The sequence below is a fragment of the Saccharopolyspora sp. NPDC050642 genome (genome assembly GCF_040654735.1).
GTDB classification, from domain to species: Bacteria; Actinomycetota; Actinomycetes; order Mycobacteriales; family Pseudonocardiaceae; genus Saccharopolyspora; species Saccharopolyspora elongata.
In genome coordinates, this window is the sequence record NZ_JBFAIN010000039.1 from 1 (window position 1) to 57,671 (window position 57,671).

At 68.9% G+C, this 57,671-nt stretch carries 31 protein-coding genes and 1 tRNA gene (1 of these 32 running past the window's edge); 20 read left to right on the forward strand and 12 right to left on the reverse strand.

Going from position 1 to position 57,671, the window contains the following annotated elements; genetic code table 11:
- Positions 1 to 212 precede the first annotated feature (212 nt).
- Positions 213 to 419, reverse strand: coding sequence for a MerR family DNA-binding transcriptional regulator (locus AB0H93_RS36320; RefSeq protein ID WP_358579518.1), 207 nt, complete (start codon positions 417 to 419; stop codon positions 213 to 215).
- Between the two features lie 112 nt (positions 420 to 531).
- Between AB0H93_RS36320 and AB0H93_RS36325 the strand changes: the two genes are divergently transcribed.
- Complete coding sequence (locus AB0H93_RS36325) at positions 532 to 726, forward strand: hypothetical protein (protein WP_358579520.1); 195 nt, start codon at positions 532 to 534, stop codon at positions 724 to 726.
- Positions 727 to 841: 115 nt separating this feature from the next.
- Here the strand turns inward: AB0H93_RS36325 and AB0H93_RS36330 are convergent, their stop codons facing one another.
- Both AB0H93_RS36330 and AB0H93_RS36335 read right to left on the reverse strand, forming a co-directional pair.
- Positions 842 to 1,495, reverse strand: a complete 654-nt coding sequence (locus AB0H93_RS36330; RefSeq protein WP_358579522.1) for an HAD family hydrolase — start codon at positions 1,493 to 1,495, stop codon at positions 842 to 844.
- Positions 1,492 to 2,337 (reverse strand): GntR family transcriptional regulator, encoded by an 846-nt coding sequence (locus tag AB0H93_RS36335; protein ID WP_358579524.1) that lies wholly within the window; start codon positions 2,335 to 2,337, stop codon positions 1,492 to 1,494. The genes AB0H93_RS36330 and AB0H93_RS36335 overlap by 4 nt, the downstream gene beginning before the upstream one ends.
- A gap of 158 nt (positions 2,338 to 2,495) precedes the next feature.
- Between AB0H93_RS36335 and AB0H93_RS36340 the strand changes: the two genes are divergently transcribed.
- From AB0H93_RS36340 to AB0H93_RS36395, 12 genes are all read left to right on the forward strand, one after another.
- On the forward strand, positions 2,496 to 2,819 hold the full coding sequence (locus AB0H93_RS36340; protein WP_358579526.1) for a hypothetical protein: 324 nt from the start codon (positions 2,496 to 2,498) through the stop codon (positions 2,817 to 2,819).
- A 391-nt stretch (positions 2,820 to 3,210) separates the two neighbouring features.
- On the forward strand, positions 3,211 to 3,465 hold the full coding sequence (locus tag AB0H93_RS36345) for a hypothetical protein (RefSeq protein WP_358579528.1): 255 nt from the start codon (positions 3,211 to 3,213) through the stop codon (positions 3,463 to 3,465).
- A complete protein-coding gene (locus tag AB0H93_RS36350; protein ID WP_358579531.1) occupies positions 3,465 to 3,644 on the forward strand; it encodes a hypothetical protein in 180 nt (59 codons plus the stop codon). The genes AB0H93_RS36345 and AB0H93_RS36350 overlap by 1 nt, the downstream gene beginning before the upstream one ends.
- A gap of 140 nt (positions 3,645 to 3,784) precedes the next feature.
- Complete coding sequence (locus AB0H93_RS36355; protein ID WP_358579533.1) at positions 3,785 to 5,230, forward strand: FtsK/SpoIIIE domain-containing protein; 1,446 nt, start codon at positions 3,785 to 3,787, stop codon at positions 5,228 to 5,230.
- Positions 5,231 to 5,248: 18 nt separating this feature from the next.
- A complete protein-coding gene (locus AB0H93_RS36360; protein WP_358579536.1) occupies positions 5,249 to 5,419 on the forward strand; it encodes a hypothetical protein in 171 nt (56 codons plus the stop codon).
- 108 nt (positions 5,420 to 5,527) lie between these two features.
- A complete protein-coding gene (locus tag AB0H93_RS36365; RefSeq protein WP_358579538.1) occupies positions 5,528 to 6,100 on the forward strand; it encodes a GGDEF domain-containing protein in 573 nt (190 codons plus the stop codon).
- A gap of 21 nt (positions 6,101 to 6,121) precedes the next feature.
- Positions 6,122 to 6,373, forward strand: coding sequence for a hypothetical protein (locus AB0H93_RS36370; RefSeq protein ID WP_358579541.1), 252 nt, complete (start codon positions 6,122 to 6,124; stop codon positions 6,371 to 6,373).
- On the forward strand, positions 6,373 to 6,561 hold the full coding sequence (locus AB0H93_RS36375) for a hypothetical protein (protein ID WP_358579543.1): 189 nt from the start codon (positions 6,373 to 6,375) through the stop codon (positions 6,559 to 6,561). The genes AB0H93_RS36370 and AB0H93_RS36375 overlap by 1 nt, the downstream gene beginning before the upstream one ends.
- A 12-nt stretch (positions 6,562 to 6,573) precedes the next feature.
- Positions 6,574 to 7,530 (forward strand): hypothetical protein, encoded by a 957-nt coding sequence (locus AB0H93_RS36380; RefSeq protein ID WP_358579545.1) that lies wholly within the window; start codon positions 6,574 to 6,576, stop codon positions 7,528 to 7,530.
- Between the two features lie 144 nt (positions 7,531 to 7,674).
- Positions 7,675 to 9,123: a replication initiator gene (locus AB0H93_RS36385; RefSeq protein ID WP_358579547.1), complete on the forward strand. Its 1,449-nt coding sequence runs from the start codon at positions 7,675 to 7,677 to the stop codon at positions 9,121 to 9,123.
- A gap of 2 nt (positions 9,124 to 9,125) precedes the next feature.
- Positions 9,126 to 9,305: a helix-turn-helix domain-containing protein gene (locus AB0H93_RS36390; protein WP_358579549.1), complete on the forward strand. Its 180-nt coding sequence runs from the start codon at positions 9,126 to 9,128 to the stop codon at positions 9,303 to 9,305.
- A complete protein-coding gene (locus AB0H93_RS36395) occupies positions 9,305 to 10,468 on the forward strand; it encodes a tyrosine-type recombinase/integrase (RefSeq protein ID WP_358579551.1) in 1,164 nt (387 codons plus the stop codon). Before AB0H93_RS36390 ends, AB0H93_RS36395 begins: the two co-directional genes overlap by 1 nt.
- Before the next feature lie 67 nt (positions 10,469 to 10,535).
- On the opposite strand, the gene AB0H93_RS36400 is transcribed toward AB0H93_RS36395, so the two are convergent.
- Positions 10,536 to 10,611: transfer RNA gene (locus AB0H93_RS36400), tRNA-Lys, on the reverse strand.
- Positions 10,612 to 10,948: 337 nt separating this feature from the next.
- Between AB0H93_RS36400 and AB0H93_RS36405 the strand changes: the two genes are divergently transcribed.
- Both AB0H93_RS36405 and AB0H93_RS36410 read left to right on the forward strand, forming a co-directional pair.
- Positions 10,949 to 11,671 carry a DUF4232 domain-containing protein gene (locus AB0H93_RS36405; protein ID WP_358579553.1) on the forward strand — a complete coding sequence of 241 codons (723 nt, stop codon included), beginning with the start codon at positions 10,949 to 10,951 and terminating at the stop codon, positions 11,669 to 11,671.
- A gap of 93 nt (positions 11,672 to 11,764) precedes the next feature.
- On the forward strand, positions 11,765 to 12,202 hold the full coding sequence (locus tag AB0H93_RS36410; protein ID WP_358579555.1) for a nitroreductase family deazaflavin-dependent oxidoreductase: 438 nt from the start codon (positions 11,765 to 11,767) through the stop codon (positions 12,200 to 12,202).
- A gap of 258 nt (positions 12,203 to 12,460) precedes the next feature.
- Here the strand turns inward: AB0H93_RS36410 and AB0H93_RS36415 are convergent, their stop codons facing one another.
- The gene (locus tag AB0H93_RS36415; protein ID WP_358579557.1) at positions 12,461 to 13,480 is read right to left on the reverse strand and encodes a hypothetical protein; all 1,020 of its coding nucleotides are present in this window, start codon (positions 13,478 to 13,480) and stop codon (positions 12,461 to 12,463) included.
- A 216-nt stretch (positions 13,481 to 13,696) separates the two neighbouring features.
- On the opposite strand from AB0H93_RS36415, the gene AB0H93_RS36420 reads away from it, so the two are divergent.
- The gene (locus tag AB0H93_RS36420) at positions 13,697 to 14,812 is read left to right on the forward strand and encodes a HAMP domain-containing sensor histidine kinase (RefSeq protein WP_358579559.1); all 1,116 of its coding nucleotides are present in this window, start codon (positions 13,697 to 13,699) and stop codon (positions 14,810 to 14,812) included.
- A gap of 134 nt (positions 14,813 to 14,946) precedes the next feature.
- Here the strand turns inward: AB0H93_RS36420 and AB0H93_RS36425 are convergent, their stop codons facing one another.
- The 3 genes from AB0H93_RS36425 to AB0H93_RS36435 all read right to left on the reverse strand — a co-directional run bounded on the left by AB0H93_RS36425 (position 14,947) and on the right by AB0H93_RS36435 (position 17,565).
- Positions 14,947 to 15,561, reverse strand: a complete 615-nt coding sequence (locus tag AB0H93_RS36425; protein WP_358579562.1) for a response regulator transcription factor — start codon at positions 15,559 to 15,561, stop codon at positions 14,947 to 14,949.
- Between the two features lie 335 nt (positions 15,562 to 15,896).
- A complete protein-coding gene (locus AB0H93_RS36430) occupies positions 15,897 to 16,355 on the reverse strand; it encodes a hypothetical protein (protein WP_358579564.1) in 459 nt (152 codons plus the stop codon).
- Positions 16,356 to 16,383: 28 nt separating this feature from the next.
- Entirely contained in the window at positions 16,384 to 17,565 is a 1,182-nt protein-coding gene (locus tag AB0H93_RS36435; RefSeq protein ID WP_358579566.1) for a hypothetical protein, read from the reverse strand.
- 258 nt (positions 17,566 to 17,823) lie between these two features.
- Between AB0H93_RS36435 and AB0H93_RS36440 the strand changes: the two genes are divergently transcribed.
- Both AB0H93_RS36440 and AB0H93_RS36445 read left to right on the forward strand, forming a co-directional pair.
- On the forward strand, positions 17,824 to 18,258 hold the full coding sequence (locus AB0H93_RS36440) for a hypothetical protein (RefSeq protein ID WP_358579568.1): 435 nt from the start codon (positions 17,824 to 17,826) through the stop codon (positions 18,256 to 18,258).
- Positions 18,245 to 19,351 carry a hypothetical protein gene (locus AB0H93_RS36445; protein ID WP_358579570.1) on the forward strand — a complete coding sequence of 369 codons (1,107 nt, stop codon included), beginning with the start codon at positions 18,245 to 18,247 and terminating at the stop codon, positions 19,349 to 19,351. The genes AB0H93_RS36440 and AB0H93_RS36445 overlap by 14 nt, the downstream gene beginning before the upstream one ends.
- A gap of 199 nt (positions 19,352 to 19,550) precedes the next feature.
- Here the strand turns inward: AB0H93_RS36445 and AB0H93_RS36450 are convergent, their stop codons facing one another.
- Entirely contained in the window at positions 19,551 to 20,138 is a 588-nt protein-coding gene (locus tag AB0H93_RS36450) for a cysteine hydrolase family protein (protein ID WP_358579573.1), read from the reverse strand.
- Between the two features lie 141 nt (positions 20,139 to 20,279).
- On the opposite strand from AB0H93_RS36450, the gene AB0H93_RS36455 reads away from it, so the two are divergent.
- Both AB0H93_RS36455 and AB0H93_RS36460 read left to right on the forward strand, forming a co-directional pair.
- Positions 20,280 to 21,287: a helix-turn-helix domain-containing protein gene (locus AB0H93_RS36455; protein ID WP_358579576.1), complete on the forward strand. Its 1,008-nt coding sequence runs from the start codon at positions 20,280 to 20,282 to the stop codon at positions 21,285 to 21,287.
- Positions 21,288 to 21,328: 41 nt separating this feature from the next.
- The gene (locus AB0H93_RS36460; protein WP_132492598.1) at positions 21,329 to 21,721 is read left to right on the forward strand and encodes a MerR family transcriptional regulator; all 393 of its coding nucleotides are present in this window, start codon (positions 21,329 to 21,331) and stop codon (positions 21,719 to 21,721) included.
- A gap of 1 nt (position 21,722) precedes the next feature.
- Here the strand turns inward: AB0H93_RS36460 and AB0H93_RS36465 are convergent, their stop codons facing one another.
- The 3 genes from AB0H93_RS36465 to AB0H93_RS36475 all read right to left on the reverse strand — a co-directional run.
- A complete protein-coding gene (locus AB0H93_RS36465) occupies positions 21,723 to 22,682 on the reverse strand; it encodes a hypothetical protein (RefSeq protein WP_358579578.1) in 960 nt (319 codons plus the stop codon).
- Between the two features lie 91 nt (positions 22,683 to 22,773).
- Positions 22,774 to 23,319: a type VII secretion system-associated protein gene (locus AB0H93_RS36470; protein WP_358579580.1), complete on the reverse strand. Its 546-nt coding sequence runs from the start codon at positions 23,317 to 23,319 to the stop codon at positions 22,774 to 22,776.
- A 198-nt stretch (positions 23,320 to 23,517) separates the two neighbouring features.
- On the reverse strand, positions 23,518 to 57,671 hold the 3' portion of the coding sequence (locus AB0H93_RS36475; protein ID WP_358579582.1) for a hypothetical protein. The gene runs 2,329 nt beyond the window's last position; only the last 34,154 of its 36,483 coding nucleotides appear in the window; the start codon falls outside the window, past its right edge — the gene reads right to left on this strand; it ends in the stop codon at positions 23,518 to 23,520.

Here is a 57,671-nt window from a genome sequence, read left to right on the forward strand (position 1 = left end):
GGGCGGGATCTTCGGCGCGATCGCGTCCGGCTTCGCCTGGCTGCTGCCGCACGCCCGGCCGGCCATCGACGGCTTGACCGGGCTTGCATACAGGAAGGTCGGCGGCCTCGTCATGGCTCGCATACAGCAGGCAGGCGGCCCCGCAGGGGCCGCCCTTGATGAAGTAGAGAAAGTTTAAACACACGTGGGCTGAGGCCACAGGTCGTGCCGAGCTAGTCACGCTGCTGACGACGCGCCTTGGCAAGTTCGCGCATCTCGGCAACGACATCCTCATACCGCCACCGGTATTGACCACCAGGTGTCACTAGGGCGGGCGTAATCAAGCCCTCCTTGGCGTAGTGCGAGATCGTCCGCCGCGCCAGGCCCAGCTTCTTGGCCAGCTCGGTACTCGAAATCAGCGGCGACGCATCCTCGGTCACCAGCTCATCGTCAATGCCCCGAACGGTTGCCGCTGCCTTGCTTGCCTCGATATGCAGGTAATACCCTGATTGCCTTGTTTGCCTTGTCGGGAGCGATGACGGAGGACCGGGCATGACACCCAATGCGCAACTTGCGGTGCTGGCACGCGCGGCACAATGGGAACTCGACGCAGCTGCTTTCGAGATCGGCGGCGGCCGCTACACGGAGCACCAGCGCCATCAGCTCGCCAACCAGCTGGCAGCCCTGGTCGAGGCACTTCGTTCAGACGCCAGTAAGCCGCTGATCATCGACGCGGTCGCGGAGTAAACGAAACGGCGCCGCCTGGCCTGAGCCAAACAACGCCGTTCTAGGTGGTCGTTCGTGCCTACCACCGATCAGCCACCAAGGACGACTGCGGCTCGACTTCAGCGGCAGCCCGCACTCAGATCAGTTCGGCCATCTGATCGACGATGGCGCCCGGCTGAAGCTCTTCGAACTGCTCGCGCTTGCCGGGCTTGTTCGCGTATGCGATGCACTTGGCCCCAGCGCGTTGCGCGGCTTCGATGTCGGTGACCGAGTCTCCGATCATGACGCAGCGTTCAGGCGAGACACCCAGGAAGCTCGCCGCCCGCAGCAGGAGATGAGGCTGCGGTTTGAGTTCACTGACGTCCGCATTCGTGCGAGCGGAGACGTCAGCAACCACGTTGGTCAGGCCGTGCGCTTGGAGGTAGGCATGGACGGCTGTCTCGGAGTTGTTCGAGACGATGACCACCGGGATCGCCTGCCGCGAAAGGGACTCCAGAACGGCGACCGCTCCTGGTGTCGGCGGGGCAACCTCGACTGCGCGCGACTCCAGTTCCCGCAGCCGGTGCTCAACGACCGTCGCGAAACCGCCAGTCGTAGCGGCAGCGTACTTCAGGACGTCGAACGGGTCGCGGCTCCGATCAACCGCATCCGGTAGCTCGCCCTCGAACAGCTCCCGCAGCCCGGCGGCCACCTGGTGATCCGCCAGGCCGCCGAAGACGGCGCAGACGGGTCCGTCAAAGTCGAGCAGGACTGCGTCACTGCTGGAGATGATCTCCGGCGGCCCGGTCATCGGCGCACTTCCCGGGCGACGGTTGACCAGATGCTGTCGAACCACATCTGGGACTGCTCGATGAACAGCGCGCTCAACGATTCGTCGTTCGGCTCGGCGGCGTGATGGAACAGGGTTGCGTCTTTGCCCATGAGGTCCCAGATCGGCGTGTCCTCGCCATCGAGCTGCACGACGTGTTCCCGCACCGGGTAGTAGCCGAAGAACGCTTCGGATTTGTTGATCAAGTAGAGCTTGAACAGCGGAACCGCGGGATACACCCGGAGTTCCGCCTTGGCATCCGCCACAAGCCCGAGGCGGCCCATTTCGTTGACCGTGTCGACGATCGCCAAGGTGTGACGCTGCATGATCCCGCTAGCCCGCTTTCGAAACGCTGGGCTGTCCTCCATGTCCTCGACGCGGGCCGGCAGAGTCCAGGGCACCTCAGTGTCGGGCACGAGCAGACGAACCCGGATCGACTCGGGGCGCACGCGACCGCTGCGGATCTTGTCGAGCGGCTCCGTGAGCGCGCCATGCAGGGTCTCTCCGGAGAAGCCAGCAAAGTCGATCGTGACGTCCGCCTGCTCGAAGGCCCGTTCAAGGTGAGGCCGGAGACCAACCGGGCGCTCTGTGCGCTCCCGAACGAAGACGCCACTGCCCTGGCGGGAGACGACAAGGCCCTCATCGCGGAGGATGCGCAGCGCTTGCTGAATGGTCATACGCGCGACGCCGTAGCGCTTCGCTAGCTCCGCCTGCGAGGCCAGTTTGTCGCCCGGCATGAGCTTCTTCGTGAGGATCGTCGCCCGGAGCGCGTTCGCAACTTGTTGATACGGCGGACGCGGGTCGTCGGGGTCCAGTTCAGTCATTTGCCCAGGTTATCGCAGCAAGCAGCAATCTGACTAGCCATGTTGGCCAACCTGTTGACATGGCTAGCCAAGCTGGTTTAATCTGTACATGGCTAGCCAAGCTGGCCATGTGAAACCAAGGCTCTACGGAGGACGAGATGCTGCGGAACGTTCCGGTTGTGCTTGAGGGTTACAAGCTGCGCGTGGTCGAGGACCCGGTGATCAAGACCTACACGAAGGACGGCAAGACCGAGTACGCCCTGAACGAGGACAACCAGCCGATGTACGTCGTCGCGGTCTACATGAAGCCGAAGCCGCGTGAGGACGGGCGTCCGGCGGGCAAGGGCACGGAAATGAAGGTGACCCTGGAGACGAAGCCGCCGGAAGAGGTCACGGACGGCGAGCTGATCGAGCTGCACAACCCGCGCTTCTCTCAGTTCCCGATGGACAACGGCGGCACCGGCTTCACGATGAAGGCCGCCGGGGTCAAGCTGGCGGGCTGATCCGCTTCCTACGAAAGTTTTCTTTTCTTTAGCCGCTTCAGGCTAGTTGCTCTTTGAGAATTCCACAGTGGGCCGAGCTATGCCTTCTTTCGGCGCGAAATTTGCGTCGGGGAGGCCATATTGACCCCCGGCTAGTGCCGCATATTGATGCGCCGGGGGTCTTTATGGTCTTCAGGACGAAGGTTGCGGAGAGGAAGTGTTTTATGTCGCTGAAGTACTGCCCGGCCTGTGATTGCGACAAGTGGCTTTACTCGCACTCGCGGGACGCGCACTGCCGGAAGTTCGCGAAGAAGTTTGTGATCAGGCTCGGGAGCTGATGATGTACGGATCTTGCGGTTGCGGTTTTCACGGTTCGGGATGCATCCACGGGATGCAGGGAAGGGGTTGATCAGTGAACGGGAGTTTGCCGGTCGGGATGCAGCGCAACACGCCTGCGGTGGCCCGGTTGAAGAAGCTCGGGGAAACGCTGGATCAGTTGTACAAGGACTTGACTCACGTTGAGTTCTTGGAAGACGACATCATGCAGAAGAAGGACTTCCAGGAGGCCATGGAATTGGCTGAGGCGGCTTGTTCTGCGGTGTTCGGGGTTCGGGACGCGGTCGCCAAAAAGGGCGGCCCGAATGTGGCGAAGGGATACCAGAAGTAATGGCCAAGGGTGATCAGGTGCACGCGACGGTCCGGCGCATCGACGCTTCGATGCTGACGCTGGTGAAGATCATGCAGAAGTTCGGTGTCCCCAAGGGGATGGGGACCTCGCTGAACAGGATGCGGGGTTCGGTGGGCGATTTGGTCGCGAAGTTGGAGATGACGCAGCGCCGGAGCTGATCCGGTTCTGCTCGGCGGGCGCTGGACCTGGAGGCGGGTCCGGCGCCCCTTTTTTGTCTGCTCGTCAGAAAGGGTGCACGGCAATGCGGGACACACGGGTGGGTGCTGACACGGTCACGCCGCTTCGATGGGCAGTTCGGATGGTGGTCGGCCATCCTCGGTCGTCGGGTTCGGCGGCGGTGACCTCGGCGGCGGTGTTCTGGTTCGGGCTTCAGACCATGGTGTGGGCCGCCGGGATTGCCGTGCTGCTGGGCGTGTCCTGGCGGCTGCTCGATCAACCGACGTTCGACCGGTTCGCGGGCCGGTTGTTGCGGGCGTGGTGGAGACGGTGGTGGACATACCAGCGGCAATGGCTGCGGATCATGGCCTCCTGCAACCTGACCACGATCGATCACAAGGGCAACACGCTGGTGCCCCGCGTGACGCGGGTGAAGAGCACGTGGTCGTGGGACACGGTGCATGTCCGGATGGCCAAGGGCCAGGAGCCGGAGGACTTCGAGAAAGCCATGAACCGGCTCGCGAACTCCTTCCGGGCGCGAGCGACGAACGTGCGGCAGATCAAGCCGGGCAAGATCGCGCTGGACTTCCAGCGGGCCGAGCCGTTCGACGAGATGTACATCCCGCTGCCCGAGCTGGCCGACTCGACCACCGAGGTCGACCTCACCCGTCTAGTGCTCGGGCGGGACGAATACGGCCGGGACTTCACGCTCAACCTGCTGGAGAAGGATCTGCACGTCCTCTTCGGCGGCGCGACGGGCGCGGGGAAGGGCTCGTGGCTGTGGGCGCTGCTGCGGGCGCTGGCTCCGCTGATCCGGGCCGGGTACGTACGGCTGTGGGTGATCGACCCCAAGGGCGGCATGGAGTTCGGCATCGGCCGCGAGATGTTCTACGAGTTCGCCGACAACGACGAAGACGGCCTCAAGGTCATGCAGAGGTACGCGGGTGTCCTCGATGACCGGAAGCTGGAGCTGGGGCGCCAGGGCATCCGGAAATTCACGCCGTCGCGAGAGACTCCGCTGGAGCTGCTGATCTGCGATGAGCTGGCCGCGATGACCTCCTTCGGCGGCAAGGCGATCAGCGTCCCGTTCGAACCGCTGATCTCCAAGGGCCTGACGCAGTACCGCTCGGTCGGCGGCCGGATCATCGCCGCGACCCAGGAACCGACCAAGGAACACATCCCGATGCGCGGCCTGTTCCCCACGAAGATCGCGCTGCGGCTGGATTCCTCGTCGTATGTGGACATGTGCCTCGGTGAGGGCATGCGGGACATGGGCGCGTTCGCCGACAAGATCCCGGAATACCTCGCCGGTACCGCCTACGCGAAGAAAGACGGCCGCCGCGAACCCGTCCGGGTCCGGGCCCCCTACACCAGCGACGACGACATCCAGGAACTCGTGGACTTCTGCACGCGCCTGGGCACGGTCACCGAGCTGCACCGCGACACCACTGAACCGGAACTCGCCGAGGAGAACGAGATGCCGGCCGACATCTACACCTTCGACTTCGAAGAGCACGAAGTCGACGACGACGAGATCGACGAGACCGAGTACTTCGAAGGCGACGAAGAAGACGACGAGATCGCCTGACGAAGGGAAGTGGTGAGTATGCGCAAGAACACCGGCAAGGGCGTGGAGAAGACCAGGCCGAAGTGCGACCAGTCCTACAACTGCCCGGCGGACCTCAATGACCACAAGTGGAACTGCGAGTCGCTGGGCGCGTGGTTGAGAACGGCGGCGGACAAGGACGGCGACGTCATGCCCGGCGATGAAGGGTGATCAGCGCCTTGACGCGTTGATCAGTGGCAAATCTCCCGTTTAGTAGCGGCCCGCCCGGCACCGGCAAGTGCATCCGGGCGGGCCTACCCCTGTAGAGAGGCAGGATCCATGTTGGCAAAGTTCGCCCTGGGTGTCACCAGCGCCACCACCGTGGCCGCCGGAACGTGTGCATACCGGCTGTTCCGGCAGACCCGCACCGACCCCCTGACCGGCTTGGGCAACCGGGCGGCGCTCGTAGCGGCGTTCAACCGCGCTCGCCGGTTCCGGCGGGGCCAGCTGGCTGTGGCGGTCGGCGACATGAACGGCTTCAAGGCGTTCAACGACACCCACGGCCACCGCTTCGGCGATCGGGTGCTGATTGAGGTCGGGGCGGTGCTGGGGCACATGGCGTTCCGCGGTGAGGTCCCGGTCCGGCTGCACGGCGATGAGTTCGCGGTCCTCATCCCGTGGGTGGTCAGCGCCGATGATGCCGAACGCCGCACCCGGGAATTCCAGGCGGCGGTGTCCACCATCGACGAGATCGACGGTCAGCCGGTGGAGGTGTCGATGGCGCTGGGCGTGATGAGCGCCCCGGCCGACACCGCCCAGCTGCCCGCGCTGCTGAGCTCGGCGGATGACCGCATGTACGGCGACAAGCACGCCACCAAGACCCACACCGACCGTGTCGGCGTGGTGGCCTGACCGTCCAGAAAGGACGAAGAGATGAGCTTCGGCAAGGACTACTTCTACGGCTGCATCGGCCGCGAGCTGCTCGAAGTGAATCCCCGGCGTCCCGGGGTAGAGATCACGATCACCGAGATCGGGCCGGGCGGCAGGAAGCGTTCGGCGATGCTCAGTTGCGATCAGTTCCGGCAGCTGCTGGCCGAGGGATACGAGATCTTGCAGGCGGTTGATGCGCTGCGGGACGAAGCGATGCGGGTGCGCGAATCCGCGCTCAAGAAAGGGAATCAGTGATGCAGAACATACATGTGGAGCTCACGGGCAAAGGCGTCGTGGGCCTCCTGGCGACTGTGGCGTTGGTGCTCGGGGTGCTGGCACTGGTGTGGCTGCTGGTCACCCCGGCGTGGGCGATCGGGATCGGCGCGGGCCTCGTGCTGCTGGTGCGGGGCGTGTTCTGGCTGTTCAAGCCCCACGGCGAGTAGGAGGGGTGAACGATGGGCCTGCTGCGCCGCAAGCACAAGCAGGACGCCCCGGGTACGACGGGGAAGACACGACGGGTCCGCAAGCTCGGGCACCGGATCTCCGAAGCGCGGGAACTGCGGGGCCTGGTGCGAGACCCCGACCTACGTGCCGTGGAGATGGAGCGGCAGACCCGGCGCACGCTGATCGGGCTGTGGTTCTTCCTCGCCTTGGGGCTGGTGTTCACCACCGCCGGTGTCCAGAAGTTCCTGGCCGGTGATGCGCCCCGGGCTGATCCGCTGTGGTGGGCAGCCTGGACGGTCGAGCCGATGTTCGCGGGCCTGTTGATCACGGTCCTGAACTTCGAGGCCATCGTGTTGTCCTACGGCCGCGAGCCGGAGCACGAATGGTGGTATCGGCTGAAGAAGGTGCTGCTGGCGTCGACCCTGGCGATGAACGTCATCCCGCAGATCACACCGCTGCTGCGGTTGCAGTGGGAGAAGTTCAACCTGGGCTCGGCGGCGGTGCACGCGATCATCCCGGTCATCGTCTACGGCATCGCGGAGATCATCCCGGTCATCCAGGCCAAACGACGCGAGATCATGCTCCTGATCTACGAGAGCGCCGACCAGGCCCCGGCCGCCGACGACGGCCCGGAACCCGAACCGGAAAGGCCGGCCGAACCAACCCCGGCACCGACCCCGGCAGCGGTCCCCGAGCCAGCCCCGGCACCAACCCCGGCAGTGGTCCCCGAGCCAGCTCCCGAACCGGCACCGGCTCCGAGTCCGGTTCCGGTGATGCCTGCGATCCGGAAAGCTCCCCCGCTCCCGGCACCGATCATCCAGACGATCAAGGATGCCCGGGCACAAGCCCTGGCCGACGGGCGGGAGTTCACCGCCGCTGACATCCAGCGCGTCGCGAAACTGCCTGCCGGGATTGCCGAACAGGTCGCGGCCGAGTTCGCCACCCGTAACGGGCACGCGTTCGCCTGAAAACCTTTGCGGGACAACTGAATACAACAAAGCACAACCCATGCTCGGCGGGCAGCACCGTCGACCTGGTGGTGATGCCCGCCGGGCTCCATCCCCCTCGGAGGTCACCACATGGTGTTGCCCGCTCTTCCGAATGTCGACCGCATGAAGCGGCGCATCCAATCCCCCGACTACCGCGACTGGCGCAAGAAAGTTGAAGACGTCTACGGCTGCCTGCACCCGGTCCGCCTGTCGGGCCTGTGGCAGATCACCGACAAGACCACCGGCCAGGTCCTCACCCGCCCCGATGGCCGCCCGGCCGAGACCAGCGGCCACATCCTCTCGCCCTGCGGCAACCGCCGCGAATCGGTCTGCCCGGCCTGCTCCGACCGCTACGCCGCCGACGCCTTCCAGCTCATGAGGGCCGGTCTCTCCGGTGGCTCGAAGGGCGTGCCGGTGACGGTGTCGGACAAGCCGCGTCTGTTCGTCACCCTCACGGCCCCGTCGTTCGGGCCGGTGCACAACCGCCGCCCGACCGCGTCCGGGAAGCTCATGCCGTGCCGCTGCGGCCGCTACCACCACGAACACGACCCGCTGATCGGCCAACCCGTCGACCCCGGCACCTACGACTACACCGGGCACGTCCTGTGGCAGGCCCACTCCGGGAAGCTGTGGAACCGGTTCACGGTCAAGCTTCGGCGGCACCTCGCCCGCGCGGCCGGGATCACCGTCCGCGACTTCGCCGACCACGCCCGGCTCTCGTATGCCAAGGTTGCCGAGTTCCAGAAGCGCGGCATCATCCACTTTCACGCCGTGATCCGCCTCGACGGCCCTGACGGTGCCGTGGACACCACCCCGGCGTGGGGCACGGTTGAGCTCCTTGCCGACGCCGTGCGCGCGGCTCATGCCGATACCGAGGTCGATTCCCCGGAGCTCGATGACGGCCAGGTGCTCACCTTCGTTTGGGGCGAGCAGGTCGACGTCCGTCCGATCCGCCCGGCCGACGCGCGGCGGTTCGAAGAGCGTGACGGGACGATCAGCGACGACCGGATCTCGTCCTACGTCGCGAAGTACGCCACCAAGGGCACCGGGAAGTCCGAAGCCGCGGACCGGCCGATCCGCTCCCGCACGCAGATCGAGTACCTGCGCACGACCGAGCACCACAAACAGATCATGCGCACCGCCTGGGACCTCGGCGCACCCGTGGCCTGCCCGGACTGCCACCCCGACGGCGAGCACCAGGCCGGCGGATGCGCCTGCGCCACGATCGACCACTGCGGCCGGTGCGAGAACGGCGGCTTGATCCCCGGACCGTTCGGCGAGCTCAACCTCCGGCGCTGGACACACATGCTCGCCTTCCGAGGCCACTTCCTCAGCAAGTCGCGGGCCTACTCGACCACGTTCAAGCAGCTCCGCGAAGACCGGCAGATCTGGCGCTTTGAGCAGAACCTCGCCGAGCTCGGCGTCGACGCCGACACCGTGGCCGTGGTCAACCACTGGGACATGACCAGCGTGGGCCACCGCACCCCCGAGGAACGCGAGCTCGCCGCCGCCATCGCCGAACGCACCCGCCAAACACGAAAGCAGAAGTACGCCACCGAAAGGAAGGACTGACCATGAGCAAGCTGTGGGGCATCGAAGACGTCGCTACCTACCTCGGTGTCCCGAGGCGCACGCTCTATGAGTGGCGTTCGAAGGGCTACGGTCCGACTGGTCGCAGGGTCGGGAAGTACGTCCGTTACAAGCCGGAGGATGTCGAGTCCTGGTTCGAGTCTCAGGAAGAGGTATTGGTCTGATGCCTCGTCCTCCTCTGCCGATTGGCACTTACGGCAAGATCCGCACGTACGAGACGGGTTCGGGCTGGCGAGCGGTGACGAAGTTCCGGGACTTCGACGGCGTCACGAGGCCGGTTGAACGAACTGGGCGCACCAAGGCTGCGGCCGAGCGGAACTTGAAGAAAGCGCTCGTAAAGCGGGGCAAAGTCCTCGGCGGAGCGTCGATTAAGCCGGAGACGAAGTTTCGGGACGTGGCTGGTCTCTGGTTGAAGGCCCTAGAGAGCAAGGTGGACGCGGGTACTCGTTCGCCGACCACCTTCGACCAGTATCGAAGCAATCTGCATCTCCATGTCCTTCCAGCACTCGGTGAGCTCCGAGTTGGTCAGGAGGTGACGGTGCCGACGGCCGAAGCGTTCCTGCAGGCGTTGCGGACCAACAAGGACGTTTCGGTGGCCAAGACCGCCCGGTCTGTGGCGTCCGGCGTGATGGCCCATGCGGTACGGCATGGCGCGCTGGAGCAGAACCCTTTCCGGGAGACTTCCCGGCTGGAGAAGAAGCGGAGGAAGCGGGTTCGGTCGTTGACCTTGGACGAGCGGGTCAAGTGGCTGGAACAGCTGGAGGCCGACGACAAGGCGAGCCGCTGGGATCTGCCGGACCTGTCACGGTTCATGCTGGCGACCGGTGTTCGCATCGGCGAAGCACTGGCGGTGTTCTGGCCGGAGGTCGACCTCGGAGAGGGCCTGGTCGCCGTCGACTACAACGTCGTCAGGATCAAGGGCAAGGGCCTGATCAGAAAGTCGACCAAGACCGAGTACGGCGAGCGGACCTTGCCGCTGCCCTCGTGGGCTGTCGAGATGCTGCGTCGACGCTTCGCCGAGACCGATGATCCTGACGGCCCGGTGTTCCCGGACAGTCTCGGCGGGCTCCGTGACCCGTCGAACACGCGGCGGGTCCTTCGCGAGACGCGCGGCAGTGAGGGCTTCGCCTGGGTCACCTCTCACGTGTTCCGCAAGACCGCCGCGACGATCCTCGACGAGGCGGGGCTGACCGCCCGGCTGATCGCGAACCAGCTCGGGCACTCGCGGCCGTCGATGACGCAGGATGTGTACATGGACCGAGAGGCAGTCAGCCGCGACACCGCTGACGCACTAGAGGCGGCGCTCGGTGTACAGGACGGCCAGTAGTTTTGTGTGGGAAAAGTGTGGCTCGGCGTACATCAACACGAAACCCCAGGTCTGTGACCTGGGGTTTTGGTGGGTCGCCAGGGGATCGAACCCTGAACCCGCGGATTAAAAGTCCGCTGCTCTGCCAGTTGAGCTAACGACCCGCGTGCCCAAGGTTACAAGGTCCAGGCGATCTTGTGCGGTACCGGTCGCAGCTTCTTCGCCGATGAAGGTCACATCCGCACCCGCCTTGCCCTGCGGTGAGGGGTTCCCCCACCTCTCCGGCCCGTGGCCGGAGCAGCGACCAGCGGCCAACTTAGGTTCGGCGCAGGGCGCTGCGCCCGTTGCCGGGCCGGTTCCGGGGACAGTGCAATCCCGTGATTACATCACTGCAGGTCAGAGGGTTTTTAAAAACTTCTTTCGGCTGATTGACAACCTCGGCGGGCAGTACACGTCTTTCGGGGCACAGGGGAACGAAACAGCTTTACGAAGGGGACACCAATGCAGCTCAACCGCACTCGGACGCTCGGCGCGATCTCCGGACTCGTCGGGGGCGCCCTCCTGCTCGCCGGATGCGGCCAGCCGGCTGCCGCGCCGCAGACCACGCAGGGCACCACCGACGGCTCCGCGGCGGCCGCCGGGATCGCCCCCGGCGAGTTCCACCCCGACCAGTCCGCCGGTGACGGCAAGTCGACGAGCGACTCCAAGCCCTCCGCCGGCACGACGGCCGGTGGCCAGGCGCCCGGCAGCGGTCAGCGCACCACCGGTGCCAAGTGCACCTCCAGCGACTTCAAGGTCGACCTGAACGTCCAGCCCGACCGCCCCGGCGTCCTGCTGATGGCCGTCACCAACAAGTCGCAGAAGGTCTGCGACCTGAACGGCTGGCCGACGGTCACGCCGCTCGACATGTCCAACAGCACCGGCGACGTGCCGACCCAGCAGGTCGAGATCCCGGGCGGCCCGACGGACTTCAGCCTCGACCCGGGCGAGACCGGCTTCGCCGGCGTGCTCATCGAACTCGGCGACAAGGGCGACTCGAACACCTTCGTCGCCACCGGCTTCCAGGTCGGCGTGCCGGGCGCCAGCGACGCGGTGAACGCCACCATCTTCGGCACCGACGGCACCAACACCGGGAACGGCGGGCTCTACGCGGAGTTCCCGATCAAGTCGATGAAGGTCGGCACGCTGCAGCCCGCCGCCCAGGGCGTCACCGTCTTCGACTGATCCTGGCGGGTTGGCCGGTCGGCGGCAGGGGAATAGGGGCCTCTCCGGGGGCGTTCCACAGGCGCCGTTGACGCTGACGTTAGGAGCGCTTCAATGCCGCTGACCGGCGAATATGAACCCAGCCCGACGGAGTGGGTGCGCAACCAGGTCGAGGAGTACGAAGGCTCGGGCGGCACCAGGGGAACCACGCTGCGCGGGCTGCCGGTGATCGTCCTGACCACCAAGGGCAACAAGTCCGGGAAGCTCCGCAAGACCCCGCTGATGCGCGTGGAGCACGACGGCTCCTACGCCGCCGTCGCCTCCCTCGGCGGGGCGCCGAAGCACCCGGTCTGGTACTACAACGTGCTCTCGAACCCCACCGTCGAACTGCAGGACGGGCCGACGCGCCGGGACTACGTGGCGCGGGAGGTCACCGGGGACGAGAAGGCGCTGTGGTGGTCGCGCGCGGTCGCCGCCTATCCGGACTACGCGGACTACCAGGAGAAGACCTCGCGCGAGATTCCGGTGTTCGTGCTGGAACCGGCTGCTTAGCAGGATCGGGGCGCGACGGCTCGTGCCCTCGCGCCCCAACTGCACTACCGCGACCGCGAACCGCGCCTCCAGTTAGCGCAGCACCGCGAGACCCGGCCTGCGGCGCCTAGCCGCCACGATGCCCTCATCTGTGTTTTCGCACGTCCACCACTGCGACGCCGGGCGCGTGTTCGTCCACAGCGGACATTAAGTCGTCCGAATTTTCGGCGGTGGCAACCACTTCCAGAGCGACGGCGAACTGGTGGTGGTGTAGCCGCGTCAGGCCGGGGTGCAGGTGGCTCGGACCTGGGTGGACGCGATGTGGGCGCCTTCGCCGTCCGCGCCGCCCGCGTAGTCCTCGCCCCGGTCGTGCAGCTTCACCGAGATCTTGCCCTGGGTGATCTTGTACGACCCGAGGTCCACCCACTTGCCGAGGTTGGTGACCTGGTTGATGTCCTTCACGCCGATCACGTTCGCCGCGCCCTGCTCGAACGAGTTGAAGATCGAGTAGTGCGCCCTGGTCGCGCCGACGTTGCGGCGGTCGCCGTCGTTCGGGATGTAGACCGACAGCGCGCAGGTGCCGGTCGTCACCTTGCCCGACACGTCGAAGGTCCACTTCGCGGAGTTGCTGGGGCCGGATGTGTCCAGGTCGCCGGACATCGGCATCGCGTCGAAGGTGCCGCGGCAGCGGCCGTCGGCGGCACCGCCGTTGCGGATGTACCAGCCCTCGCTGCCGTTCGAGTGGTAGCCGACCGCCTGGTACTGCTCCGTCGCGGTGTTCGAGCAGCCCGCCCCGGCGATGAGCGTGCCGCTCCCGCCGCTCGGCCCGCTCACCGTCGACTGATCCGGCGGGGGCAGCGGGTCCTTCGCCGTCTCGGCGGGTTCCTCGCCCTGTGCAGGGGGGACGTCGTTCCCGGCGGTCGGCTCGGGCTGCGCGGGCGGTGCCGGCACCGGTTCCGACATGGCTTCATGCCCCGGCAACGCCTCCACCGCGTCGATCGGAACGCCGTCCCCGGCCATCCCCGGGGTGTCGTCATCGCCCGAGAACAGCACCGCGAGCACGAACGGGACGGAGACGAGGATCACCGCAGCGGCGGCCAGGGAGATCAGCGAAACCTTCGACGGCAGGCCGACGTCCTTGGCCGGCTGGGGCGGAACGTCCGCGGCGGGCGCCGGTTCCGGCCGCGCCGCGCCGGAAAGCGAGGCCAGCGGGACCTTTTCGTAGGACGGCTCGTCGGGTTTCGCCGATTCGATCGGAGTGCCCTCCGCCGGCACGTAGAGCCGCAGTTCCGGCGGCAACGAATCCAGAGAGCGGTCCTCGGGCGACCCAGCGCCCCCGTTCCGATCAGTATCCGACGCCACACTTACTCCAGAAATCGGGGAAGGCGACGTTCCCGAAAGGGACACCGCGTTTCAGCCCGTAGCTTATACTTTGCCCCGATCTGGGGGGAACCTGCCGCTGATGCACCTTTACCAGATATAAACACCTGGTCGACAGCAACAGAAACGAAGGTCATGCACGACCTCATCTTCGTCGCGCTCGTATCGCTGTGGTGCTCGGTGGCCGTGGGCCTGCTCGGCGCCTGGATCCTGTGGTTCCTGCGGCGGGGGTCGCTCGTCGTGATGATGATGATGCTCGCGGTCATCACCACCATCTCCATCGGCTTCACCTTCGTGGTGCTCGCATTCCTCGACCTGTTCACCGTGCGCGGCATGACCGCCGTGCTGCTGGCGTGCATCCCGACGGCCGCGGTGTCGGTGATGCTGTGCCTGCTGCTCGGCAGGCGGATCCTGCACGGCAGCCGGAACCTCGCGCGCGCCACCCGCACCATGGGCGAGGACGGCCGGTTCGCGGCGCCCGCCCAGTCCGGCTCGGCGGAGCTGGCCGTGCTGACCCAGGAACTCGCCGCGACCAGCGCCGCGCTCACCGCCTCGCGGGAGCAGGAGCAGCTGCTGGAGGCGTCGCGACGGCAGCTCATCGCGTGGGTGTCGCACGACCTGCGCACGCCGCTGGCGGGCCTGCGGGCGATGACCGAGGCGCTGCAGGACGGCATGGCCCGCGACCAGGACCGCTACCTGGGCCTGATCCTGCAGGAGACGCAGCGGCTGGACCACCTGGTCGGCGACCTGTTCGACCTGTCCCGCATCCAGTCCAACTCGCTGACCCTGTCGCTGACGCCGGTGTCGCTCGCGGACCTGATCAGCGACGCGGTGACCGCGATCGAGCCGCAGGCCCGCAGCCGCGGCGTGCGGCTGGTGCCGGGCGGCATCGAGCCGGTCGCGGTGCGGGTGGACATCCGCCAGATCAACCGGGCGCTGGGGAACCTGCTGAGCAACGCCGTCCGGCACACCCACCCCGGCGGCGCGGTCACGGTGTGCGCGCACGCGGCGGAGGGCCGGGCGGTTCTGTCCATTTCGGACGCCTGCGGCGGAATTCCGGAGGCGGACCTGCACAAGGTCTTCGAACCGGGCTGGCGGGGAACCCCGTCCCGCCCGGCGGGCAAGGACGTCGGCGGCGGGCTGGGGCTGGCGATCGTGCGCGGCATCATCGAGGCGCACCACGGCGGCGTCGCCGTCCAGAACGTCGAGGGCGGCTGCCAGTTCACCGCGTGCCTGCCGCTGGCCGGTTGAGGCTCGGCCCTGGAGAGTTCGGCCTCCGACGGCGCAGTTTCAATTGAAACTGCGGGCCTTGCGGGGGACCGAACCTTGGGTGGCGTCGTGTGGGGTGGGGCCGGGGCGTCGTCGGGCGAGGCATCGGCTGGGGATCAGGCGGCTGCTAGAAGGGGTTCCCGTCGGACGACGCCCAGTTCGATCGCCTTGCGGGTCAGCTCCGCCTTGTTGCGGACCTCCAGCTTCGCCCGGATCCGCTTGACGTACGTGTCGACCGTCGCTCCGGACAGGCCCATCCGCCGGGCCGCCTGGGAGTGCGTGTAGCCGTCGGCGATCCAGCGCAGCACCTCCTGCTCGCGCCGGGTGAGCACCTGCTGCGCGGGCTCGGCCGGGGCGCCGCCGCCGATCAGGGCCGCCCGGGAACCCGACGCGACGTACACCGCGCCGCGCGCCACCACGCCGAGCGCGTCGTAGAACTCCTGGTCGTCGCAGCCGTCGCCGATGAAGCCCAGCGCGCCGGCCCGCAGCAGCTCCGGGACCTGCGCGGCGGCCTGCTCCGGCAGCACCACGAGCACCCGGTAGGAGCGGCTCAGCCGCGAAACGCAGTGCACCAGGGCGTCCGCCGGCAGCGTTCCGCCGTAGGCGAGCACCGCGACATCGGAAGCGCTGGACAGGCGCTCGGGGGCCTGGTCGAGCAGCCGGGAGATCTTCTCCTGCAACTCGGGGCGGTCGGCGAACACGGTCACGTCGGACAGCACACGAACCAGCAACGTTCTTCACTCCCGGTGTCGCCGGTTCGCGCCGCGGCACAGACGTCTTCGGCTGTTCGTCGCGATTCGGCGGAATTGGTGGGGCTAGGGAATTTCCGACTAGCCCGCGGCCTCTCTGACACCAGGAACGCTACCGGCGGAATGGCCGGGATCGAAGAGATTCCAACGGTCTGTAAACGTCAGTCGGACCTTGTAAGAATCTGTAAGGGTCGCGCGCCCGCGGTAATCGATCGCGCACTTTCGGTAATGCGCGACTGCACCGCACACTCTGGGCGCGGGAGTGAGTGTGCGGTGCAGCGCGGTTCCCGGCCCGCGGGAGGAGCCGGGAGATCGGGTCACCAGCGGCGGTGCGCTCCGGTGCCGCGCGGCCGGATGGCCGGCAGCACGGCGGTCTGCGCCGCGGCGACGTCCGCGACGTGCGGGCGGGGCGCCGTGCGCATGGGCACGGTTTCCCGGGCCGGCCGGGGCAGGACCGGGAGCAGCTGGGTGTCGCCGTTCAGCCGCGCACCTGCGCGGCCGTCGAGCAGGTCGATGCAGGTCAGGTCGCCGTTGTGCGACTCGATCACGTCCCGCAGGGTGCGCCGGTCGGCCCGGGAGACCGGGAGCTGCCGACGCTCGGCGAACGCCGCGAGCGCCTGGGCGGCCGCGAGTTCGTCCCCGTTGTCCAGGTGGTTGGCAACCGCAGCGCTGAGGTTGTCCGACATTTCCGGTGCGAGGTGCAGGAACACCTCGTCGAGCTCGTCGAAGCCGTCCATCTCGGAGGGCATGATCACGCCCTGCTCCCAAACGAACACGGTTTCCTCCTGAATTCGCCGACTTTCGTCAGGCGCTGCAGTCGATCTTCATCTGCGCCGCTGCGTGGTGCGCGTAGGTGGGGCCCTTGTCGGTCCAGTCCTTGCCGCGGGAATGCAGCTTGATGGTCAGCCGTCCACCGGTGACCGCGAACCGTCCACCGTCGACCCAGCTGCCCTGCCGGTTGGTCTGGAAGACCCGGAAGTCGCCGGACGGGCCCTTGGTCTCGTCGCCCTGGTAGACGGTGTAGTAGCTCGGGTCACCGCCGACGTGCTGCAGGTCGCCGCGAGGCACGAACACCGACACCTGGCAGCTGCCCTGCTTGACGTCACCAGTAGTGAACCGCCAGACCGCGGAGTTGTCACCGTCCCGGTTCGGGTCACCCGACATCGGCAGGGAGGAGTACGAACCGTCGCAACCGTCCGCCGCGTGGGCGCCGCCGCTGTTGAGCCAGCCCTGGTTGCCGTTGGCGTAGTAGCCGGGACGGCTGAAGCTGCCGCTCCCGCAGCCGGGCCCGGCGAAGCCGGAGAAGACGACCGGGTGGGCAGCGGTGCGCGCGGGGTCGGCCGGGACGGCGGGCTGCACCTCGCCGCGCGGGATCTCCCCAGCGGGCGGAGGAAGCACCGGCGCGCCGTCGTTCGGGCTGCCGGGCGGCGGGGGGCCTTGGACCAGGTTGCCGTCCGGGATGCCCGGCGGCGGGACCGGCTGCTCCTGCGCCATGCCCGGGATGAAACCGGACTGCGCCTGGGCGTCGTCCTCGTAGGCCGCCGGATTCGGCAGGGAGCGCGAGGGGGTGTCGTCGTTCTGGAGGAGACCCGCGATCAGCACGGGGACGGACAGCAGCACCAGACCGGCCACGGCCGCGGCGGCCACCACCGGCTTGGACACGCGGTTTCCGGGGCGCGACGGGACGTCGGCGGTCTTGGCGGTCTTGGCGGCGGCGACGGGCTTGGCCTTGGTGGCCGTCGCCGTGGCGGCCGCGGTCGCAGCCTCGGCCTCGACCGCCGTGGCCTTGCCGGTGCCGGCGTCGGCGACCGGCTCGGTCAGGGCGGACTCCTTGATGGCGGGCATCATCTCGGTGTCCGCATTGGACGTCCGCAGCTCGCGATCGGCAAGGTAGGCGACGCCGCTCTCGCTGGCGCCGTAGTACTTGTCCTGCTCCCAGGGGTGGTCGCCCTCGGTGGACTGATCTTTGCTGCCGCTCGGGCTCATCTCTCGCTTCCCATCGGTCGAGTCTCTGCCAACCGCTCCCGCCGGGTCGGGGTTGTGCGGTTCGCGCTGCGGAGCCGTCTCACCCGGAGCGCCGACCGCGCCCGGGCCCCGGGCATTGAGCCTGGTCAAGATCGCGCTGCTCGACAAGTAACCGAATAAGGGACAGGGGCGTCAGGGAAGCGCACTTGCACGTTCAGATAGCGAAAGGGTTCCGGGCGGGCTGTGGCGCGGAACGGCCGGATCGGTTGATCTCGGCGCATGGCCCTTTCCCCTTTGGACGGTCCGACCGGCGGCTACCGCAACGCCCCCACCTCGGCCCCGGAAGCCGGGTACGGCTTGGCCGCGCCGCAGGAGTGGACACCGGCCGGCGGCGTGCTTTCGGTCGACCAAACCGAGTTGCGGCGCGCCGTCGCGTTGTTCCAGGAAGCGGCGGCAGCCGCCAGAAGCTCAGCGGGGAAGGCGCCGCGAGTCGCGGGGCAGGGCCTGCCGCCGTGGGGCGATGATCCGCTCGGGGCGGCGTTCGGCGGCGGCTACCGGGATCCGGCCGAGCAGGCGTGCGCGGCGCTGGACGAGCTGTCCGGGCTGCTCGGCGACGTCGCCGACCGGCTCGTCGCGGCCGGGCGGACCTTCGCCGAAACCGAAGCGCAGAACGTCGAGCACGCCCGGAGGTGGCAGGCCGATGGCCGCGGTTGACGTACCGGACGATGTCCAACGCCTGCTGGAGGTGCTGGTCGGCAACGACTGGCCGGAGGGCGACCCGGACGAGCTGCGGGCGATGGCCGCCGGCTGGCGCGAAGCGGCCGAGCACCTGGGCGTCGTCGTCGAGCTCGTGAACGGGGGCGCGGCGCAGGTCGCTCGCGCGCTGACCGGGGAGACGGCGGATTCGTTCCGGGCGTTCATCGCGCCGCTGCTCGGCGAGGAGGGTTACCTGCCGCAGCTGGCCCTGGCCGCCTCCGGTTTCGCCGACGCGCTGGACGGGATGGCGCTGGAGATCGAGACGCTGCGGATCATCATCATCCTGCTGCTGACCATCCTGGCCATCGACATCGCGGCGCTGATCGCGGCCGCGGTGGCCACCTTCGGCGCCTCGACGGCCGTCATCCCGGCGAAGGTGGCCGCCACCCGGACGACGCTCGCGGCGGTGCTGCGGAAGGCGATCAACCAGGTGCTCGCCCACCTGGCGGGCTCGGTGCTGGACCAGGTCGGGGTCACGTTCTTCGCGCAGTTCATCCAGATCTGCCAGGGGAAGCGGAAGGGATTCGACGGCGGGATGCTGGCGATCTCGGCGCAGAACGGCGCGATCGGCGGAGCCGTCGGCATCGGGGCGGGACCGCTCGGCAACGCGATCAAGGTCGGCGGCGCGAAGGCGCTCGGATCGCACCTGTTCGACGGGTCGGCCGCGAAGACCTGGAAGGGGGCGACCGTCCAGTTCGGAGCCAACCTGCCGCTGAACGCTGGATGGGGCGCGGCTGTGGGCGCGGCGGAAGCGGCGGCGCAGGACGCGGCATCGGGCGCGAGCGGCGACGAGGTGTACGGGGCGGAGAACGGAGCGTTCACCGGAGCTCTCGACGCGGGCAGGGGATCGTTCAACCCGCACGGGAAGTTCTCGACGTCGACGAGCGTCCACCTCGACAACATCCCGTGGCGGGGCAAGAACACTCCCCAGCCCGCCCCGTCCCACCCGAATCCGATCCCGACTTCGTCGGAGCCGCCGAAGCTCCCGGAAACCCCGAAGGAGGACTGGACCGCCTGGGCCGACGAAACCATCGAAGCGCTGAACCGTTAGCCGAGCGCCAAAAGACCAGGCCGAGCGCGCTACTTCAGGTCCGATCCCTTCGCCACGACGACCCCGTAGAGATCTCCGATCGTCGCCAAAGCGCTGGAATGGACCTGCTCCGCCGACACGTCCCCGTTCGCGGACGGCAGGGGCCGGGTGGCGCAGGCGTCGGCGACGACGGTGGGATCTGGCTCTTCCTTCCGGCGTGTCAGGAAACGGACTTCTCGGCGACGACGATCCCGTAGATGTCTTCGATCGTCGCCAGCGCGCTGTGGTGGATCTGCTCGGCGGACAGCTCGACCCCGGCTCCCGCCAGCGGCCGGGTGGCGCACGCGTCCGCGACGACCGTGGGCGAGTAGCCGCGCAGGAATGCGCCTTCGGTCGTGAAGGTGACGCACATGTGCGTCATGAACCCGGCGATGATCACGTTCTCGCGACCCGCGGCCGCGACCTTCTGCTCCAGATCGGTGCCGTGGAAGGAGTTCGGCGCGTGCTTCACCACGACGGACTCACCGTCGACCGGTGCCACGCTGGGGTGGATCTGGCCGATCTCGGCGCGGATGTCGTAGGGCGTGCCCTCGCCACCGTCGTGGACGACGTGGATCACCGGCGTCCCGGCCTCACGCGCCCGCGCCAGCAGCGCCGCAGCGGAATCCAGTGCCTCCCGCCAACCGTGCAGCTCCATCACGCCACGGGTGTAGGTGTTCTGGTAGTCGACCAGGATCAGCGTGGCGTCGGCGAGGGTCGCCGGTGTTTCGCCGAAGCCGTTGAGCTGGCGCAGCGTCGTGGCAGCCATGGGCAAAAGCCCTCCTCAGGTGGGGTTTCGAGATCGCTCGGCACCGTGGCGGCGCCGACGTGATCGACGCTACGATCGCGCCGTGGTGTCTGCAATGACGCCCGACTTGCAGATCTGGACATCGCCTCGGAGGGAGAGCCCGTGCCCGCGCTGAAGCGGCTGATCGTCATCGTCGTCTTCGACGGCGTCGACCTGCTGGACATCACCGGCCCGCCGGAGGTGTTCGCCCTGCTGCAGCGGGAAGTCGACACCGACACCGGCTACCGCGTGCTCCTGGCCGCCGAGACCACGGATCCGATCACCACCGCGGCGGGCGTGCGGGTCCTGCCGGACGCCACGTTCGACGAGGTCAGCGGCCAGCGCATCGACACCCTCCTGGTTCCCGGCTCGGTGCGCATCGACGCCGACCAGCGCGTGACCGCCCTGACGGACCCGCAGGTCACCGCCCGCGTCAGGCAGCTCGCCGGCACATCGCGCCGCATCGCCTCCGTGTGCGTCGGCGCCCACATCCTGGCCGCCGCGGGCCTGCTCGACGGGAAGCGCGCCACCACGCACTGGTCGACCGCCCACCAGCTGGCCGCCGACCACCCCGCCGTCACCGTGGACGCCGACCCGATCTTCATCCGCGACGGCGCCGTGTGGACCGGCGCGGGCATCAGCTCCTGCCTCGACCTGTCCCTGGCGCTGGTCGCCGAGGACTTCGGCGAGCCCGTCGCGCTTCGCGTGGCCCGCCATCTCGTGATGTACCTGAAGCGCCCCAGCGGGCAGAGCCAGTTCTCCGTGCCCCTCGAACCGGTCTCCACCACGCGCCGGATCGAGGACCTGCGGCACTACATCGCCGGCCACCTGTCCCGGCCCATCGGCCTCGCCGAGCTCGCCGAACACGCCCGGGTCTCCGAGCGCCAGCTCGCCCGAATCTTCAAGGCGGAACTCGGCATGACACCGACCGCCTACATCGAATCCGCCCGCGTCGAACTCGCCCGCAACCAGCTGGAATCGACCGACGCCACCCTGGACCGCATCGCCACCACCTGCGGGTTCGGCACCGTCGACACCCTCATCCGCGCCTTCCGCCGCCAACTGGCGACCACGCCGAGCGAGTACCGGAGCGGCTTCCAGTACGCCCCGCAGCGGCAGGGTCGCGCTTAGGATCCAGCCGTCACATGCGTGTCGATGTTCGGGAGTTGGGCGTGCGCATCGGGGAACTTTCGGAGCGGACCGGCACTTCGCGGCGGTTGATCCGGTACTACGAGGAGCAGGGGCTGATCGTCGCCGACCGCTCCCCCAACGGCTACCGGGAATTCGCGGAGTACAACGTGGACCGGGTGATGCAGATCCGCGGGCTGCTCGACGCGGGGCTGCCGACCCGGATCATCAAGCAGATCCTGCCGTGCCTGGACAAACCCCGGGTCATCTACTTCCCCGACGCGACGCCGGAGATGATCGCAACCCTGGAGCACGAGCGGGACCGGATGACGGACCGGATCAGGTGCCTGACCAGAAACCGGGACGCGGTGAGGGAATACCTCGACGCGGTCCTCGAGTACAACCGCACCGGCGCGGCCCCGGAAGCGACCGGATAGCTCAGGCGTCGGTCGGCTGCTCCGCGTTCTCCATGCGGACCATCGCCACCCACTCGCGACGGGTCGGGGTCCGCGCCTCCGGACCCGATTCGGCGATGTGCGCCCGCAGCCCCGGCGGCAGGGAGATGCCGTGCTTCTCCAGGTAGTACGTGGTCAGATCCGACCAGATCCAACTGCCGTCGGTGCGCAGCGTCACCGGGACGACCGGCTCCTCGCTGTCGGTCAGCAGGTCGGGGACCAGGTCGTCCTCCTCGGTCAGCGGCTCGCCCGAGTTCAGGTAGGCCACCTGCGACTCGCGCTCCGGCCCGGCCGGCTCGCGCTCCTCGTTCTCCTCGTCGAAGCGGGCGAGTTCGATGGTCGGCTCCGGGCCGACGCCGAAGATCTCCCGGCCCGCCACCAGCGCCGGCGCGTGGTAGTAGGGGTCCAGCGGACTGTCCGAGCGGAACACCTCGACCTGCGGGCTGGCCAGCCCCGCGTCCCACAGCCGCTCCGCCAGCTCCGCGGCGATGAGCTGCGGCTTCATCCCGCCCTCGGTCTCCACCAGGTGCATCGCGCGGGCCACTTCCTCCGGTCCGCCCTCGGGGAGCCGCCACGCCTGCCACGCGGTGTGCGTGCCCGGCTGCGACTCCAGGTACTCGCGGACCACGGCGGCGTAGGTCTCGGAGAGCGGATCGTCGGCGCCGTGGAAGTCCCACGCCACCACCGAAACGTCGAAGGCTTCGTCGAGCACGCCGACCGCTTCGGCGACGGCCGCGTCGACGCCGTCGAGCAGGACCTCGCGGGTGTCCGCGGGCAGGGGTTCGTTCCACTCCCGGAAGACCTGGGCGATCAGCCGCACCGCGTGGGACCACTGGCCGGCCACCAGCCAGCGCCGCGCCTGCCACACCACCTCGTCGGGCAGCATCGGCGCGAAGCGCAACAGCAGCTCGTGCCGCGCCGCGTCCTGCTCGTCCTGCGTCATCTCCGAACCCCAAACTCCAGTTGCCGCACTGCGCACCGCCAGCTTCCCCGGGCTCCGGCACCGGTTCAAGTAACCGATACCGGGACGGTCCTCACGCCACCGCGCGCTTGAACGCGCCGGCGAGCAGCCGCATGGAGGCGTCCGAACCCGGGTTGACGAGGACGTCGACGCCTTCGTCCGGCAACACCTCCGCGAGCTCCGCGGCGGTCACCTCCTGCCAACCCGCGACCTGCACCCTACGTCGATGAGCCGGGGCGGTCGTCACCAACACCGACGCCACGTCGTCCGGGGACGGCGCGATCACGGGGTTGCCCTCCTCGTCGATCGCGACCCCCAGCACGGCTTCGCGCAGCGTCGCCAGCAGCGCTTCCGCGTCCGCCTCGCCCTTGTTGACCAGCCGCAGGGTGGCGTCGACGGGGTCGGTCGGCGAGCCGGGGCCGGACGGCACGTAGTCGGGGTTGGCCTCGAACCGCCCGGTCGTGCCGTCGGCCTCCACGTACCAGCCGCCGACCACCGCTTCCAGCGGCGGCTGCCGCGGATCGCCGCCCTGCTCCTGCCAAGCCGGGTCGATCAGGAACACCCACCGGTCCTCCTCCGGCAGGACCGGCGCCTCTTGCTCGTCCGGGTTGACGCTCATGGCCAAGATTCCCTTCCCCTTCGGGCAGATCTTCGTTGCCGGTCGGCCGGAATCCCGCCGGTCGCCGATCCGCGCCGGAACCGCCGGCCTCGTCGGCGACGATCGCCTCGCCCGGGGCTCCACGTCGGCCTTCCCAGGAACATCACCGCTGGTAGCAGCGTATATGCCCACCGGCGAGACTTCGAAGGACATCCGCGCTCACCGCCCGGAGCCCGCGGTCGAGTTCGGGAACCCCAGCCCCCGGGACTTGAACGGGCCCAGGCCGAATACGGGGTTCGGCGTCCGCCCGGGGTAGCCCTCGCCGGGCCGCCCGAAGAGCTTGGTGCGCCAGTTCGACGCATTCGGATCGTCCAGCGCGAGCGCCTTGTCGGGGCGCGACTGCGATTCCGCGTGCGTGTCCGGCGTGGACGTGGCGCTGCTGCGGTAGGGGCGGATGGGCGGGTCGACCAGGATGGTCTGCAGGTTCTGCTTGCGGGCCAACTTCAGGAACGCGTCCGGGGTGTAGTGGTCGGCGTGGTCCTTCTTCGGGTCGTACAGCACGTACGCGCGCTCGCCGTCCCGCAGGACCGCGTCCACGCGCATCGTGTGCCCGAAGCGCCACACCGGCGCGCCACCCTCCCGGCGGATCCGGTTCCAGGTCTCCTCCGCACCGAGTTCCCGGTGCCAGTCGGCGAACTTCTTCTCCTGCCTACCGCGTCCCGCGTCGTAGATCGTCCGGTGCAACGCCTTGCCGTAGGTGACGTCGTTGACCGAGGCGAAGCGCCGGAACGGCCGGTCGATCAGCATCAGCGGCGCCGAAACGGCGAAGCTCCGGGTCCAGCGGCCGGGGAAGCGCTTCTCGGTCAGCACCTGGATCTCCGAGCCGCGGCCGGTGCCCAGGTCGAGGAGCGCGGAGAGCTTCTGCATGGTCCGGCCCCACTCGCGGCTGATCTGCGCCCACGCCTCGGGGTCACGCTGACCCGCCTTGACCAGGTCCAATGCGCGTTCGTGCAGCTTCCCGAAGGTCGCGTCAGCCGCGTTGACGCGATGGGTCACCAACTCGCGGATCGTGCGCCCGAACAGCTGATCGCGCTCGTCGAGCACGTTCGCCCACCTCGGCTGCGGGTTGTCCCTCATGTCGTGGATCTGCGCCGAGAAGTTGCGGCCCACCAGCAACAGGCCCGCGATGGTCGGCGCCTTGGCCATCGCCCCCGTGTTCAGGGCGGCGGTGACGCAGGTGGCCAGGAAGTGCTGCTCCTCGTGCCCGCTGGCGGCGAACAGCGAGTCGAGGAGCACCTCCTCTCCGCCTGCTTTCAGCAGCTCCTTGAAGAGGCCGTCATTCCGGAGCGCCTGCCGCGCGTCCGGGTTGAGGTTGATGAGCGACACCTCGGCGAGCCGGTGCGCCAGCGAGGCCCCCGGGTCGTAGTCCGAGCCCGACAGGAGCGAATTCGGGGCGGTGAAGGGATTCTCGCCCGAATCGAGCCGCGTCGCGATCTCCGCCAACGCCTCTTCGAGGCGGTAGGGCGTCAGCGTCCGTGCCTCATGCCGCTGCACCAACGCGGTGTGGTCCAGCTCGGCCAGGTCGCCGCGAGCTGCCTCACGCACCGGCACCAGTGACGCCGCGAGCACCGCGTCGTCGATCCAGGCCCGCAGCTTGGACCGGTCGGGCTCGGGCAGGCCGTCGATGTTCGAGCGGATGACCGCCATCGCCTCGCGAACACCCGGCATGGCGGCGATCTCGCGCGAGTAGTCCTCCAGCGAGCCGCCGTCGGCCAGCCGCTCGAACTCGGCCCGGATGTGGCTGTTCCGCTCCGGTGCCAGGACCAGTTCGGCGAGCACATCCGGCTTCGATTCCTTGCCGGACAGGGCGTCCCAGATCTGGTCGGACAGATTTCGGCTCGCGGCGGCCGGCTGCGCGTGGCTCGCGGCTTGGTCGCTTCGGCTCTCGCCTACCTCCGGCTCGTCGCCGTCGGCTTGGTCGTTCCCGTCGAACCGCCGCCACTTGCCACCGGCAGCGACGTTGCTGGAAGGCGCGCCGCTCTGCGAGCCGGTGGAGATCTTCTCGGTTGGGGCGTACATCGGTACGTCGCGACCGGTGAAGCTCGCGCCTGCCCGCTGGAGCTGCCACGCAGCACCGTCCGGACCATCGAGCTTCCCAGCTGAACAGCAGAAGAGCCCGAAAGCCTGCGCCCCCTCGGACAACGCCTCCTGGAACACGCCGTACTTCTCGAGCACGACAGCGAGCGTCGTTCCGTCGACCCGGAGCCGCTGGTCGTTCCACTTCCCGTCCGGGGACGGCAGGTGGACCGCGAACGCCTCCGGCTTGCCGTGGGTGACGATGAAGAAGGGCTTCGCCCCGTCCTGCACCCACGGCGTGGGCTTCGGCGTCAGGTCCGGCAGCAGCCTGGTCAGGCCGTGGTCCTGCTCCTTGGCCCACTTCTGATAGAACGCGTTCTCCTTGTCGGGGAAGTACTCGTCGCCTTGGCGGTCGGTCATGAGCGAGACGCCGATGGTGTTCCCGTCGGCACCGGTCAGCCTGCCGATCCGGACCTCGCCCACGTCGAACGGGTGCAGGCTGCCATCGAGTTCCTTGCCGAACAGCCAGGTCTTGTGGAACACCGAGCCGTCGCGGTTGCCCGACTTCTCCGCGCTCCTGGCCAGCAGCAGGGTCGAGCCCGAGGTCTTCCCCTCGTTCGCACTGCGGAACAGCTCGGACTGCTCCACGAGCTTCCCGAAGTTCGCGCGGTCGACCTGCACCGTCATGCCGTTGTCCAGTTTGACCTGGAACTTCCCGGCCTTGGCTCGCATCTCGACCACGAAGGGGTTGATGCCGTCCGGCAGGCGACGGCCGATCAGCTTGCCGGCACCGCCGTTCTCCGCCCACCCGAGGCTTTCCGCCACCTCACCGGGCTTGGTCTTGAAGGTGACGCCGATCGTCTCCGTGCCGTCCGCACCGGTCCGCGTCAGCGGGGTGAACTCGACGTGGGCCGAGGAGAACGACACCTTCTTGCCCAGGTACGTGCCCGTGATGTCGTTCTCGCTGCGCTTGCCGAAGAACATCCGCCACTTCGACAACCGCTCGCCCCGGGCCTGGTCGTCCACCGCCGACGACGAACGGTCCCCGCCTCCACCACGGGCGTCCGGGTTGTCCGCGAGCTGACGGGTCCCCGGTTCGACACCTTCGAAGAGGACGTCCACCGGGAATCCGGAACCGTCGGCGAATTCCCGCAGGCCGGCGGCGAATTCCCGGGCGGCCTGATCGCCCTCGCTCTCGTAGACCCGGCCGACCATCTGGACGTAGTCCTCGAACGCCCCGCCGGTCAAGGTGTGGAGTCCGGCCTGGGCCGCGATCATCCGAACCGCCGACGCGGTGCCGCTGTTCTCGCGCGGCGGGCCGGGCTGCTCGGTGCCCGACGAGCCTTCCGGCTTGGCCATCGTCCCGGATCCGGAATCCATGTAGAACTGAACGTCCCGGGCTACCGTGTTTTTCGAGACTTCGTACGCGGATGCCTTTGCGATGGCCACATAGGTATGGCCCTGCTCGAACAACTGCCGCCACCGCTGCAGCTCCGCGAGGCGCTCCGGCGTGCCCCGCCCCGGCAGGGGTTTCCGGCCTGCCGGAGTTCCGGCCGTCTCCTGGTGGGAACCGGACAGGTCAACGTCCACGAAGTCCAGGTCCGCCAGCAGATCGACGGGACTGCCATCGATCTCGCTCGCCGACTCGTTCAACGGCGAGAACGCCGCATCGTGAGTCGTCCGCGCCTGCTTGGCGGGCGGGGCGGCCTGCTCGTAGGACGCCGGTCGCTTGGTTCCACCCGCGCCTGCGTGCTTGGAACTGGTCGATGCCTGGTCTTCCTGGGACGACTGCAGCGCGTCGGACGAGTCCCGTCCCCGGCCGAGCAGGCGGCCGCGCGGCGGGTAGAAGTCGGCGAAGTGCTCCGCCAAGCCGCGGGCGAACGCCAGGGCCTCCGTCGGGCCGTCCTCGCTCAGCACCTTGGCGATCATCGCCAGGTGCCGCCGCTCCAGGAGCCGGTCCGCCTCGGTCACGTTGAGGCTGAGCCGGTGCACGCCCGCCTGGTCGGCGATCCCCCGCACCTCGCCGGACGGCAGCGCATCGGGATTCCACTTGCCCGTGGCCGCCCATTCCTCCAGCGCGTCGAACCGAACTTCCCAGCCGGAGCGCCGGTCGGCCCCGGCCGTCGTGTCGAGCCCACGCAGATCCAGGCGCAGCTCCTTGATGATCCGCGCGAATCCCTTGGTGTCGGAGTCGACCAGAGCACCCGCGAGGCGCTCGCGGAACGCCTGCAGCCGGGATTCGTCGACCGAAGGACTCCCACCATCGGCCTTGACTTCGGCGCTGAACGCCCGGACCTCCAGTCGCACCAGCGACTTCACCGCAGCAGCAGCATCCTTCTCCCGCTGCGACGGCCGCTTCTCCGCCGAAGACCCGTCGTCCTGACGCGATTCCGGATCGGCATCCCGGCCGGAGGGCGTCGGCTGCTCCTTCCCGGCGTCCTGCGCCGACGAGGACTCGCCCGGGCCGTGCACGTTCGACTCCGGCCGGGCACCGCCGAGCAGGCGGACATTGTCGTCGGGATCCGCCGGGATGTAGATCGCGTTGTCGTTGGCCGGAACGTTCTCCGACGCGACGACCTGCTGCACCGGCCCGGCGACCAGATCACCGATGCCGTCGTCGTCCAACCCACCAGCATCGGCCTGATCCGCCCAGCCGGCGAAGAACTCTTCGGGATCGATCTCCTGGATCTGGTGGTCATCGGCAGGTCGGTCCCCGGACGCATCGCCGCTCGCCGCGGCGGCCGACGACTCGGCACCGGGCAGATCGACGTCCACCAGGTCCAGCTGCGCGATCCAGTCGCCGGAGCCGTCCCCGCCGAGATCGTCCACGCGATCCGTCAGCGGCGAGAACGCCCCGGCACCGAGCTCCCGGAACCGCTTCGCGGACTCGCCGGATTCGTCATCGGTGGCGCTCCGCTTGGCGGCACCAGCACTGGCCTGTCCTTGCTGACCGGTGGTCTGGCTCGTCGGCGGCTGCCCTCCGGCACGCTGCGCATCGCGTGCCCGATCCTCGGCCACCACCTGTCTGATGTCGGCCTCGGAGAAACCGCTGAGCCTCGCGATCTCCGCGTACGAGATGTGCCGTTTCTGGGATCGCCGGGCCAGCTCGGCCCTCCGATCCGGGTCGGCCAGCAATTCCCGCCGCTGCGCCGGCGACAGATCCCGCATCAACCCCCAGTACCACGACGCACCGCCGACCAGGTTCCCATGGCTGTCTCGCTTGGCCCTTTCCTGCGGGCTCGAAGCCTCTTTGATCAACGTCCTGATCTCGTCCTCGGAAAGACCGGTCGACGTCACGATCTCCTGGTAGGTGTCCTTGCCCTTCACCTTCCGCCGGTGAAGTCGGCGAGCCAGATCTGCCCGCTCATCGGGGTTGTCCAGCACGCTTTGCCGGCCCTCCGGGGACAAGCCCCGGAAGCGTCGCCAGTACCGCATCCCGTCGAGGATCGAAGCGCCCAGCGATCTGCCCGTCTGCCTCGACGTCCCGGCGTTGTCCGATCCCTGCGAATCCTGCGCCTGGTTCGGGAGCCCGCCGAACAGGCGGCCGCGCTGCGAATAGAAGCCGGAGTACTCCGCCAGGCCGCGGGCGAGCGCCTTCGCGCCGTGCTCGCCTTCCTGCTGCAGCACGTGCTGGATCATCGCCAGGTGCTCGCGGAACCGCTGCTGCTCCTGCCGGTGCCACCGGCCCGCCTCACCCTCGGTGCTGATGTTCAGCGCAGGCTGAACGCCCGTAGCCCGGGCGATCGCCAGCACCTCACCGGACGGAACCGCGTAGGGGCTCCACTTGCCCTTCGCCAGCCACGCCAGCTGCTCCTGGAACCTCCGCTCCCACAAAGCCGCGGCACTCAGCGGCGCGAACTCCGGGCTGTGCAGGAACGCCTGCTGCTTGGCGCCCTCGACGAATGCCGGCAGCGGTGCCGGCACGACGTCGCGGACGCCCGCCGTGAACTCCTCCTCGTTCTTGCCCAGGTACTCGAAGCCGTGGACGTTCTCGTAGCCGACCCCACCGGGGAGCGCGACCTCGAGTTCGTGCGGCTTCGCCGCGCTCGGCCCGAGCGTGCCGTTCACCCAGATCCCGCCGGGCACGAAGATGCGGTACCGCCAGCCCTTGCCGGACATGCTGATGTTGGACCGCAACGACGTGCTGACGTAGATCGACGCCTTGTTGTCGGCGACGTAGGACAGGAGGTTCGCGTTCTCCCCGCTCTTCGGCCAGAATCCGCCGGCCGACCGGATCTCGCTCGGCGGCCGCATGTCCGCGCGGTACACGTAGAGCGGTCCCTGCAGGTAGACCAGCTGCGCGGGAACCGCGTCCCGCAACGGCACCGACCGGTCGAGGGCGGCCGCGAGGGGGTCGCCGGCTGGGGCGTACCGGCTGAGCCGGTTCGGCACGACCGCGTGCCATTCACCGATCCGGGTCGTGGCGAAGGCGTTCGCCCCGGGCTCCTTCGACAGGTACCAGTGGTAACTCCCGTCGAGCAGCTTCGCATGGACCGCCAGCCGGTCTTCGCCGCCGATCGGGGTGAGTTCGACATGACCGCCGAGGTCGGCGGTTCGCCGCCACAGCCCGTCCGAACTGACCTGGACGACCTGGTCACCGCGCGTCTCCGGGGCTCCCCACCGCTCGACCTCGGCGTGCTCGGGGATCTGGGTCAGCTTGACGTAGCGGGCCTTCTTCTGCGTCAGCTGGATGGCGTCCCCGCCGGGGAGGTCGTCCGGGTCCGCGAGGACGTCTTCCTGCACGACGTGCCCGGTGGCCTCGTCGAAACGGATGATCTTGCGGTACCCGGAATCGGCATTGCTCTGGTGGCGGAATTCGAGCAGCAGGGCGCCGTCCGCATCCCGGCTCCACGTCCCGAGGTGGGCCGCGCCGAGGCGGTCGACCAGCAGCACGCGGTCACCGGCCCGGTCGAGCCGGAAGTGGCCGACCGGGTCCGTCGAGTTCTCGTGCCGGAACTCGGTGCGCTCCCCCCACACGGGGGTGTGCGCCACCGCGGCCGCCGGGTTCTCCCCGGCGCGCGCCGCTGCGGTGGCCGAGGACTCGGCCACCTCCTGGATACCGGTGGGTTCCGGCTGCCGCGTGCCGGCCGACGACGCGTCATCGCTCATCGTGGACGATTCGTCGATCTCGCCGAGAACGACGGTTGACTCCACTGTGGATCCCTGCGGCGGTCCGCCTTGCTCCCCGGCTTGCGTGGCGGCCGCGGCACCCTGCGACGTGGTGTTCTCCGGCGGGGCGGAGGAGAAGTTCCCAGGCCACAACCGTGCTGCGCGCAGCAGGTCCTCCGGCGAAATCGGCTGCCAGCCGTCCTGTTCGCTGCGGGTGCGGAGCCCATCGACCAGTTCTTGCAGTTCGCCGGTCACCTGGCCCTCGAAGTGGCCGGTGGTCGCGAGCGCCGCGAAGTTCCGCACCGCGGTTTCGACGGTTTCCGGGCCGGCCTGGAGCGCCTGGAACTCGCGGAAGAAGATCCGGGTCAACTCGCCGGTGAGGCCGCCGAAGGCATTGCCCAGGCCGCGCGAGAGGTCGCTGAGCAGGAGGTGCTGGCCCATGCTGTCCAGCCGCAGCCCCAGGCCCCGGGTGTAGTTCACCGCACCCTCGAACGCCCTCGGCTCGCGCAGGCCGAGCCTGTCGAGCCCGCCGCGCATCCACTTCACCCAGTCGTCGTCCATGCGGCGGCGCAGCTCCGCCGAGAACAGCATCGCCAGGTCGCCCGGCCGCGCGTTGAGGACCAGGGAGGCATGGAGCAGAGCACCCGGATCGAGGTGGAAATCATTCGCGACCTGCGGAACCTCGGTGGGGATCCAGCCGAATCGCAGGGCGAAATCGGCGAGCATGCCCGGGTGTAGCCCCAACTCGAGCAGGTCCCGCAGCGGCGGCACATCGCGGGAGGCGTCGAACCACTCCTGATCGGCCAGGACCTGCAGGCCCTGCTGCTCCAGCCACTGCAGGGGAGCGTCGGCCGGGGACTGCTCCGCCTGCCGCGCGGCTCCCTCTTCCGCCGACGTGCCCGCGGCGTCGTCCGGGGTCGTCGGTTCCACGCCGGCTCCCTGCAGGACCACCTGCCCGTCGCTGACCGACACCACCTGGAAGGTGGTGCCCGCCGGGATACCGACTCGCCCGTCCAACAGCGAATGCGCCGACTGCAGGTTCGTCCCGGGCTGGGACCGGAACACGACCTTCGCGGTGCCCTCGCCGGGGGTGGCCGAGCCGAAGGCGGCGGTCGGCAGCCGGAGCTCGGCGCCGGGCCGCAGGTCGCCCAGCCAGCCCGCCCAGCGGATTTCACCGTGCACCTCGTTGCCGTGGAACGGCGGGAACTCGCGCACGCCCTGGTTCACCAACGCCTCGACGAGCATCGCCCGCGTCCGCTGCCGCTGGAGATCGCCGGTGAAAGCCGGGTATGCCTCGTGGATCTTGCCCGAGGCGGCGTGGTTCGCCGCGACCAGCGCGGCGTCCAGCGGGCCGCCGCTGCCGAAGTCGGCAACCGCGTCATAAACGTCGTAGAAGGCGTCTTCGAGCTCTTCGGAGCCCGTCCACATCCGCTGGTAGTTGGCGGCATCCAGATTCTGCGGCTCGAAGGCGTCCGTGACGCGCGCTTCGACGAGCTCGGTGTCGTGCCACTCGTTCGCCCAGGCGATGTCCTCGACCAGCTGATCCCGCAGCGCGGCCAGGTCACCGCTCAGCCGGGTGTAGAGGGCGACGCGGTCGTTGAAGCCACCGATCTCCAGGTACTGGTGCAGGTCACCGGCGAGCTGGTTCAGCGCGATGAGGTCGGCGGCGTTGATCGAGTCGTCCGCCGCGAACGCCCGGACCAGGTCGAGCAGCAGCCCCTCGTCGAAACCACCGCCGGCGCGCAGTTCCCGGAGGCGCTCCGGCGAGACGCCGAGTTCGAACGCGACCTGCTCGTCCAGGTCCTGAACGGCGTCGCGGATGGCCTCGACCAACGCGTCCTCAGTGGCCGGGTCCGGCGTGGTGCCCTCCGCCAGCATCTCCCCCGACCAGGCACCGCGCCGCCGCAGGAGGTTGGTCAGCGTGATCATGCTGGTCAGGCTCTGGTCCGGCATCGAGCCGCCGGCCGCGCCCCGGTAATCGGGGTTCACCACGTGCAGGTCCGGCAGGCCCTGGAACCGGGCGGAACGCAGGTGTTCGCCGCCGACCTCCAGGAACGCGATCTCCAGCTCGTGCGCCTTGTTGGTCGCCAGGCCCAGCGTGGCGTTGACGTCGATCCCGCCGTGCGGCGTCACGATCTCGGTCTGCCAGCGCGTGGTGTTCTGGGAGAAGTCCGCCGCGCGCGAGGTCGAGACGTACATCGACTTGTAGTTGTTGTTCACGTACTGGGCGAGGTCCTGGTTCCGCCCCTCCGCCAGGTCGTCGGGTCCGCTGTCGAGACCGCCGGCGGGCAACCAGTTCTCCGGGTTCTGCGAGCGGAAGCCGCCCGGGAAGTACTGCTCCGGGCTGCGCCCGTCCACCCGGTACAGGACTTGGCCGTCCGTCCGCCACATCGGCGGCGGGAAGATCCGGTCGGTGTGCCCCTGGTTCGCGGCATCGCCGGGCGGCTGCGGACTCGCGGCGGGCGCGACCGGGTGGTGGCTGCCGACGTGGGCCGTCAGGAGGGCCGTCTCGGTGCCGCCGAACCAGTCCGTCAGGTCGTTCCGGTAGAACTTGTACTCCGCCAGCAGGGCCGAGTCCTGGACCTGCCCGAACTCGGTGCGGAACTGGGACGGCCGGTGCAGCCGCCCGGTCATCTGCTCGCCGTGGTTCCCCTCTTCGACCAGCTCGATCGTGATCCGGCCCTGCTCCCCGTCGGCCGTGCGGCGCCAGCGCCCGTCCGCGGACAGCTGCGTGACCGTGCCGTCGTCGGCGACGCTCGGCGCACCCCAGCGCTCCGAGACCTGGCTCGGCGAGATGTTCTCCGGCGCCGGAATGTGTTCCAGGTGGATCGAGGTCACCTGGAACGCGTGGACACGGCCGGTCGCGTCGATGTCCACGTGCTCGTCCGCGGCGAAGGACAGTCTGGTGATGCCGCCGGGGCGGGGCGTCTGCTCGGTCACCAGGTGCGCGGCGCCCAGCACGTCGATCAGCAGGGTGTGCCCGTTGCCGGACAGCAGGATCTCGACGTCGAGCGGCTCGCCGTCGTCGGCGCGGCTCAGCCTGCCCTGCCAGCCGCTCGAGGTCTCCTCGGTCGCCCCGACATTGTTGTCCACTGTGGAGTCTTGCAGCGTTTCCGACTGCTTTGCGGACGTCGGATCGACGTGGGTCTGGGTCGCCTCCCCGTCGTCCGGCGACCGGTTCAGCTCCGCCATGAACTGGTCGACCAGCGAGTTGACCGGCTCCTCGTTGCCGGTTTCGTCTTGCTGCGCCGCGATTTCCTCGCCGGAGGTCGCCGAGTGGAGGTCGCTGTCGCCCGGCTCGTCGGAGCTGTCCTGCTGGTAGGTGCTGTCCGAAGAGACGCTGCTCTCCGACGACGTCTCGTCACCGGAGACCGCGACTTCCTCCAGCACGATCGGCTCGACGCTCGTCACGCGGAAGGCGCTGCCCGTCGGCGCCACCGGGTACCCGATCAGGCCGGTCTCGTGGAAGTGCAGCCATCCGGAGGAGTGCGGCAGGATGGTCGCCTCGATCAGGTTCGGGTCCGCTGTGCCGGGGGCGACCCACCGCGTCAGCGGCTCGTTCAGCACCAGCACGTCGCCCGGCTCCGGCGACGCGTCCAGCCCCACCGGGACCCGCATGTCGAGAACCGGACCGTTGTACTGCGGGGAGCGGCGGATACCTGCGTCGACCACCGCCGCCACGACGAGGGCCGCCGGGTCGCCGCCGCGATGCCGCGCCCAGAAGTCCGGGACGACGTCCTCGATCAGGCCGTCGGCGTACATCGCGGCCGCGACCAGCTCGGTGACCTCCCCGTCGGTCGCATCGGGGTGGTCCACCCGCGTGGATCGCGCGTACGCCTCGAACCGCGTCGGGTGCGCGTGCGCCTGGAAGAACGCCCGGTCCAGGTCACCGGCCTGGTAGCCGCCCTGGATTCGGTTCGCGGCCGTCGGCTGGTACCACTCCCGCATCCACTGCTGGAGCCGCGCCAGCTGCTCGGCCGCCTCCGGCTTGGGCTGCGAGTGGAGCTCGGACAGCAGCGGACCGGCGAAGACGTGCAGGTCCAGCAGCTCGGGCAGCGCGTCTCCGCCCAGCCTGAGGTGGTCGGCCAGGGTCAGCAGCTCGTAGGGGTTCGCGTTCGCCTCGACCGCCTTCGCGCGGAGCTCGCCGAGGTCGTCCAGGCCGCTTTCGTACCAGGCGCGCAGGGTTTCGGGGATGTCCTCCCGCCCCTGGAGCCCGGCGGCCAGCTCGGGCAGCGGAATCCGGTTCGCCACCTGGAGTTCCAGCAGCAGTCGGCGGGATTCCGGCCCGAGCCCGTGCCGGTCCGCGAGGTCGACCAGGCCGCCGGCGTCGAAGCCCGGAACGGTCCGCTGTACCAGCGTGAGCCGGCCGGGGGTCACGTTCAGCTGGCGGGCCCGCCACGCCTCGATGTGACGCGGGTCGGCGCCGTCGAGGGAACGCCCGCGCACCTCCAGGTACCGGCCGAAGTCGGCCAGCTCCTGGGGCCGGACGCCGTAGCGGGCAGCGTTGATCACCGCGGCCAGGCCGTTCCGCAGGGTGGCACCCCATCCGCGCGGGGTGCCCAACCGGCCGACGCCGTCCAGGCCGGGCAGCTCTACGCCCTGGTCGCGCAGCCTGGCGGTGAAGCCCCGCAGCCAGTCAGCGTCGCGGGTCAGCAGGATGTCCGCCGCCACGGCAGGGTTTTCGTGGCCCGCCAGGCTGTGCATTTCGCGCAGTTCGGCGCCGAACGCGTCCAGCACGGCGGGCTGCACCCGGAGCGTACGGGCGACCCCGAGCAGGAATCCGGCCTCCTGCGGCGGGATGCCGTTTCGTGCCGCGATGTCTCGCAGTTCGGTGGGCACCCGGTGGAGCAGTCGCGCCGAGTACGACCGCAGCACCGGGTCTCCCGCCGGGAGCCCGAGGTCTGCCGCGAGCTGCGCCAGCCGCATGAACGCGTCGTTGCCGAGGGTCTCTCGCGTCGAGTCGTACTGCTGGCCGGTCATCTGGTCCAGGAGCGCGTGGGCCTGGCCATCGAACGGCTGCCAGCCGTGGGCGGCGACGAGTTCGTCCCAGGCCAGCAGGCCGTCGCCGAGCGGCTGGGATCGGAAGTCCGCGAACCCGTTGATGCCCGCGCCCTGGATGAACCACATGGTGTTGAGCACCGACAGCGGGTCGCGGCGTGCGCCGTCCGATTCGCCTTGGACGATGTGGTCGACCATGGTGAACAGCCAGTGCCGGTCCGCGTCGGAGGTCTGGCCCAGCAGCACCGCGATGTCCTGGAGCTGGGCCACGAACGTCGCGACCTGGTCGGCGTCCCCGGCCAGCGCGTCCAGCGCCGGGAAGAACGGCCGCAGGAGTTCGGGGCCGATCAGTCCCAGCTCCTGCGCAGCGGTGTTCCTCGCCGCGAGCGCCGCCGGAGTTCCGTCCTCGGCCGTCCCGTGCTCGGCCGCGTACGGCGACGGGTCGTCGGACCCGGTGTCGTGCTCGGCCGAGTAGGACGGCAGCACGCCGTGCTGCGGGTCGTTCTCCGAGTAGGCCGGGAACGTGCTCGCCAAGGGCTGCTCCGGCTCGGTCGGCGTCGCCGCCGGGTCCGGCTCGCCGACTCCGTCGTCCTCATTGGACTGTTCGGCGGACTGGCCGGTTTCCGCCGCCTGGTCGGGCGAGGCGGCCTGCCGCCACTGCCGCACCAGGTCGGCCAGCCGGTCGTCCGCCAGCGCGAACAGGGTGCCCTGCGCGCCGCGCTCACCGGCGAAGGCCGCGAAGGCCGGGTAGTCCACGAACTCGATGCCGTGGCGTTCCAGCATCGAGGCGAACTGCCTGAACTGCCCTTCGAACTCGCCCGGTTCGATCGCGTACCTCGGCAGCCCGGCGTTGAACAGTCCCAGGGTGATCTGCTGGATGTTCTGCCCCTGCCGCAGCGCAGGCACGACGAGCAGGGCCTCGTGCGGGCCGATCATCAGGTCCTGGGCCGCCCTCGCGAGCGCGGCCGGTGCCATCTGCGCGGTCGCCGCGGCCTCGGCCAGGCCGGTCGGGATGCGGCCGAGATCGTTGAACCAGCGCAGGAGGTGGCGCATCTCCCGGGAATCCGGGGCGACCCCGACCGCGCGCATCACCTGCAGCGCGTCTTCGGCGCGGAACCACGGGGCCGCCAGCTGGCCGTGCAGGCTGCTGTGCAGGCCCTTCGCGATGAGCGTCCCGGCCACCGCGTCGGCCAGGCGCAGGCGCGGCGACCGCTCGTCGCCTGCGCCGGTCTGCGGCGACAGGATCGAGCCGATCCGCGCCGTCACCAGCAGGCTCGGGTGGACGCCGGCGCGGGTCGCGACCTGCAGCACGGCCTGCTGCGACGCGCCGAGCTGCTCTGCGACGGCCGACACCGCCTGCGCGATGTCCGCGTGGTCGTGGGAAGTCGCGTAGCGGCCCAGGGACAGCCGGTCTTCGGCATCGAGCTCCAGCGAGTGGGCCAGCGTCGCGAAACCGATCGCCTGCCGCGAGGAGATCTCGGTCTCGGAACCGAGGCCCAGCAGCCAGCGCGCGACGAGCTCGCGCGCCGAGTCCGTCCCGGCGGAGGCGAGGTCCTGCGGTGTGCGGCCGGCGTCGGCGAGGTACTCGGTGAACCGCGCCAGCGCGGCGCCGTCCAGGTTCGCGAGGCCGGTGAACCAGGACTGGTGCTCGGCGTCGAGACCTTGCTCCCGCAGCAACCGGATCTTGGGACCGTCGGTGCCGTAGTCGGGCAGTGCCGAGAAGTCGGTGTCACCATTCTCGACCTCGGCCAGCTGCGGCTGGTACTGCCCGGTCGCGTTCGCCTCCGGCGCGGGCGTCGGCTCCTGCTGGCCGTCACCGTCGGCCGCCGAAGCGGCATTCTCATCCACTGTGGACGGCCCTGCGGTGGGGTTCAGGGCCGCTTCCATGGCGCCGACCAGGTCCTGGTTCGCACTGCCGGCGCCCTGCTCCTCCCCGGTGGTGTTCTGGTTCGCAACCGTGTTCTTCGGGGCGTTCTGGACCGGCGAGTCCTGCTGTCCGGACGGCGTGGGCGTGATCCAGTTGCCCCCGCCGAGGCTGAGACTGCGCGGCGCATCCCGGTTGACCAGCAGGCTGACGTCGAAACCGTCCCGCAGCATCTGCTCCAGGTGGACCGACCGGAACTGGCCCGGCGCGACCGGCACCTCGGGCGTGTTCAGCAGCCAGCTCGCGATCAGCGACCGCAGTCGGTGGCCTCGGGGGCGGAGGAGGATTTCGAGCCCGTCGAACAAGCCCGGCCCGCCGCGCAGCAGGTGCCCCCAGCGGCCCAAGCGCTCACCGGCACGCGCCCCGGCCAGGGTCAGGCCGTGCTCGCCCAGGTACGACCGGAACGATTCCAGATCACTCCGGCCCAGCCGCTCCTCCCGGCCGAGCAGCCTCAGCCGGTCGCGGAAGATCTCCAGGTCTGCCGACCGGAGCCCGAATTCGTCGAGCAGCTTCGCGCGGGCCCCGGCCAACTCGTCCCCGTCGTTGACGGAGACGAGCAGGTCGGGGTCCGCGTCGGCGAGCCGCTGTTCCCGGGCAGCACCAGCGCTGGAGGACTCCGCCGGGTGGCCGCCCAGGTCGAGGCCGGAGTTCGGCGAGTCCGGCTCGAATCGCGCACCACCTGGCAGCCCACCGCGGCTTGGGATCAAATGCTTCTTGATCTCCGGCAGCAGATCGTTCACGACCTGCGCCATCCTGCCCGGGTTTCCGGCTCGGTAGGCCGCTTCGTAAGCGTTCAGGAAGTCGCCGCGGATCCAGCCCAGCATGAGCGGGCGGAAGTTCGTCCCGGACTTCTTGGCCTCGTCCAGGACCGCCCGGTACAGCTCGTCGGCCGCGTCCTGGACCCTGCCCTCGACGACTCCGGAGGCGATCACATCGCCGGTGTCGGCGTTGCGCAGGGAGTAAAGACCGTCTTCGCCGATGGTGTGCTCCAGCCGCGCTTCCGGCTGGGACAGTTTCCCGGCAGCCGGAGGATGCGGCTGCTCCGCGTCGTCCTGCGTCTTGACCTTGTCCTTGCTCTCCTTGTCAGCGGAAAGCTCGGCGTCGTCGTGCGAGTGCCCGGCCAGCCAGGTGTCCTCGTCTCCGCCGGTCCTGCCCGGCGTTGAGGACTCTTCGGTCTGCGGCTGCTCGGTGCGCCGCCACAGGAACTCCCCCGTGGTGTAGTCGAGGATCTCCACGATGTCGCCGGCTGGAATCTCGCCGACGAACGCGACCTCACGCTCCGCACGGAAGGTCATCGCCTGGGTGTTGTGCGCGCGGAACGTCTTCACGACATCGATGCCGGGCTGGCTCGAACTGATCGTGTAGCGGTACTTGCGCGCCAGGTATGCGAAGTCCGGGTCGGTCGTCGTCGACACGAACTGCTTACGGCCCTTGCTGAAGACGTGGTCCTTGAGCGTGCTGCCGGCGTTCCGGTCCACCGCGCGGAAGCCCTGCTCCTTCGGGGTCAAAGGTGTGGCATCGGGACTGAAGTGCGCCTGCAGGTCGTCATCGTCGAGCCACCGATACACCACCCGGCCGGGATCGGTCAGCACAAACCCGTTCTCGATGTCGTCGGCGTGCAGCAGCTTCATCTTCTCGCCACCGAAGGGCTGCTTGACCAGCTCACCGGACAACTCCTCGTGGGCGAGACGCAGTTGCTTGGCCCACACCTCGACGGGGTCGATATCCCTCCCCAGGCTCTTCGCCACCCGGAGGAGGTCGGCCACCTTGCCGGACGCGGTTCCTTCCGGATCTGCGGCCAGTTTCACCAGTACGTCGACGGGCAACCCGAGCCGCCGCGAAACCTGCTCCTGGACCTCCACGAAACCACGCGGCGGCTCGGGCACGTCGTAATGCGGGGCCTGCCCCACGGGCTGCTCGGGATTTTCGGAGTCCTCGATGTCCTCGTACTGCTCGGCGGTCCCAGTGTTCTGCGGAGCATTCGCCCCCTGATTTTCATTGCTTGGCAAGCTGTTCTGATCGTCCTCATCGGACGACGAACGTTGATCGCTCTCCTGTCGACCGGACGAGACGCTCCCGTCCTCTTCATCGGTCAGCTGCTGGTGGTCGTCTTCACTCTGCTCCGATGTGTCGTCGGCCTGGCTGTGGTCCGATTCCTCGTCCTCAGCCTTGGTCTCGTCCGGCGGACTATAGGCCGGCGGCGCATCGGTCGGTTCCTCGTACGGCGGGTTGTTCGCGGCATACGCGGGGACCGGGGCCTGGAAGACCGCATCCTGTTGCGATCGGGGGCTGGTGATGCGGGCCCGGTCCGCGTACGCCTCCCATGCCGCCGGGCTGGTCAATCCGCCTTCGGCCATCCAGTTGCGCACCTGGTCGAGCCATTGGGACCGGTTCTCCAGCCCCAAGCCGGGGTCCAGCGCTTCGACGGTCAGGTAGGCGGCCAGGTGAAGCGGCTCGACACGGAGTTCCGCGGCCGCCCGCAGCAGCGCCGCGGGATCCCACCCACCCCGCTTCGCCACCAACGGAAGCTCGTCGGGCACCCGGCCGATGGCACCGGTCAACTGCCCGAGCAATCCGGCATCCAGCCCGGAGTCGACAAGCCGTCGCAGGCGAGCGACGTTGCGGTCATGGAGGAGTCGCGTGTCCCCGGCCAGCTGCGGGAAGGTCTGGTCCGCCCAATTCCGTTGCCGCGAGCCGTCATCGGCCAGCTGCTGCCACCAGTCGCGCGCGGCCCGAGACGCCCCACCCGTTGGCCTGGGGTTGGTCTGGTAGTACGCCTGGAAACTCGCCAACTCACCGGGCCCGACCATCGGCAAGTGGCTCAACAAGCGCAGGTCAGTCGGCCGGAAGCCGGTCAGATCCAGCCATTCCCGGACGGTGCGCGCGGCGAGCTCGCCGGGCTTGGCGACCCCCGTCACCTTGCTGAGCCAGGACACCCGCAGCTTCGGGTAGCCGTCGAAGGTGTGCGGGCTCACCTCGAGCCCCCGCGTGAAGTCGAGCAGCTCGGTCGGCCACATGCCCCGCTTGGTCGCCAGCGGCAGGAGGTAATGCGCGTTCGGGTTGGCGCGGAGCACATCGGCCATCTCGTTCACCAGCCGCTCGCGCCCCGCCCGGTCCAGCTCGGGGTTCCTGGCGAAGCGCACCATGAGATCGAGGCTGGTGGATCGGAACCGGCCAGGCTCGACGCCGAGCCACCAGCTCGCGACCAGCGACCGCAGCCGGTTCCCACGGGAGTGCCCGAGGAACTTGACCGCTTGCCACGAGCTCAGGTCGCTGTTCGCCAGATGACCGAAGCGGCCGTAGCTCTCCGCGGCCCGCACCCCGTCCACCGTCAGATGGTGGCTCTTCAGGTAGGTCACGAACGAGTCCAGTTCGGACCGGCTCAATCGCGGAACCTGCTGCAACCCAGGTTCTTCGAGCAATTCCTGGACGGCATCGAGGGTTTTCTCGTCGTGCTGGTGCAGATCCGGCTGCTGCGTGGCGGTATCGAGGCCGGCGAGTTCTGCGGAAATCCGGGCCCGGATCTGGTCTGCCCACGCGGTCTCCGGGTGGACGCCGGACTTCACCAGCTCGTTCACCGCTGCCTGGACGTCCAAGCCCTGGGTGTAGGGCTCCAGCTCGGCCTCAGTGCGCCCCAGCCGAAGGGCTACCTGCCCACGCACATCGGCGAAACGCCACTCCGGCGGCCGCTTGGTGTCCCGCTGCGACTCGGTGCGCTGCTCCCGGGTGGCACCAGCGAGGGAGGTCTCGGCCCGATCACCGTCCAAGTGGAGGCTGGAATTCTGCGAGTCCACGCGGCCAGGCGCACCACCCAGCAGCCCGTTCTTGGATTTCGCGAACTCCTTCCAGCGCTTCAAGCTCTCCTCTTCTTCGGAAGGCTTGACGTTTCGCATCGGTTGGAAAGCCGGCGACTCCAGTTCGAAGATCGCCGTGAACCGCAAAGTGTCTGTCCGGGTGTGCTGCGGGCGGTTCTGGCCATCCGTCCCCTGTGGCGTGTTGCGGGGCAGGTGTTCCGCCTCGCCGGTGAGCTCATGGATGCCGTCCAGCAGGTCCGGCACCGAGTGGCTCCCCGGGGTCAGGCCCAGCTGCCAGCTCGCGACGAGCGCACGCATCCCGTAGCGCTCCGGGTTCTTCAGGATGGCGAGCTTCTGCCGGAAGCCCAGCCCGTCCTGCCCCAGCTGCCCGAGGCCGCCGAACCGCCGCGCGCCGCGCGCGGAGAGGTGGTGCTCGGTCAGGTAGTCCTGGAACGCGACCAGTTCCTCGTGGCGCAGCTGCTGGAAGCCCTGCTCGCGGAAGACTTCGAGGTCCGCCAGCACCAGCCCGTACTCGGCGAGCGCGATGCGGCGATCGGGCACCGACAGCATCGGGCGCAGCAGGTCGAGGTCGTGCACTTCGTCGTCGTGCACCGGCACGTCCCCGGGCTTCCACCAGCCCAGGTCTTCGGCTTCCTGCCTGGTGATCGTCACCGTCATGCCGCCCTGCCGGTAGGCGGAGTCCTGGAACGCCCGCGGGTCGTGGGCGCGCAGCTTCGACTTGGCGGTGACGGTGTACTCGACGTCCAGGTCGAACACCAGGCGGTCCTGCGGACCGAACTCGGTGCGGCCCTGCAGCTCGTTCGCGTTCGTCTCGTCCGTGCTGGCCCCCTCCTTCCCGGCCAGCGACGCATCCGCGTAGAAGAAGGCGGGATCCGGCGCGGTCGCCGCGCCCGCGCCCGGGGTCTGCCAGGCGAGCCGGGACTTCACGTCGGACTCGGCCTGCGACGTGATCTGACCGTGGAACCGCTCGTTGCGGGCCGTCCGGATCTCGACGCCCTTGTACCTGGGGTTGAAGACCCGCTGGTTCACCTGGGTGTCGACGTCGGTGGCGAAGGTCTTCTCCCCGAGCCGCATCCGGTGCCGGTGACCACGCCCCATGGCCGCCGCCAAGCCGCCGGCGAGCTTCAGCTGGGCCTTGGCCTCGTCGATCTCGAACTCGAGCGTCGTCACGTCCCGGACGTTCGTCCGCTCGCCGTCCAGCAATCCTCGAACGACCGCTTGGACGCCGCGGACCTTGCCGACGATCTCCGTGGCCCGCAGGTGGCCCCCCACGGTCTCTTCGAGGTTCGCGATGCCCGCCAGGGCGTCCCCGGCGTTCCGGATGCCCCTCGTCAGGCCCTTGACCTCGCGGCTGGTGCGCAGCGCGTTCTCGGCGCTCTTGATGTCCTTCAACGCCTGCTCGGCGTCCCGGATGGCCTGTCGTGCCCTGTCAACGGTGTTCTGGATGTCGCGCAGGGGCGCCTCGGCGTTCTGGATGTCCTGCAGCGCCTTCTCGACCTGCGCGTGAGATTCGGCATCCTGGATGTCCTGGATGCCCCACCCGGTGTCCAGGACGTGCTGCAGGGCCGTTCCAGCGTCCTGGACGGCCTGCGCGAAAGCCTCGGCGCCCCCATCGCGTCCCAGCCGCGCTGCTGCCTCGCGGATGTTCTGCACGGCCGCCTCGACGCCCTGGACGGCCTGCGCGAATTCGTCCCGCCCCTCGACGTCCTGGACGTTCCGCAGCCCCTCCGCCGCGTTGTGGATGCTCTGCACAACGGCTGCGGCATCCTGGATGTTCTGCAGCGGAGTCTCTGCATCCCGCATGCCCCGCAGTGCCTGCACGGCGCCCCGGATGCCCGCCGTCAGGCTCTTGGCTCCCCGGTAGTTCCGCAGCGCGTTCTCGGCGTCCTTGATGCTCTGCTCGGCCGTGAGCGCGTACTCGATGACCTGCGCGAGGCTCCGGCCGTCTCCCAGCCCCAGCATTCCGTCGCGGACGCCCTGCACGGCCGCCTCGACGTCCTGGACGGCCTGCTTGGTCGTGTCGGCCGACCGGATGTCCCGCAGGGCAGTCTCGACATTCCCGATGCCGCCGAGCGCCTTCCCCGCCTTGCGGATGCCGTCGAGGGCTCCCCCCAGGTCGCGGCCATCGTTGAGCAACGCCTTCGCGTTCGTGCTCATCAGCTGGTAGGACAGCCAGTTCCGCAGCTGCATCCGGCGCGGGCTGGCGGGTCCGAAGGCCCGCTTCGCCTGGCTGTCGTAGCCCAGGCCGGACTTCGGCGCGCGCGAGATCACCTTCTCCACGAACTCGAGCACGTCGCCGAGCCGCTGGTTGGTCACCAGCGCCGTCTTCGCCTTGTGCAGCTGGCCGGTGACGTCCCGCTCGCCGTCGAGCCGGCGACCGGTGAGCAGCGGCTCGGTGGTGCTCGACTCTATGTCCAGCAGGGGCTTGGGCATCTGGAGCGTGGCGAAGCCCGTCTTGGTGGCGTTCTCGCCCAGCGGGATGGACCGGTGCTCGGGGTTGCGGTAGGTGCTCGAAATGCCGGCGTTGGTCACGGTGTTGAGCAGCGCCGCGTGTTCGGTGTAGGAGAACAGCTTCGCCTCGAAGACCAGGTCGACGCCGACGCGGACGTTCTGTCCCCGGTTCTCGCTCCGGTCGCCGTGCTGGTAGGAGTCGCCGGTCGCCACCTCGACCGACTGGTTCGGGAAGCCGATCGACAGCGAGGCCGCCGGGCCGGTCGGACTGGCCGCGGTGTGGTTCGTGGTGATCAGCGGGTTGAAGAGGACCCCGGCGCCGAGGCTCTTGCCCGATGCGTACTGGGACTCGTTGCCGTAGACGGCCTGGTGCTCGAAGAAGCTGCGCCCGTCCTTCAGCTCCGTGACCGTGGCGTTCTTGTCCCAGCCGTCGGGGAGCTTCGCCTCGAAGCGCAGCTCGACGTAGTGCGTGTGCCCCTTCCAGTCCTTGTACTCCTGGAAGATCGACACCCCGCCCTTGAGGATCTCGAGCTGCGTCGCGCGCATGTCGAGGGCCGACAGCTGCTGCACCGTGTTCGAGTTCAGCGCGACCCAGTGCTTGCCCTCCTGCCACGCGTCCGGCACCAGCTTCTTGCGGTGCTCGGCGAAGATGTCCAGCGCCCACTGGGAAAGCGGCACATCACCGGCCGACATCTCGAACAGGCCGACGCTGGCGTCCACGGAGTTGCCGACGTCGTCCAGCGCGGGCACCGGACGTTTCGTCGTGACCGCCGCCTCGGCCTTCTCGATCAGCGCGTTGGCCGCCTCCTCGGTCATCACCGCGAGGGCCCCGTCGCGCTCCAGGTAGCGCCGGGTCTCCGCGCCGCCGCCGATCTTGTAGGGGTTGAAGGCCTTCCAGTGCGACGGCCTGCCCCAGCGGTACTGCTGGGCCTCGGCCTGGTGCTGGTCCAGCTTGTCGAGCTTGACCAGCACGTACTTGACGTCCTTGCCGGTCTGGAAGGTGACCTTGCTGCTCCCCGCGATGGCCTCGCTCGAACCGCCGCTGGACTGCCAGCTCAGCGCCCCCTCCACGTCGAGCCCCAGCGCGCCGATCTGCAGGCTGCCGCCGCGGTCGAGGTCCGTCGACTCGCCGTAGGACACGCTCCGGCCCAGCTTCGAGATGGCGGAGATCGAGAGGTTCCGGGGATCGACGTAGTCGACGATCCTCGGCCGGTGGAACGTGGTGCGCAGGTTCTCCTGGTGCACGCGGTCCTGCAGGTGGCCTCGCCGGGTGCCCATGGCGATCACCTGGGGGCGGAGGTGGCTCGCCATCGACGCGTTGCCGACCAGGTCCGGATCGGGCGCGACGTGGAACTTCGGCCGGCTGGTCCACGGGAGCTTGAGCAGGTACGGCGTCCACCACGCCTTGGTCTTCTCGGCCGCGTCCCGCTGCATGGCGGGCGAGTTGTTGCTGACCCGCTCGAAGTTCGCATCCCCGCCGTGGGTCAGGACCACCATGTTCTCGACCGGCACCGCCGAGCCGAGGTCCGGGGCGAAGGACTCGATGCCGGTGCCTTCGGGCACGAGCACGGTGGGACCGGGCCGGAACTCCGCCGCGTTCTTCCCCATGAAGTCCGGCACCCGGTAGTCCGCCAGGGCGTGGACGGTGTGGTTGCGCAGCTCGTGCGGCTTTCCTCCGCGAGTCACCTGCACCGCGACGTCGAAGTCGAATTCCCGCCGGATCTCGATCGCCGGGCCCTTGTAGCTGACCTTGACCTCGTCGGTGGCGGTGGTGCTCGAACCGGAGGTCGTGGTCCGCGAGGCGGAGAGCTGTGCGGCGACGTTGCCGTTGAACCACGTGGCCTTGAGCGGGCCTTCCGTGAAGGTTTTGAACCGGTTCCGGATCTTCAGCGAGAGGCTGCCGTAGATCGTGTCCTTGAGCTTGTTGCCCAGGGCGATCTCCGTACCCCGGTTGCCGGAGAGCTCGGCGTGGTCGAGGTGCTTGGCGGTCCGCACGCCCTTCGGCGTGCCGGTGACCGCCACGTCGAACCGGTAGTCGCCGAGGCTGAACTCGACCGTGTAGGCGTGCTTCTTGCCCGCCTTTCGGCGCTGCTCGTCCTCCTGCAGCTGCGAGAGGATCTTCTGCCGCTCCGCCGCGGTGAGCCGGACGCCCTTGGCCAGCCTCTTCTCGAAGTCCTGGAGCGCCTCGTCCACCGGCTTGTCACTGCGCACCGGCAACTTTCGGCCGCCGACCTCCACCTCGGTGTCGATCCGGTAGCGGCGGATCGCGAACTTGTTCTCCGGCTTCGCCGCGCCGTCCCGGGCCGCCGCCAGCTCCTGGCGGATCCTGGCGCGGTCGACGTCGGAGAGCTCGATGATCTGCTTGGAAACGCGGTAGTCGAGCTCGCTCAACGCCTCCGCCGCGGAATACCGGCTGTTCGCGCGGAGCTTCGCCCCGCCGATCTCGACCAGGACGTCGACGGCGTCGAAGATGTTGCGGCCGTTCTCCGCGCGGATCTGGAAGTTCTTCTCCAGCTGTTGCCGGATGTCCGCGGCTTCCTCGTCGGTGAGCTTGACGCGCGGCCGCTTGCCGCGCTTCTCGCGGAGATCCTTCACCGCGTCGTCGGACGTCGGATCCGCGACGTGCGCCGCGTCTTCGTCGAACGCGAGGTCGGGCTCCCTGCCGAGCTGTTCCAGGAAGGTCCCGACCGCCGAGTCGACCGACTGATCGGACAGGTACACCTCGTAGGTGCGGCCCCGGAAGCGGACCTCGGTGGCGACCGAGGTGGTGCCGATCTTGTTCAGGTTGTCGACCAGCTTCACCGGGTCGAAGTCCGTGACGGCGTCGTCCAGTTGGTCCAGCAGCTCGTCGCGCCGCTGCGGGGTCAGCTTCCCGTCGCGGTAGTCCTGCAGGATCAGGCCGGCGGCGATGGCCCGGACTTCCTCGCCGATGCCCTCGGCGCCGTCGAAGCGGGTGAGGTCGCTCAGCGTGCTGTTCTTGGCGACCGCGGCGTAGTCCTGGACCTCGTTGGCCAGTTCGGCCTGGTCTTGCTTGAGAAGCCCCGCCTTCTGCTGCTCGGTCAGCTCGGCACCGGTAGCGGGCAGCGACGTCTCGTGCGGCAGGGTGGCCAGCGCGGCCAGCATCTTCTCCTCGAACGCCGCGACCTTCTCCTTCGGAATCAGCACGAAGGCCGCGGTTTCTCCGGCCCCGGCCACCTTCTCGCCCAGCGCCTTGCCGTCCCGGCTGATCGTCAGGTCGAAGTGCTCCGCGAAATCCACCCGGTACAGGACGTGCCTCGCCGGGGCGTGGTCCTTCTGCTTCAGGAAGTTCTTGAACTTCCCGAACAACGACGTGCCGTGGCCGGCCCCGATCTTCAGGGACGCCTGGCCACCGGTCTGGACGTCCAACCCGTCGAAGTTGGCCACGGTGTGCAGGTAGCGCACGTCGAGACCGATCGCGGAGGCGGACGTGGAGTTGCTCGCGCTGATCCTGATCTCGCCGCGGCGGCGGGTGGTCCCGCCGGTCACGTCGACCTCCATCAACGGCCCGAAGCCCGTCATCCTCGGGTCGGAGGTGAACGTCGCCGCGTAGTTGTGGGCGGCCGTGGCGGTGTGGTTGCGGATCCACCGGGCCCCCTTGTCGACCGCGTCCGGCAGCTTCTCCGACACCGGTGCGGACTTGTCCCGCGGAACCGCCTGGTCCCAGGTCACCGTGGTCTTCTTGGTCACGCCCCGGACGTAGCCGTCCGACCGGCCGTCCGGCGAGAGGGTCCGCATGAAGTTCTCGGTCATCAGGTCGAGACCGTCGTACTTCGACAGCTCCTGCAGCACCGCTTCCTGGGTCTTCGCGGTCCCGACCCAGGTGATGACGTGCTCGATGTCGTTCTGCGTCGATGCCGGCATCCGCACCGGCCGGCGTCCCGGTGCCAGTCGGTGGTATTCGCCGCCCGCGACCTTGGTGCCCAGGGCCTCCTTCGGGTAGCCGAGGGTGAACTTCTCCGGCAGCTGCTGGGTCATCTCGGCCAGCTTCACGCCGTTCTCCGTGATGCTGGCGTGCATCTCGAAGCCGACCTCGAACTGGTCGGCGACCGTGCGCACGAACTCGGTCTTGTACAACGTGCTCGACGAGGTGGCCCTGCCGGTGTTGATGGACGAGTCCCGGCCCTGTTCCAGGAACGGGAGCACGTAGACCAGGCCGGACTTGTCCGCGACCGTCCCGATCCAGCCGGCGAGCAGGTTGATCTTCGATTTGTGCGACACCGTTGCGGTGCTGCCGCTGCCCGGCCCGCTTTCGAACTGGGAACCCTGCTTCGGGCCACCTGCCGCGTCGCCGCCCGCGGCCGCCGGCCGGGTCACCGGGCCGGTTCGCGTCAGCTGCAACATGATGTGGCGGTTCACGCCGAGCCGCACCGGGAGGCCGGCGCGGAGCATCCGGAGCAGGCCGTTCTCGCCGAAGGCGCCGGCCTGCCGGCGCAGGTACACCTCCAGGTTGGTGCGGTCGGATCGGCTCAACGCCTGGCCGAGCTCGTTGTTCGCCTCGTGCACGCCGAGCTCGTGCCCGGTGACCGAGTCGAGGACGGTCTTGATGAGCAGATCCCGCGCCGAGAGCCCGTCGCCGTCCGCCGAGTGGGGCTGCTGGCTGCCGACGACGAGGTCGCCGACCTTGAGCAGCTGCTCCATCGGGTGGGTGGCCCCGTCGTCGGTCACCAGTCCGATCGGATAGGCCCCGCCATCGTTCAGGTCGACGACACCCGAACCCGTCTCGTTCGTGTTCGCAACGCCCGAGCCGGTCTGGTGCGAGCCGGTATCGTCCAAACTGGACTCTTCCGAACTCGGCTCGTTCGAGCCCGACTCGTTCGACTTCGTCCCGCTCAGGTCGTCCCCGGACGCCTGGTCCTCCTGCGCGGACTCGTCCCGCAGGTGATCGCCGACCTGCTCGACGAGTTGCGTCAGCTCCGGGCTCAGGTCCTGCGGGCCACGGGCGGTTTCGGTCTGCGGCGGCCGGTTGAGCTGCTCGACGAGCTCGCCGAAGCGCCCCAGTTCTTCCGCACTGGCCGGACGCCCGGCCGAATCCAGCAGCGCGAGGATGTTCTCGACGGCCTCAGGGTGCGACTCCTGGTGCTCCGTCCGAAGAAGGCTCGCGAACTCGTCGAGTTCCTGCCCCCGAGTCTCCTCGTCCGGCCGCGAAGAACTCGGCTGCGACGTGGTCGCCGACTCCGACCCGTTCACCAGCTGGTTCTTGACCTCGTCGAGGAGCCCGAGCAGTTGGTCGTCCGAGTCCGAGCGCAGCTGTGCGCGGGTGTCCGGTTCGGTCAACGTCCCGTAGTAGTGCGCAGAGCCCTCGTTCCCGGTGCGCACCAGGACGATGGACCCCGAGTCTGGAGTGGTGACGCCTTGAACCGAATGAATCGCGTTCCGCTCGGGGTCGACCACCCAGATGTTCAGGTTCTGGGTTTCGGACACCAACTGCGGGATGAGATCGCCGAGCCCGGGGCCGTAGTACCCGTCCGCGAGGACCGACCTGACCGCCTCATCCAGGGAGAGCCCGGTGTAGTCCGCGACTCCCTGGGACCAGGTCTCGCGAAGGCGCTCGGCGACGAGCCCGCGCATTTCCGGAACCGACATGCTGATGCGGCCGTCGCTGCTGACCCTGATCGCCTCGAAGAGGCAATTGCCGTCGCCCGGCACCCTGATCGGCGTGTAGCCGCGCAACTTTTCCTGGTAGTGGCTCAGCTCGCGCGGCACCTGCGCGTCGCCGGTCTGCCTCGGCACGGGCGCATTCGTCGGCAGGTAGAGCTGGTGGCCGAGTCGCTCGAAACGCTGCGCACGGCGTTGCCGTTCCGCCGCGCTCTCCCGGGTCTCCGGCGCGGAGAGCGCATGGATGACGTGCTGAACCTCGACCGATCGATCACCGAAGTCCAGGCTCAGCAGTAGCTCTGTGAACTGCTGGATGACATCGGAAGAGCCTGGCTCGGACTGCTGCTGTGGCGGCTCGCTGGTCAGGTGGTTCCGGACGCGGTCGGCGAGGTCGACCAGCTCGGGGCTCAAGCCCCGGGATTCGTTCTCGGCCGCGGGCTGCCGGAGCTGGTCGGTGAGGTCGGCGAAGCGCTGCTGCTGCGATTCGCTCAACGGCCGGGAGGCTGGGCTCAGGAGCTCGGCGAGGTCCGCGACGACCTGCGGGTGCGTCTTCCCGTGCTGTTCCCGCAGCAGGTTCTCGAACTGCTCGATTGTCTGCTGCCAATGCGCCGCGGCTTCCGACTGCGGGGATTCCTCGGTCGTCTTCTCCGTCGTGGACGAGATGTCGATCGAGCCCAGCAGGTCCAGCTCGGCCTGGAGCCCGGCCTCCTCCGCCTCCAGCTCGGCCTTGGTCCTGCGGCTCCCGGCCTGCGGGTCGATCGCCTCGGCCTTCTTCGGGTGGAGGTCGAACTGGGCCGCGTTGTAGTACTGCACCCCGGCGCGGTACGCCTTGGTGTCGTTGAGGTTCTGCTTGATCGTGACCTCGAAGTCGAATTCGACGTGCGAGGTGTAGCGGTTGCGGCGCGTGTCCGCCAGATCCTTGCTGCGCTCGTTGCCCTCGACCTTGGTGATGTGCTGCGTGCCGCCCAGCTCGGTGTTCCGCGAGGTCGTACCGCCGCCGACCGTGGCCATGATGGGCTGCGACGCGACCGGCGCCGCGGCGGCCGTCTGGTACCCGGTGTCCGAGCTGTTCGTGACGTCTTCGGTGGTCTCCTCGACGTGCTTCTGCTGCCAGGCCGGCACGTCCCAGGCCAGCAGGAACTCCGGGGCGAACAGCCGAATCTTCGTCCGCACCGAGATTTCCTGGTCGAGCGGGCCGGGCACGGTGAACTCGAAGCGGTAGCCGTTGTCGGTCAGGAAGGGCTCGGCCGTGGGGTCGTCCGGCCTCTCCTTGGGGCGCGCCACCATCGCCGGCGACAGCAATGCCTCCAGGTTCCGGTGGTCGGGCGTGCCCTTGGCGAGCCAATCCCGCAGCGCAGTGCCGGAATCCTGCAGCCCGGAATTGACATCCTGCCCGTCGGCGTGGACGGACGTCTCGACGATGACGTCCACGAGCTTGTCGACCACGTCGCCGGGCAGGATCTTGGCCAGCTCGAACGACCCCGCGCGGAGCACATCCGGGGGCAGTTCCCGCAGCAGCTGGCCCTCGTCGACGATGTCCACCAGCAGGCCCTGCTTCGTCGGGTTCTTCCCCGCGGAGTGGCTGCCCACCAGGGCGTCCGGCAGTTCGAGGACGGCCTGCCCGCGGAAGGTGGGCGGGGCGTCGCCGAGTGCGAGCTTGATCTTCTCCGGGGCGGGCCGGCCGTCCTCAGAACCCGCCTTCGGAGCAGCGGACACCGGCACGACGAGCTTGTCCAGGACGGCCTTGACCGCCTCGTCGAGCACGTCGGCCTGCTTCGCCGGCGACGAGAAGGTGTCCACGATGGACTTCGCGTGGTCCACCAGGGACTTCGCACTGCCGCCCGCCTTGGCCAGGACGGACGCGATCTTCTCGACGACGACGTCGGCCTTGACCTTCTGCGCGGCGGATCCGGCGGCATCGTCCAGGATGGTCTTGATCTGCTCCGCGATGGCCCCGGCCCGGGCCTTGGCCTTCGCCGGCGACGACTTCGGCTCCGCGGCGAAGTCGACCTCCTGCGAAGTGGGCGTCGCCTTGACGGCCACGGCCGCCAAGGTCATCGGGAGCTTGACCTCGTAGATCTCGGCGGTCAGCTCGACGTCCTGGAGGAACTGCGCCGCCTCGCCGGGGCGCGAGCGCCGCTGCTCGGTGATCTGCTCCGCGACGGAGACCTCGGTGCCCTCGGTCTTGTCCACGCCGAACGTCGCGCCCGGACGCATGGTCCCCTGGGTGCCGAACGGGGCCGGCGGGCCGACGAACGCGGTCGCGGTCGTCTTCAACGACCGGTTCATCTGCTTTTCGCCGGTGGTGGTGTTGCCGGAGATCTCCGAAGACCCGCCCACCGGCGGTGTCGCGTGGACCACCTGGACGGGATCGCCGACCGGCTTGGCGTTGAGCTTCAGGACGTAGTGGGTCCTGCCGTCCGGGATGGTCACGGACCAGCCGCCGTCGAGGATCTGCCGAACCGTCCCCAGGTCGCGCAGCGCATCGAGCTTCTGGACCGCGCTCGTCGCCGGCGGCGGAGTGCCCGACTCCGGGTCCCAGCCCAGCACGAGGTCCGGATTCGCCTTCGCGACCACCCGGTAGGCCCAGTCGGCCAGGTCATCGCCCTTGCGCTGCAGCAGCGGATCGATGCCCCGAGCACCGGCGTGGACCTTTTCGTCGCCCGAGGGGGTCAGCGATTCGGCCTCGCGCTGCAGGAGGGCGTCCGCCTGCTTCTCGTAGCGGGCGTCGGCCTTCTTCTTCGCGAGGGCGGCATCCTGCTCCGCTTCGGAGAGACCGGCCTTCTCCTGATCGGACAGCTCGATCCCGTCCAGGTCGGAGAGATCGACCGCCTCCCGATCAGGGTGCAGGTCCACGCCGCCCTTGGGGGTGAACCTGATGGCCTTGACGTCCTTGCCCAGCCCGTCACCGAGGTCGTTGAAGGCCGGCTCGGGGGCCGGGTCCTTGAAGGTGAGCGGCGTCGTCTCGAAGTCCTCGGGCAGCGGCAGCCCGTGCGCCTGCCGGAAATCCTCCGGAACCGCCATGATCGCCCAGCGGGGCAGCAGTCCTTGCCGCACGCCCCGGCGCAGGTCGGCCAGCTCGGTGTTGGGCTTGCCGAACATGTGCAGCGAGTCGTCGAGGCGGTTGTTCATCAGCACGTCCACCACGTAGAGGTGGATATCGCCCTTCAGCGCCGCCGCGGTCAGCTTGTTGACGGCGGCCGCGGTGTCGCGCTCGGTGCCCTCGGCCTGGTAGCTGTGCTCGAAGCTGAGCTCGGCGATGCCGAGCTGGGCCATCAAGGTGCCGCCGAGGGACATGCCGCTGCTCTTGCCGTGGTGCACGGCGATCTGGCCGGTGGTGGCCGGCTTCCAGGATCCCTTCGGGATGGTCCCGACGTGCTCGACGATGTGGGCCTGCAGGTCAGAGCTGAAGATGCCCTCGCGCTTGATCGGCGTGCCCTGCGGCCCGTCGCTGATCCGCTGCGGTCCCAGGAACATCCCCTGGACCAGGGTTTCGTACTCCTTGCGCGAGAGCTGGGCCACGTCCTTCGAAAGGACGTCGAACGGGTTCGCCGTCTTCTTCTCGTTGGACTCCTCGTGCAGCTTGACGTACTCGCCGTTGAAGATCGCCAGGGTGTCGCGCATGTAGTAGACGAGCCCGGCACCCGGCGGGATCTGCTTGCCCAGCCGGTGCTCGGGATTCTGCTCGTCGAGCAGTCCTTCACGGCTCTGCAGGTCGCGCAGTGCTTCCTGCAGCAGCGGCTCGCGCGCACCGGGGTCGAGCTTCCCGGAAAGCTCGACCAGGTTCTCGGGCACCAGGTAGCCGGCGGCGCCGGCGGCGGTCACCTTGCCGAGGTCGCCGGGCTTCACCGGCCGGAACAGCTCGGCCAGGCTGCTCGGTCGCTTCGCGTGGTACTTGGACCAGCGCTCGCCCCAGTCCCGGTGCTTCTCCTCGCGGATGTCGGCGGTGAACCTGACCGCCCGCTCGATGCGGAGGGCCTTGCCGGTCTGGTTGACCTTGTCCTCGTGACCGGCGGCCCGCAGGTTGCCGCTGTGCGCGCTGGTCTCCTGCCGGTACTTCCCGCCGATCGCGGCGCCCAGGTAGATGTTCTTCGCGAATCCGTCTTGGCCCATCCGCACCCGGCCGAGCAGGTTCAGGGCCGCGGCCCAGCCGAAGCCGTGCTTCATGCGGACGCGCTGGCTTGCCCCGGCCGAGCGGGTGCCGGTGATGACCGCCTCGCCGACCTTCTGCTCGGAGACCACGTCGCCGAGCAGGGCGCCGACGTCGACCACGAACTTCCGGTCGCCGGCGTCGATCGTCACCTGGTGGGGGCGCGACTGCGAACGATCGGTGCCGTGGGCGTAGTCGCCGAACTCCTCGACGAGCCGGCTCGGGGAGAGCTCGCTGAGCTGCAGGTCGATCGCCTGCACCTCGACCGCCGTCAGCTTCCTGGCGCCCTGCTCCAGCGCGGTGAGGATCGTCTGCCGGACCTTGTCGTGGATGTCCTCCACGCCCTTGATGTGGGTCAGGTCGGAGACCAGCCCGCCGTTGTCCAGGACGGTGCGCAGCTGGTCCGCGCGTTCCCGCGACGGCTTCGGCGGCGCCTGCTCCGGGACCGGTTCGGTGCCGCGACCGAGGATCTTGTCGAGCTCGGCCACCAGGGCCGGGAGGTTCTCCTCGGTGACGTAGACGTAGGACGCGCCCGGCTCCTCGCCGACGGACTTCAGCTCGGCTCCGAGGAGCTTCTTCGCGTCGGACTTGTCGCCGTGCTCGTGCGTCGCGAGGCTGGTGTGGTTCTTCAGTTCGAGCCGGATCTCGACGAGATCGGCCGCGTGCGACGACTTCTGCTTGCTCGCCGCCGGTTTCTTGTCGGTGGCGGTGAACTTGCCGGACTTGCCGAAGGTGATCTGCCCGTCGAGGCCCAGCTGCGCCGGGCCCCTGCTGCCGCCGAAGAGCGAGGCGAGATCGCGCAGCCACCGGAACCTGAGCCCGGCCTCGGCGGCGTCGCCGAAGACGTACTCGGCCATGCGCTCGAGCGACAGCCGGTGGTCGACCCCGATCTGGGCCCTGGTCTTGCCGGTGATCGTGAAATCGACCAACTCGCTCCGCGCGTGCCACGCCACGGAGTCGGGCCGGAGGTCGGGATTGATCGCGAACCGGGGCGGCAGCTGATCTGCCCTGACGCTCGCATGCTTGACCTCCAGTCCGTGCACGAGCGCTTCGACCGACCCGTCCTTCATCAGCGACGAATTGGCGGTGGTGTTGATCAGCTTGAGCAGCGCGCTGTTCTGCCTGACGAACTCCGGCAGCGCGTCCATCAGCTTGTGCTGGAAACCGCGGCCGAGGTGGGAGTCCCCCACCGCCGCGATGAGGTTCGCCGCCTTCTGGGTGAGGTAGGCCGGTTTCCGGCCCTCCGGCTGCGCGGTCGCCGAACCGTCGGGGTCGAGGTCGCCCCGCGCCGCCTCGATCTCCGCCTTGATCTTCGCCGCTGCCTCGCCGTCGCGGAGATCGTCGGCCGGGGCGAGGAAGTCGACCTTCCCGAAGTCCGCCTTGTCGCCCGGAGCCGGGGTGCGGCCGTCGAACGCCCAGGCCAGATCGAACCCGGCCTCGAACGCCTTGTTCGCCGAGGACAGCTTCACGGTCTTCACGAACGACTGGTTGAGCCGTTGACCGATCCTCTTGAAGGTCTCGTTGATCCACGTGACCTGGGGCGCCACGCTCAGGAAGCCCGAGACCATGGCGGGGACCGCGCCGATGCTGACCGAGACCTGCGTCTTGACGCCGGTCTCCCTGCTCGACTCCGTCCGCTCCGACTGCTCGACGACGTTCTTCTGCTCGGTCTTGCCCTTCCCGGTGGTCTCCAGGATGGACTCGGGCCGCACGTCGAGGTTCAGGTCCAGCAGGCGGTGGCCGGGCTTGCCGTCGGGGGTCGTCCGGCCCGTGGGGAGTACGAAGGTCATGCCCTGCGCGAGCAGCTTCAGGGCCCCGAATTCGCCGGCGTGGAGGGTGAGGGCGGCCAGGTCTTCCTTCAGCCTGCCCCGCGGCGCCGCCATGGAATCGCCCTGCAGCTGCGGGATCAAACCGATGACGTGGTCGGCGAAATCTTCCGCGGCCTTCTCGCGGGACACCGGCCTGGGGTCCGCGTCCGAGCGCTGTTCCCGGGGACCGGGGACCACTCCGTTGATCTGCTGCAGCCGGTAGGTGTCCGGGAACTTCCCGTCCAGGTACAGCTTGAGGGGCACATTGCCCTGGCGCTTCGGCGGATCCTCGTCGGTGGACGTGGATGCGGAGTCCGGGACATCGGATTCCGAATCGTGCTGGAGGGCCTCCAGCTCGTGCGCCTCTTCCTCGCGGATGGTCGGCAGGCCGGGCTGCTCCTCGATCTTCCTGATGGCCTTGTACAGCTCATCGCCCGGCTTGATGTCCATCGGCGATTCGGCGGTCAGGTCGATCTCAGACGTCGACTCGTCGTCCTCCGCGACTCGGCGGGGCGGCGCGGCCGATTCCAGGTCGATAGCGGTCTGTCCCCAGGATGGCAGCGGGGTCGGCGCGAGCATCCTCGCCGGCCTGGAGATCTCGCCGTGCGACCGCGTCGGCGCCGCGTCGTGGTCGATGTCCAGGTAGCGCAGCGCCTGCTCGGGCAGGCCGACCGGGTGCTCGGAGTTCGGCTGGGCGTCCGGCTTCCGGAACTCCTTGCCCGGCGAGGTCGTCGTGGTGACGTCGGTGACCTGCCGCACCAGCCCGCTCAGCTCAGGCCGCGAATGGAGGTAGCCCAGCGCGGCCGTCCAGACGGCGTCGGGCTGCCGGTGCTTGGCGACCAGTTCGCGCACCCCGGCCAGGTTCAGGTCGCCGCCCCGGTCGCGGAGGCCGCTGACCAGCGACTCGACGACCTGCTTGGTGAGTTCGACCGACGCTTCCCAGTTCTCGTGCCCGATCGTCGACGACTCGGGGGTGGCGCCGGATTGCCGGCTTCCGAACGGGTTCGACGCCCGATCGTCCACTGCGCTCGATCGAAGCTCGGAGATCAGCAGGTGCGCCAACGCCTCGGTGGCGTAGCTGTGGCCGACGCCCTCGACCTCCGACGTGAGGACGTGCCCGTCGGGCGTCCTGGGGTCGCTCAGCGCGTGGTTGACGCCGAGCTGCTCGGCCAGCAGGCCGATCTGGAACAGGTGCCGCACCCGGAAGCCGGACCTCGTCGTCGGCGAGTCACCCATGATGTTGGCGACGTTGCGCTGGACGCGGGAAAGGCCAGCATCGGCGTTGAACACCGGAGGAGCGATGTCGGTGTGCGTGTACCGGTACTCGTCCACCAGACCCACCGAGTGCAGGATCTCGTGGACGAACTTCCAGTGGACGTCGCCCTTCGTCTCCGATTCCAGAACCCAGGTCGCCTGGTCGGTGCCCCGCTTGCGCTTGTCGGCCTGCTCCTGCGTGAGCAGGTCGACCTCGCTGTGCGCCTTGGCGGGATCGTCGACGAACTCCACCTTCAGGTAGAACTGCTCGCCCGTGGGCAAGCGGTGGCCGCGGGCGTTGACGAGCTCGTTCAGCAGCTTCGTCGTCTGCTCCCGCACACCGGCTTGCCGGCCGGTGTTGCCCTTGAGGTAGATCTTGTGCTCGAACTCCATGACGAAGCGGTCCGGCGCACCGTTCTTGCCGGTCACCGTGATCCGCCGCGCGTCGTAGGCGATCTTGCCCACCACGCCCTTCTGCGAGGTGAGGTGACCGATCAGCCGCTGCTTGAGATCGAGCTGACGAGCGGCGACCTGGTCCAGCCAGTCCGGCCGGGCCTTGCCGTCCGCGCCCTTGGGGAAGTTCCCGTTCTCGTCCCGGGGAAGGCCGTACTTCGGCAGCGGGTGCCGGGTGTAGGTCTTCTTGCCGCCGGGCTTGCCGTCGTGCTGGACGTCGCGGTCCGTGTGGAACACGGTCACGTGGGTCACCGAATCCCGCAGGTGCGCCCAGTCCGACGGCTTCAGCAAGTTCTCGTACGGCGCGATCCACTTGCCGTCGCGGTCGATCATCTTCGCGTTGCTGCCGTACCGGAGGTCGATGTCCTGGTCGACGACCTGCTCCTTCGGCAGCTCGTCGAGTTGCCCGGATTCCTGCGGCGCCCGGCGGTACTGGGGGTCTTCGCCGGAGTCGAGGTGGCCGTTGTCCGTCTGCTGCGAGAAGGGGTTGGTGCTCGGCGGCTCCGCGTTGTGCAGGAACGGGTTGGTGGTCGGTGCATCGGTCGGCAGGAACGGGTTGGTGTTCCGCAGGAACGGGTTGGTATTCGGCGAATCTCCCTGCTGCTGCGAGAAGGGGTTGGTACTCGGCGACCCCGGGTTCCGCGAGAACGGATTCGCGCTGGGCGTTTCCGCCTGCTGGAGGAAGGGAATGTTGCTCGACGACTCCGTCTGCAGGAGCG

Coding starts and splice junctions, on each gene's coding strand:
- AB0H93_RS36325 (WP_358579520.1), top strand. CDS start 532: ATGACACCCAATGCGCAACTTGCGGTGCTGGCACGCGCGGCACAATGG.
- AB0H93_RS36330 (WP_358579522.1), bottom strand. CDS start 1,495: ATGACCGGGCCGCCGGAGATCATCTCCAGCAGTGACGCAGTCCTGCTC.
- AB0H93_RS36335 (WP_358579524.1), bottom strand. CDS start 2,337: ATGACTGAACTGGACCCCGACGACCCGCGTCCGCCGTATCAACAAGTT.
- AB0H93_RS36350 (WP_358579531.1), top strand. CDS start 3,465: ATGGCCAAGGGTGATCAGGTGCACGCGACGGTCCGGCGCATCGACGCT.
- AB0H93_RS36355 (WP_358579533.1), top strand. CDS start 3,785: ATGGTGGTCGGCCATCCTCGGTCGTCGGGTTCGGCGGCGGTGACCTCG.
- AB0H93_RS36360 (WP_358579536.1), top strand. CDS start 5,249: ATGCGCAAGAACACCGGCAAGGGCGTGGAGAAGACCAGGCCGAAGTGC.
- AB0H93_RS36365 (WP_358579538.1), top strand. CDS start 5,528: ATGTTGGCAAAGTTCGCCCTGGGTGTCACCAGCGCCACCACCGTGGCC.
- AB0H93_RS36370 (WP_358579541.1), top strand. CDS start 6,122: ATGAGCTTCGGCAAGGACTACTTCTACGGCTGCATCGGCCGCGAGCTG.
- AB0H93_RS36375 (WP_358579543.1), top strand. CDS start 6,373: ATGCAGAACATACATGTGGAGCTCACGGGCAAAGGCGTCGTGGGCCTC.
- AB0H93_RS36380 (WP_358579545.1), top strand. CDS start 6,574: ATGGGCCTGCTGCGCCGCAAGCACAAGCAGGACGCCCCGGGTACGACG.
- AB0H93_RS36385 (WP_358579547.1), top strand. CDS start 7,675: ATGAAGCGGCGCATCCAATCCCCCGACTACCGCGACTGGCGCAAGAAA.
- AB0H93_RS36390 (WP_358579549.1), top strand. CDS start 9,126: ATGAGCAAGCTGTGGGGCATCGAAGACGTCGCTACCTACCTCGGTGTC.
- AB0H93_RS36395 (WP_358579551.1), top strand. CDS start 9,305: ATGCCTCGTCCTCCTCTGCCGATTGGCACTTACGGCAAGATCCGCACG.
- AB0H93_RS36405 (WP_358579553.1), top strand. CDS start 10,949: ATGCAGCTCAACCGCACTCGGACGCTCGGCGCGATCTCCGGACTCGTC.
- AB0H93_RS36410 (WP_358579555.1), top strand. CDS start 11,765: ATGCCGCTGACCGGCGAATATGAACCCAGCCCGACGGAGTGGGTGCGC.
- AB0H93_RS36420 (WP_358579559.1), top strand. CDS start 13,697: ATGCACGACCTCATCTTCGTCGCGCTCGTATCGCTGTGGTGCTCGGTG.
- AB0H93_RS36435 (WP_358579566.1), bottom strand. CDS start 17,565: ATGAGCCCGAGCGGCAGCAAAGATCAGTCCACCGAGGGCGACCACCCC.
- AB0H93_RS36440 (WP_358579568.1), top strand. CDS start 17,824: ATGGCCCTTTCCCCTTTGGACGGTCCGACCGGCGGCTACCGCAACGCC.
- AB0H93_RS36445 (WP_358579570.1), top strand. CDS start 18,245: ATGGCCGCGGTTGACGTACCGGACGATGTCCAACGCCTGCTGGAGGTG.
- AB0H93_RS36450 (WP_358579573.1), bottom strand. CDS start 20,138: ATGGCTGCCACGACGCTGCGCCAGCTCAACGGCTTCGGCGAAACACCG.
- AB0H93_RS36465 (WP_358579578.1), bottom strand. CDS start 22,682: ATGACGCAGGACGAGCAGGACGCGGCGCGGCACGAGCTGCTGTTGCGC.
- AB0H93_RS36470 (WP_358579580.1), bottom strand. CDS start 23,319: ATGAGCGTCAACCCGGACGAGCAAGAGGCGCCGGTCCTGCCGGAGGAG.